This is a genomic window from Blastococcus sp. SYSU D00820, from assembly GCF_054050695.1.
The window spans coordinates 56,016-111,617 of the sequence record NZ_JBJGZW010000004.1; the positions used below are offsets into that span (position 1 = coordinate 56,016).

At 75.4% G+C, this 55,602-nt stretch carries 53 protein-coding genes and 1 pseudogene (2 of these 54 running past the window's edge); 22 read left to right on the plus strand and 32 right to left on the minus strand.

Going from position 1 to position 55,602, the window contains the following annotated elements:
• Positions 1 to 1,212: the 3' portion of a benzaldehyde dehydrogenase gene (locus ACI79R_RS07060; protein WP_456572882.1), read on the plus strand. It extends 249 nt beyond the left edge of the window; only the last 1,212 of its 1,461 coding nucleotides appear in the window; the start codon falls outside the window, past its left edge; its stop codon occupies positions 1,210 to 1,212.
• Here ACI79R_RS07060 and ACI79R_RS07065 read toward each other — a convergent pair.
• The 9 genes from ACI79R_RS07065 to ACI79R_RS07105 all read right to left on the minus strand — a co-directional run bounded on the left by ACI79R_RS07065 (position 1,200) and on the right by ACI79R_RS07105 (position 8,694).
• Positions 1,200 to 2,423: an MFS transporter gene (locus tag ACI79R_RS07065; RefSeq protein WP_456572883.1), complete on the minus strand. Its 1,224-nt coding sequence runs from the start codon at positions 2,421 to 2,423 to the stop codon at positions 1,200 to 1,202. The two genes, ACI79R_RS07060 and ACI79R_RS07065, sit on opposite strands and share 13 nt — an antisense overlap.
• 32 nt (positions 2,424 to 2,455) lie before the next feature.
• Positions 2,456 to 3,019, minus strand: coding sequence for a hypothetical protein (locus ACI79R_RS07070; RefSeq protein WP_456572884.1), 564 nt, complete (start codon positions 3,017 to 3,019; stop codon positions 2,456 to 2,458).
• Positions 3,016 to 3,858 (minus strand): 5-oxoprolinase subunit C family protein, encoded by an 843-nt coding sequence (locus ACI79R_RS07075; protein ID WP_456572885.1) that lies wholly within the window; start codon positions 3,856 to 3,858, stop codon positions 3,016 to 3,018. Before ACI79R_RS07075 ends, ACI79R_RS07070 begins: the two co-directional genes overlap by 4 nt.
• Positions 3,858 to 4,475 (minus strand): 5-oxoprolinase subunit B family protein, encoded by a 618-nt coding sequence (locus ACI79R_RS07080; RefSeq protein WP_456572886.1) that lies wholly within the window; start codon positions 4,473 to 4,475, stop codon positions 3,858 to 3,860. Before ACI79R_RS07080 ends, ACI79R_RS07075 begins: the two co-directional genes overlap by 1 nt.
• Entirely contained in the window at positions 4,475 to 5,227 is a 753-nt protein-coding gene (locus tag ACI79R_RS07085) for a LamB/YcsF family protein (RefSeq protein WP_456572887.1), read from the minus strand. The genes ACI79R_RS07080 and ACI79R_RS07085 overlap by 1 nt, the downstream gene beginning before the upstream one ends.
• Before the next feature lie 20 nt (positions 5,228 to 5,247).
• Complete coding sequence (locus tag ACI79R_RS07090; protein WP_456572888.1) at positions 5,248 to 6,504, minus strand: NRAMP family divalent metal transporter; 1,257 nt, start codon at positions 6,502 to 6,504, stop codon at positions 5,248 to 5,250.
• Positions 6,505 to 6,621: 117 nt separating this feature from the next.
• Complete coding sequence (locus tag ACI79R_RS07095; protein WP_456572889.1) at positions 6,622 to 7,197, minus strand: hypothetical protein; 576 nt, start codon at positions 7,195 to 7,197, stop codon at positions 6,622 to 6,624.
• A gap of 31 nt (positions 7,198 to 7,228) precedes the next feature.
• The gene (locus tag ACI79R_RS07100) at positions 7,229 to 7,771 is read right to left on the minus strand and encodes a dihydrofolate reductase family protein (RefSeq protein ID WP_456572890.1); all 543 of its coding nucleotides are present in this window, start codon (positions 7,769 to 7,771) and stop codon (positions 7,229 to 7,231) included.
• Entirely contained in the window at positions 7,768 to 8,694 is a 927-nt protein-coding gene (locus ACI79R_RS07105; RefSeq protein ID WP_456572891.1) for a helix-turn-helix domain-containing protein, read from the minus strand. Before ACI79R_RS07105 ends, ACI79R_RS07100 begins: the two co-directional genes overlap by 4 nt.
• Positions 8,695 to 8,825: 131 nt before the next feature.
• Between ACI79R_RS07105 and ACI79R_RS07110 the strand changes: the two genes are divergently transcribed.
• From ACI79R_RS07110 to ACI79R_RS07135, 6 genes and pseudogenes are all read left to right on the plus strand, one after another.
• On the plus strand, positions 8,826 to 10,370 hold the full coding sequence (locus tag ACI79R_RS07110; RefSeq protein ID WP_456572892.1) for a DUF222 domain-containing protein: 1,545 nt from the start codon (positions 8,826 to 8,828) through the stop codon (positions 10,368 to 10,370).
• Positions 10,371 to 10,580: 210 nt separating this feature from the next.
• Positions 10,581 to 11,351 (plus strand): putative hydro-lyase, encoded by a 771-nt coding sequence (locus ACI79R_RS07115; RefSeq protein ID WP_456572893.1) that lies wholly within the window; start codon positions 10,581 to 10,583, stop codon positions 11,349 to 11,351.
• A gap of 115 nt (positions 11,352 to 11,466) precedes the next feature.
• The gene (locus ACI79R_RS07120) at positions 11,467 to 12,555 is read left to right on the plus strand and encodes a Rieske 2Fe-2S domain-containing protein (protein WP_456572894.1); all 1,089 of its coding nucleotides are present in this window, start codon (positions 11,467 to 11,469) and stop codon (positions 12,553 to 12,555) included.
• Positions 12,552 to 12,830, plus strand: a complete 279-nt coding sequence (locus ACI79R_RS07125; RefSeq protein ID WP_456572895.1) for a hypothetical protein — start codon at positions 12,552 to 12,554, stop codon at positions 12,828 to 12,830. Before ACI79R_RS07120 ends, ACI79R_RS07125 begins: the two co-directional genes overlap by 4 nt.
• A gap of 26 nt (positions 12,831 to 12,856) precedes the next feature.
• Positions 12,857 to 13,816: pseudogene (locus ACI79R_RS07130) on the plus strand (PDR/VanB family oxidoreductase); the annotation flags it as partial.
• A 26-nt stretch (positions 13,817 to 13,842) separates the two neighbouring features.
• Positions 13,843 to 14,565 (plus strand): IclR family transcriptional regulator, encoded by a 723-nt coding sequence (locus ACI79R_RS07135; RefSeq protein ID WP_456573041.1) that lies wholly within the window; start codon positions 13,843 to 13,845, stop codon positions 14,563 to 14,565.
• 2 nt (positions 14,566 to 14,567) lie between these two features.
• Here ACI79R_RS07135 and ACI79R_RS07140 read toward each other — a convergent pair whose 3' ends face one another.
• A complete protein-coding gene (locus ACI79R_RS07140; RefSeq protein WP_456572896.1) occupies positions 14,568 to 16,046 on the minus strand; it encodes an amino acid permease in 1,479 nt (492 codons plus the stop codon).
• A gap of 167 nt (positions 16,047 to 16,213) precedes the next feature.
• Here ACI79R_RS07140 and ACI79R_RS07145 point away from each other — a divergent pair, with 167 nt between their 5' ends.
• A complete protein-coding gene (locus ACI79R_RS07145; protein ID WP_456572897.1) occupies positions 16,214 to 17,521 on the plus strand; it encodes an outer membrane protein assembly factor BamB family protein in 1,308 nt (435 codons plus the stop codon).
• A 7-nt stretch (positions 17,522 to 17,528) separates the two neighbouring features.
• Here ACI79R_RS07145 and pdxY read toward each other — a convergent pair whose 3' ends face one another.
• The 5 genes from pdxY to ACI79R_RS07170 form a co-directional block, all read right to left on the minus strand.
• Positions 17,529 to 18,380 (minus strand): pyridoxal kinase PdxY, encoded by an 852-nt coding sequence (gene pdxY, locus ACI79R_RS07150; protein WP_456572898.1) that lies wholly within the window; start codon positions 18,378 to 18,380, stop codon positions 17,529 to 17,531.
• A 156-nt stretch (positions 18,381 to 18,536) separates the two neighbouring features.
• Positions 18,537 to 19,118, minus strand: a complete 582-nt coding sequence (locus ACI79R_RS07155) for a cysteine dioxygenase (RefSeq protein ID WP_456572899.1) — start codon at positions 19,116 to 19,118, stop codon at positions 18,537 to 18,539.
• Between the two features lie 177 nt (positions 19,119 to 19,295).
• Positions 19,296 to 19,823 carry a hypothetical protein gene (locus ACI79R_RS07160; RefSeq protein ID WP_456572900.1) on the minus strand — a complete coding sequence of 176 codons (528 nt, stop codon included), beginning with the start codon at positions 19,821 to 19,823 and terminating at the stop codon, positions 19,296 to 19,298.
• A 102-nt stretch (positions 19,824 to 19,925) separates the two neighbouring features.
• Entirely contained in the window at positions 19,926 to 20,378 is a 453-nt protein-coding gene (locus tag ACI79R_RS07165; protein ID WP_456572901.1) for a DUF5313 family protein, read from the minus strand.
• Between the two features lie 82 nt (positions 20,379 to 20,460).
• Positions 20,461 to 20,952, minus strand: a complete 492-nt coding sequence (locus ACI79R_RS07170; protein ID WP_456572902.1) for a MarR family winged helix-turn-helix transcriptional regulator — start codon at positions 20,950 to 20,952, stop codon at positions 20,461 to 20,463.
• 44 nt (positions 20,953 to 20,996) lie between these two features.
• Here ACI79R_RS07170 and mftD point away from each other — a divergent pair, with 44 nt between their 5' ends.
• The 4 genes from mftD (at position 20,997) to ACI79R_RS07190 (ending at position 25,003) form a co-directional block, all read left to right on the plus strand.
• Entirely contained in the window at positions 20,997 to 22,172 is a 1,176-nt protein-coding gene (gene mftD, locus ACI79R_RS07175) for a pre-mycofactocin synthase MftD (protein ID WP_456572903.1), read from the plus strand.
• Between the two features lie 175 nt (positions 22,173 to 22,347).
• Positions 22,348 to 23,013, plus strand: a complete 666-nt coding sequence (locus ACI79R_RS07180; protein ID WP_456572904.1) for a hypothetical protein — start codon at positions 22,348 to 22,350, stop codon at positions 23,011 to 23,013.
• 38 nt (positions 23,014 to 23,051) lie between these two features.
• Entirely contained in the window at positions 23,052 to 24,203 is a 1,152-nt protein-coding gene (locus tag ACI79R_RS07185; protein ID WP_456572905.1) for a CaiB/BaiF CoA transferase family protein, read from the plus strand.
• A gap of 35 nt (positions 24,204 to 24,238) precedes the next feature.
• On the plus strand, positions 24,239 to 25,003 hold the full coding sequence (locus tag ACI79R_RS07190; RefSeq protein ID WP_456572906.1) for a crotonase/enoyl-CoA hydratase family protein: 765 nt from the start codon (positions 24,239 to 24,241) through the stop codon (positions 25,001 to 25,003).
• 43 nt (positions 25,004 to 25,046) lie between these two features.
• Here the strand turns inward: ACI79R_RS07190 and ACI79R_RS07195 are convergent, their stop codons facing one another.
• The 7 genes from ACI79R_RS07195 to boxC all read right to left on the minus strand — a co-directional run bounded on the left by ACI79R_RS07195 (position 25,047) and on the right by boxC (position 33,765).
• Positions 25,047 to 26,192, minus strand: coding sequence for a thiolase family protein (locus ACI79R_RS07195; protein WP_456572907.1), 1,146 nt, complete (start codon positions 26,190 to 26,192; stop codon positions 25,047 to 25,049).
• A gap of 70 nt (positions 26,193 to 26,262) precedes the next feature.
• Positions 26,263 to 27,171, minus strand: a complete 909-nt coding sequence (locus ACI79R_RS07200; protein WP_456572908.1) for an LLM class flavin-dependent oxidoreductase — start codon at positions 27,169 to 27,171, stop codon at positions 26,263 to 26,265.
• 46 nt (positions 27,172 to 27,217) lie between these two features.
• On the minus strand, positions 27,218 to 27,547 hold the full coding sequence (fdxA, locus tag ACI79R_RS07205; protein ID WP_456572909.1) for a ferredoxin: 330 nt from the start codon (positions 27,545 to 27,547) through the stop codon (positions 27,218 to 27,220).
• Positions 27,548 to 27,577: 30 nt separating this feature from the next.
• Entirely contained in the window at positions 27,578 to 28,660 is a 1,083-nt protein-coding gene (locus ACI79R_RS07210; RefSeq protein ID WP_456572910.1) for an NAD(P)/FAD-dependent oxidoreductase, read from the minus strand.
• Entirely contained in the window at positions 28,657 to 30,354 is a 1,698-nt protein-coding gene (locus tag ACI79R_RS07215; protein WP_456572911.1) for a benzoate-CoA ligase family protein, read from the minus strand. Before ACI79R_RS07215 ends, ACI79R_RS07210 begins: the two co-directional genes overlap by 4 nt.
• Positions 30,355 to 30,547: 193 nt before the next feature.
• On the minus strand, positions 30,548 to 32,029 hold the full coding sequence (gene boxB / locus ACI79R_RS07220; protein WP_456572912.1) for a benzoyl-CoA 2,3-epoxidase subunit BoxB: 1,482 nt from the start codon (positions 32,027 to 32,029) through the stop codon (positions 30,548 to 30,550).
• A 5-nt stretch (positions 32,030 to 32,034) separates the two neighbouring features.
• A complete protein-coding gene (gene boxC / locus ACI79R_RS07225) occupies positions 32,035 to 33,765 on the minus strand; it encodes a 2,3-epoxybenzoyl-CoA dihydrolase (RefSeq protein ID WP_456572913.1) in 1,731 nt (576 codons plus the stop codon).
• A 187-nt stretch (positions 33,766 to 33,952) separates the two neighbouring features.
• Here boxC and ACI79R_RS07230 point away from each other — a divergent pair, with 187 nt between their 5' ends.
• Positions 33,953 to 34,582 (plus strand): GNAT family N-acetyltransferase, encoded by a 630-nt coding sequence (locus ACI79R_RS07230; RefSeq protein ID WP_456572914.1) that lies wholly within the window; start codon positions 33,953 to 33,955, stop codon positions 34,580 to 34,582.
• 58 nt (positions 34,583 to 34,640) lie between these two features.
• Here ACI79R_RS07230 and ACI79R_RS07235 read toward each other — a convergent pair whose 3' ends face one another.
• Positions 34,641 to 36,101: a glutamine synthetase family protein gene (locus ACI79R_RS07235; RefSeq protein WP_456572915.1), complete on the minus strand. Its 1,461-nt coding sequence runs from the start codon at positions 36,099 to 36,101 to the stop codon at positions 34,641 to 34,643.
• Positions 36,098 to 37,525 carry a Rieske 2Fe-2S domain-containing protein gene (locus tag ACI79R_RS07240; RefSeq protein WP_456572916.1) on the minus strand — a complete coding sequence of 476 codons (1,428 nt, stop codon included), beginning with the start codon at positions 37,523 to 37,525 and terminating at the stop codon, positions 36,098 to 36,100. The genes ACI79R_RS07235 and ACI79R_RS07240 overlap by 4 nt, the downstream gene beginning before the upstream one ends.
• 75 nt (positions 37,526 to 37,600) lie before the next feature.
• On the opposite strand from ACI79R_RS07240, the gene ACI79R_RS07245 reads away from it, so the two are divergent.
• Complete coding sequence (locus ACI79R_RS07245; protein WP_456572917.1) at positions 37,601 to 38,410, plus strand: IclR family transcriptional regulator domain-containing protein; 810 nt, start codon at positions 37,601 to 37,603, stop codon at positions 38,408 to 38,410.
• Between the two features lie 9 nt (positions 38,411 to 38,419).
• Here the strand turns inward: ACI79R_RS07245 and ACI79R_RS07250 are convergent, their stop codons facing one another.
• The 5 genes from ACI79R_RS07250 to ACI79R_RS07270 all read right to left on the minus strand — a co-directional run bounded on the left by ACI79R_RS07250 (position 38,420) and on the right by ACI79R_RS07270 (position 43,233).
• The gene (locus tag ACI79R_RS07250; RefSeq protein ID WP_456572918.1) at positions 38,420 to 39,121 is read right to left on the minus strand and encodes an ABC transporter ATP-binding protein; all 702 of its coding nucleotides are present in this window, start codon (positions 39,119 to 39,121) and stop codon (positions 38,420 to 38,422) included.
• The gene (locus ACI79R_RS07255) at positions 39,122 to 39,931 is read right to left on the minus strand and encodes an ABC transporter ATP-binding protein (RefSeq protein ID WP_456572919.1); all 810 of its coding nucleotides are present in this window, start codon (positions 39,929 to 39,931) and stop codon (positions 39,122 to 39,124) included.
• Complete coding sequence (locus tag ACI79R_RS07260; protein WP_456572920.1) at positions 39,928 to 41,031, minus strand: branched-chain amino acid ABC transporter permease; 1,104 nt, start codon at positions 41,029 to 41,031, stop codon at positions 39,928 to 39,930. The genes ACI79R_RS07255 and ACI79R_RS07260 overlap by 4 nt, the downstream gene beginning before the upstream one ends.
• The gene (locus ACI79R_RS07265; RefSeq protein WP_456572921.1) at positions 41,028 to 41,915 is read right to left on the minus strand and encodes a branched-chain amino acid ABC transporter permease; all 888 of its coding nucleotides are present in this window, start codon (positions 41,913 to 41,915) and stop codon (positions 41,028 to 41,030) included. The genes ACI79R_RS07260 and ACI79R_RS07265 overlap by 4 nt, the downstream gene beginning before the upstream one ends.
• Before the next feature lie 100 nt (positions 41,916 to 42,015).
• Positions 42,016 to 43,233 (minus strand): ABC transporter substrate-binding protein, encoded by a 1,218-nt coding sequence (locus ACI79R_RS07270; protein ID WP_456572922.1) that lies wholly within the window; start codon positions 43,231 to 43,233, stop codon positions 42,016 to 42,018.
• Between the two features lie 190 nt (positions 43,234 to 43,423).
• Here ACI79R_RS07270 and ACI79R_RS07275 point away from each other — a divergent pair, with 190 nt between their 5' ends.
• Positions 43,424 to 44,269, plus strand: a complete 846-nt coding sequence (locus ACI79R_RS07275) for a PaaX family transcriptional regulator (protein ID WP_456572923.1) — start codon at positions 43,424 to 43,426, stop codon at positions 44,267 to 44,269.
• Positions 44,270 to 44,375: 106 nt separating this feature from the next.
• Here the strand turns inward: ACI79R_RS07275 and ACI79R_RS07280 are convergent, their stop codons facing one another.
• From ACI79R_RS07280 to ACI79R_RS07290, 3 genes are all read right to left on the minus strand, one after another.
• The gene (locus ACI79R_RS07280; protein WP_456572924.1) at positions 44,376 to 44,927 is read right to left on the minus strand and encodes a DUF6158 family protein; all 552 of its coding nucleotides are present in this window, start codon (positions 44,925 to 44,927) and stop codon (positions 44,376 to 44,378) included.
• A gap of 91 nt (positions 44,928 to 45,018) precedes the next feature.
• Entirely contained in the window at positions 45,019 to 45,750 is a 732-nt protein-coding gene (locus tag ACI79R_RS07285; RefSeq protein ID WP_456572925.1) for an alpha/beta fold hydrolase, read from the minus strand.
• 51 nt (positions 45,751 to 45,801) lie between these two features.
• A complete protein-coding gene (locus ACI79R_RS07290; RefSeq protein WP_456572926.1) occupies positions 45,802 to 46,605 on the minus strand; it encodes a PaaX family transcriptional regulator in 804 nt (267 codons plus the stop codon).
• Positions 46,606 to 46,712: 107 nt separating this feature from the next.
• Here ACI79R_RS07290 and ACI79R_RS07295 point away from each other — a divergent pair, with 107 nt between their 5' ends.
• The 7 genes in view from ACI79R_RS07295 to ACI79R_RS07325 are tightly spaced (at most 59 nt apart) and all read left to right on the plus strand, a layout consistent with a single transcriptional unit that may run on beyond the window.
• On the plus strand, positions 46,713 to 48,293 hold the full coding sequence (locus tag ACI79R_RS07295; RefSeq protein WP_456572927.1) for an FAD-dependent monooxygenase: 1,581 nt from the start codon (positions 46,713 to 46,715) through the stop codon (positions 48,291 to 48,293).
• The gene (locus ACI79R_RS07300; RefSeq protein ID WP_456572928.1) at positions 48,290 to 50,344 is read left to right on the plus strand and encodes an acetate--CoA ligase family protein; all 2,055 of its coding nucleotides are present in this window, start codon (positions 48,290 to 48,292) and stop codon (positions 50,342 to 50,344) included. The genes ACI79R_RS07295 and ACI79R_RS07300 overlap by 4 nt, the downstream gene beginning before the upstream one ends.
• Positions 50,344 to 52,068, plus strand: a complete 1,725-nt coding sequence (locus ACI79R_RS07305; RefSeq protein WP_456572929.1) for a (2,3-dihydroxybenzoyl)adenylate synthase — start codon at positions 50,344 to 50,346, stop codon at positions 52,066 to 52,068. The genes ACI79R_RS07300 and ACI79R_RS07305 overlap by 1 nt, the downstream gene beginning before the upstream one ends.
• On the plus strand, positions 52,065 to 53,195 hold the full coding sequence (locus ACI79R_RS07310; RefSeq protein ID WP_456572930.1) for a cupin domain-containing protein: 1,131 nt from the start codon (positions 52,065 to 52,067) through the stop codon (positions 53,193 to 53,195). Before ACI79R_RS07305 ends, ACI79R_RS07310 begins: the two co-directional genes overlap by 4 nt.
• On the plus strand, positions 53,195 to 54,022 hold the full coding sequence (locus ACI79R_RS07315) for a fumarylacetoacetate hydrolase family protein (RefSeq protein WP_456572931.1): 828 nt from the start codon (positions 53,195 to 53,197) through the stop codon (positions 54,020 to 54,022). The genes ACI79R_RS07310 and ACI79R_RS07315 overlap by 1 nt, the downstream gene beginning before the upstream one ends.
• On the plus strand, positions 54,019 to 54,699 hold the full coding sequence (locus ACI79R_RS07320; protein WP_456572932.1) for a maleylpyruvate isomerase family mycothiol-dependent enzyme: 681 nt from the start codon (positions 54,019 to 54,021) through the stop codon (positions 54,697 to 54,699). The genes ACI79R_RS07315 and ACI79R_RS07320 overlap by 4 nt, the downstream gene beginning before the upstream one ends.
• A 59-nt stretch (positions 54,700 to 54,758) precedes the next feature.
• Positions 54,759 to 55,602, plus strand: the 5' portion of a protein-coding gene (locus ACI79R_RS07325) for an amidohydrolase family protein (protein WP_456572933.1). 17 nt of this gene lie beyond the right edge of the window; the window shows 844 of its 861 coding nt (coding positions 1-844); it begins with the start codon at positions 54,759 to 54,761; its stop codon lies beyond the right edge, outside the window.

The following is a 55,602-nucleotide window of genomic DNA, read 5'->3' on the forward strand; positions in this document are numbered from 1 at the left end:
CACACCGACGAGATCAAGGGCTGGCTGGCCCGGGAGTCCGGCGCGATCCAGCCGTTCGGCGACTTCCAGGTGCACACCTCGGCCGCCGAGTGCTACGAGGCCTCCGCGCTGCCCAGCCACCCGTACGGCGAGCTGCTGCGCACCGGCACCCCGCGGCTGTCCTTCGCCCGCCGGCTGCCGGCGGGCGTGGTCGGCGTCATCGCGCCGTTCAACGTGCCGACCATCCTGGCCATCCGTGCGGTCGCCCCGGCGCTCGCGCTGGGCAACGCGGTGATCCTCAAGCCCGACCCGCGCACCGCCATCTCCGGCGGCGCGATGTTCGCCCGGGTCTTCGAGGAGGCCGGGCTGCCCGCCGGCGTGCTGCAGGTGCTGCCCGGCGGTGCCGACGTGGGCGAGGCGCTGGTGACCGCGCCCCCGGTGCGGGTCATCGCCTTCACCGGCTCCACCCGGGCCGGACGGGCGGTCGGCGCGCTGGCCGGCCAGCACCTCAAGCGGGCGCACCTGGAGCTGGGCGGCAACTCGGCGCTCATCGTGCTCCCGGACGTCGACGTGACCGCCGCGGCCAGCGTCGGCGCGTGGGGCACCTTCGCCCACCAGGGCCAGATCTGCATGGCCACCTCCCGGCACCTGGTGCACGAGTCGATCGCCGAGGAGTACACCCAGGTGCTCACCGAGAAGGTGGCCAAGCTGCCGGTCGGCGACCCGTTCCGCGAGCAGGTGGCGATGGGCCCGCTGATCGACGCCGGCCAGCGCGACCGGGTGCACGGGCTGGTCACCGCCTCGGTCGAGCGCGGCGCCACCGTCCGCACCGGCGCGGAGTTCGAGGGGCTGTTCTACCGGCCGACCGTGCTGGGCGACGTCGCCATCGACCACCCCGCCTACCAGGAGGAGATCTTCGGCCCGGTCGCCCCGGTCACCCCGTTCTCCTCCCTCGACGAGGTCGCCGAGCTGGCCGCCGGCACCGAGTACGGTCTGTCGCTGGGCATCCTGACCCGCGACGTCTACGCCGGCCTGCAGCTGGCCGAGCGGATCCCGTCGGGGCTGGTGCACATCAACGACCAGACGGTCAACGACGAGGCGGTGGCGCCCTTCGGCGGCGTCGGCGCCTCGGGCACCGGCTCCCGCCACGGCGGGCCGCAGGCCAACATCGAGGCCTTCACCGAGACCCAGTGGGTCACGCTGCGCGGGGACCTGCCGGCCTACCCCTTCTGAGGCGCGTCCTCGGTGACCAGGCGCGGTCGGGCGGCCAGCAGCCCGACCGCGACCTGGGCCAGCAGCAGCACCAGCAGCAGGACCAGCCCGGTCGCCCAGCCGCCGGTGGCCTCGTGCAGCAGACCGATGCTGAGCGGGCCACCGGCGGCCAGCAGGTAGCCGGCGCTCTGCGCCGCGGCCGACAGCCGCCCGGTCTGGGCGACGTCGCGGGTGCGCACCAGCACCAGCGTCATCGCCAGCGGGAAGCACGCCCCGGTGCCGATGCCGTAGAGCAGCGCCCACAGCACCGGTGCGGCATCCGGGGCCAGCAGCAGGCCGGCCAGCGCCACGACGGTGGGCACCGACGCGCCGACCACCCACGCGGCCTGGCTGCGGCTGCGCGCGGCCAGCGGCGGGACGACGAGCGACAGCGGCGCACCCATGGCGGCGGCCACGGCCAGCAGCCCGCCCGCCGCGACGGGGGTGACGCCCGCCTCGTCCTCGAGCACCTCGGGCAGCCAGGTGAGCATCGCGTAGAAGGCCAGTGACTGGAGCCCGAAGTAGCCGGTCACCGCCAGCGCCACCGGATCGCGGAGGATCCGCGCGCCCGGCGGGCCGGCCGGGCCGTCGCCGGCGGGCGGGCGGCGCAGCGCCAGCGGGAGCAGGGCAGCCGCGGCGGCGAGGGTGGGCACCAGCCACAGGGTCAGCCCGCGCACGGCGCCGCCGGTGGCGTCGGCCAGGGGCTGGGCCAGGCCCGCGCCGAGGCTCGCCGAGAACGCCACCGCGCCGGTGGTCACGCCGACCACCGCGGCGCTGCGGCGGCCGTACTCCGCGCGGGCCACGGCCGGGAGCAGCACGTTGGCCACGGCGATGCCGCCGGTGAGCAGCACCGTGCCGGCGAACAGCCCCGGCACCCCGGCCAGCCGCACCGCGACCCCCACGACCACGACGGCGACGCCGGCCAGCAGCGCCCGCTGCAGCCCGATGCGCGCGGCCATCACGGGCGCGAGCGGGGCCAGCAGGCCCAGGCAGACCAGTGGCAGCGAGGTCAGGACGGCGAGGGTGGTGGTCGACACCGACAGTTCCTCGCCCAGCTCGCCGAGGACGGGACCGACGCCGGCGAACGGGCCGCGCAGGCACAGCGCCACGAGGACGAGGGCGATCGCCGGGGCGAGCGCGAGCAGGCCGCGGGTGGCCCGGCGGGGCGGGGCCTCGGGATGCGGAACGGGCACGGGACCGATCCTGCTCCCGCCGGTGCCGGCCACTACCAGGCGGGGCGGCGGGAGGCCGCCCGGTCGAGCGGGACCGGACCGACGAGGGCGCCCGAGGGGTCCAGCGCCACGACCCGGGGTGGCCGGGGATCGGCCCAGACGAGGACGGCGTTGCCGTGCGGGGCGACGGGGACCAGCCGGTTCCCGGCCCGCAGGGCGGCGACCTCGCGGGCCACGCGCAGCTCCGCCCAGGAGATCCAGTTCCGCCGCCACCGGCGCAGCCCGCGGCCGGCCGTCCGTGCGGTGCCGCCGTGACCGGAGCTCGCCGCCGGGCCGGGCAGCTCCGCCACCGACGGGCGGGGGCCGGTCACCTCGTCCGCCGGGCCGCCGCCCCCGCCGCCCAGCAGGCGCCAGCCCGCCGCGGTCAGCTCCAGGGTGTGCACCTCCAGCTGCGGCACGCCGCTGACGCCCCGGCGCAGGAACATCGTCGCGGCGACGTCGTCGTCCCGGTCCACGGCCAGGGGCACCACGCGGACGCGGCGGCTCAGCCGCGCCTCGGCGGGCAGGGGCGCGCCCGCGAGCAGCGCCACGCTCGCGGCGAGGGCGTCGTAGCTCACGCCGGGGCCGCGCGGAACCGCACCGCCTGCCCGGGGCGCAGCTGCCCGCAGCGGTCGAGGTCGGCGGCGGCGACGTAGCCGATGACCGGATAGCCGCCGGTGACCGGGGCGTCGGCGAGGAACAGCACCGGGGTGCCCGACGGCGGCACCTGTAGCGCGCCGGCGACCATGCCCTCGCTGGGCAGCTCGCCCTGCCGGGTGCGCTCGAGGGGCGGCCCGGCCAGGCGCAGGCCGATCCGGTTGCTCTCCGCGGTCACCTCGTAGGGCCGCGTGGTGAGGGCGGTCCAGGCGTCGTCGCCGAACCAGTCGCGGCGCGGGCCGGGCAGCACGCGCACGGCCACCTCGCCGGCGGGCGGATCGGGCACCGGGGCGAGGTCGACGCCGGGCCACGCGCCGGCGGTCTCGCCGATCGGCAGCACGTCGCCGGCCTGCACCACCGGCGGGCCGAGGCCGGACAGCAGGTCGGTGGCTCGGGCGCCGAGCACGGGCTCGACGGCGATGCCGCCGCGTACGGCGAGGTAGGTGCGCAGGCCGGCGTCGGGGGCACCGAGCCGCACCTCGGCGCCGCGCCGCAGGATGGCGGGGGCGCCGTGCGCCGGGCTGCCGGGACACCGCGCGCCGGTGGTGACGACGGTGAGGTCGGCCTCGGCGCGGACGTGCAGCCCGCCGGCGGTCACCTCGAGGACGGCGGCACCGGGGTCGTTGCCCAGCAGCCGGTTGGCCAGCGTGGCCGCGCCGCGGTCGCAGGCGCCGGAGCGGCCGATGCCGAGGCCGGCCTGGCCGGGGCGGCCGAGGTCCTGGACGGTGGTCAGGGGCCCGGGGGCCAGCACGGTGAGCATCACGCCGTCCCGGCGTCGGTGAAGCGCACCCGGACCCCCGGGCGCAGCAGCGCGGCCGGGTCCCGGCCGAGGTCGAAGACGGCGACGTCGGTGGAGCCGAGCAGCTGCCAGCCGCCCGGGGACTCGCGCGGGTAGACGCCGGTGAACCCGCCGGCCAGGGCGACCGCGCCCGCGGGCACGTGGGTGCGCGGGGTGTCGTGCCGGGGCAGGTCCCAGCCGCCGCCGGCCGGGGTGCAGTACCCGAAGCCGGGGGAGAAGCCGCAGAAGGCGACCGTCCACTCCTCGGCGGTGTGCCGGCGGACCACCTCGGCCGGATCGGTGCGCAGGTGCCGGGCGACGGCGTCGAGGTCGTCGCCGTCGTAGCGGACCGGGATCTCCACGGTCTCGCCGCTCGTGCCCGCGCCGGGCCGGATCGGCAGCTCCCGGACGGCCGCGGCGACCGTGCCGACGTCGGTGACCGCGGGATCGACGACCAGCAGCACCGTGCGGGCGGCCGGGACGACGTCGAGCACGCCGTCCGGCGGCTGCTCGCGCAGCGTGCCGGCGAGGCCGAGGACCTGGGCCAGGTCGTCGACCTCCACGAGGAGCGCGGTGTCGCCGCAGGGCAGGAGGCGCATCAGGCGGCGAACGGGGTCAGCTCGACGCCGGCCGCGGTCAGCTCGTCGCGGACGCGCCGGGCGATGGCGACCGCGCCGGGGGTGTCGCCGTGCACGCAGATCGACCGCGGCGCGAGCGTCAGCTCCCCGCCGTCGACGTCGGTCACCGGCTCGCCGGTGGCCATGGCCAGGCAGCGCCGGGCGATCTCGTCGGGGTCGTGCAGGACGGCGCCGGGGCGCCGGCGGGAGACCAGCGTGCCCTGCGGGGTGTAGGCGCGGTCGGCGAAGGCCTCGGCGACGGTGGGCAGGCCGGCGGCCTCCGCGAGCCGCAGGAACGCCGAGCCGGGCAGGCCGAGCACCGGCAGCGTGCGGTCGTAGTCGACGACGGCCTGGACCACGGCGGCGGCCTGCTCCTCGTGCTCGACGATGGTGTTGTAGAGGGCGCCGTGCGGCTTGAGGTAGCGGACCCGGGCGCCGGCCACGCGGGCGAATGCCTCGAGCGCGCCGAGCTGGTACAGCACGTCCTGGGTGAGCGCGGCGGGTTCCACGTCGACGAACCGGCGGCCGAAGCCGGCGAGGTCGCGGTAGGCCACCTGGGCGCCGATGGCCACGCCGCGCGCGGCGGCCTGCTCGCAGACCCGGCGCAGGATCACCGGGTCACCGGCGTGGAAGCCGCAGGCGACGTTGGCGCTGGTGACGATGTCGAGCAGCGCCTCGTCGTCCCCGAGCACCCACTGGCCGAAGCCCTCGCCGAGGTCGGAGTTGAGGTCCATGGTCCCCATCCTGGCCCGCCTCAGGAGAACAGCTCGATGACCGGGCGGATGGAGGTCACCGCGAGGTAGAGGGTCAGCAGCCACGCCAGCCAGCCCACCACCAGCAGCCAGCGGGGATAGCGGTAGCCGGCCATGAGGTCGGCCCGCCGGGTGGCCACGTACAGCAGGACGCCGATGCCGACCGGCAGCAGGACGCCGTTGAAGGCGCCGGCGAAGACCAGCAGCGTGGTGGGCGCGGCGCCGGCGGTGACGAACACCAGCGTGCTGGCCGCGATGAAGGCGACGACCAGGAGCGTGCGGGTGCGGTCGCTGGTGCGGGTCCGGGACGTGATGAACGAGACCGACGTGTAGGAGGCGCCGATGACGCTGGTGATCGACGCGGCCCAGAGGATGATCCCGAAGACCCGCAGCCCGATCTCGCCGGCGGCGACGGAGAAGGCCGTGGCGGCCTGGTTCTCCTCGCCGAGGTCCGCGCCACCGGCCACGACGCCGAGGATGGCGAGGAACAGCAGCACCCGCATGATCCCGGTGACCACGATGCCGGTGACCGAGCCGCGGGTGATGTCGCGGACGTGCTCCGGGCCGGTCACCCCGGAGTCGAGCAGCCGGTGGGCGCCGGCGTAGACGATGTAGCCGCCGATCGTCCCGCCGACCAGGGTCGTGATGGCGAGGACGTCGATCTGCTCGGGCAGCACCACGTTGCGCAGCGCGGTGCCCACCGGCGGGCCGGACGTGACCGCGATGAAGGCGGTCAGCGCGATCATCAGCAGGCCGAGGACGACGACGATGCGGTCGACGGCGACGCCCGCCCGCTTGCTCAGGAAGACGCCGATCGCGATCACCGCGGACAGCGCACCGCCGATCCTGGGCTCCAGGCCCAGCAGGGCGTCGAGGCCGAGCCCGGCGCCGCTGACGTTGCCGACGTTGAAGACCAGCCCGCCGACGACGAGCAGGACGGCGAGCACCCAGCCCAGGCCGGGGAGGACCAGGTTGCCGAGCTCCTGGGCGCGCCGGCCGGTGACCCCGACGACCCGCCACACGTTCAGCTGCAGCGCGATGTCCACGAGGATCGAGACGACGATCGCGAAGGCGAACGCCGCGCCGAGCTGGACGGTGAAGGTCGTCGTCTGGGTGATGAACCCCGGCCCGATGGCCGAGGTGGCCATGAGGAACATCGCGCCGAGGATGGTCGAGCGGGTGCTCGCGGCCATCCGGCCCGGGGCGGGGGAGGCGGTGCCCGGGGGCGGCCCGGGACGGTCGGCCGGGGGGTGCGACATCGGCGCTCCTGCGGGGTGCGGACCGTGCTGTCGTGGGGCGCCCGGCGGACGTCGGCGGGGCGGGGGATGACCTGCGCCCGACGCTAGGGCCGGGCCGGGCCTGCGGCAAACGCGAGGTCAGGCCCGCCGGTTCCGCTGGGGGTCGCTCCGCCGGGGCGCCTGCCGGCCGCGCCGGCCCTCCCGTGGCTCGCTCCGCGACCGGTGCCGGCCGGCCGGACCGGCCGGCCAGGTCACCACGTGCTCGGTGCCGGGCTCCAGTGCCGCCCAGTGCTCGGTCGCCGCCCGGAGCACCTCGGCGGCGGCGTCCAGACGGCTCCGGTCGACGCCGGCGTCGGCCAGTTGCCGGGGCAGGACCTCGGCGCCCTCGGCCAGCCGGTGCACCACGTCGGCCAGCGCCTCGGCCCGCCCGATCGCGGCGGCGCGCTCCCGCTTCAGCGCGGCGGAGCGGTCGGCGGCGTGCGGGGGCCGGCGGCCGGAGACGTGCCGCATGCTGCCCCACACCACGCCGTCGGCCACGCTGCCCCAGATGCCGTCGGGGATGCCGAGCTCGGCCTCGACCAGCGCGTGCACCAGGTCGTGCGGCAGGTCCGCGCCGCCCCCGGCGCCACGCATCGCGAACACCACGCCGTCGTCCCGCTCGACGAGGGTCTCCACCGGCCGCCGGTCGGCCATCCGCCGGAACGTCAGTCGCACCCGGGCAGCATCACCGGGTGCGACCTCCCCGTCACGCCGTTTTGTCCTTCACGACGTCGTAGCGGACGCAGACGAACTCGCCGTTGACCGCCCACTCGGTGCGGGCCAGCTCGACGTGCCGGGGGAGCAGCGGCTGGCCGCGGCCGAGCGTCACCGGGGCGATGGAGACGACCACCTCGTCGAGGAGGCCGGCGTCGGCGAACTGCCCGGCGAGGTCGCCGCCACCGACGATCCAGACGTCGCGATCACCCGCGGCGGCGACCATCTCGGCGTGCACCGCGGCGACGTCGCCCTGCGCGAACCGCACGTCGGCGCCGGCCGGCGCGCTGAGGTCGCGGTGGGTGAACACCCAGGTTGGGGCGCTGTAGGGCCACTCCGGGGTGTCGTCGTGCTGCTGGACCCAGACGTAGGTGCTCGCCCCCATGACCAGCGCGCCGATGCGCTTCTCGAAGTCCTGGTAGCCCATGGCGCCGTCGGGGTCGTTCTGCCGGGTGAGCAGCCAGTCGAGGGAGTGGTCCTCGGTGGCGATGAAGCCGTCGAGGGTGGTGGCGGTGTAGTAGACGGTGCGGGTCATCGGTTCCTCCTGGTCAGCCATTCGATGGGGTCCCCGTTGTCGACGGTCAGCCCCGCGTCGCGGAGCAGGGAGCGCACCAGCAGCCGCCGGTGCGCGGAGAAGGTCAGGACGTGGGCGACGACGCTGCCCAGCACGAAGCTCTCCGGCGGCTCGCACAGGGCGTCGACCAGCCGGTCGCCCCAGGCGCCGCGGCGGGCCATGTCGCGCACGGCGGTCAGCCAGCGCGCGGCCGCCTCGTCGTGCCGGTCGAGCAGCGTCGCCGGGTCGTCTGCGCCGCGATCGGGGTGGTCACGGCCCTCGATCGAGGCCACCCACACCTCCTTGGTCCACACCAGCGCGTCGAGGACCCGCGCGATCGACTCCTCCGGCCCGTCCCACGGCAGGACGATGGCTCCGGGCAGCCGGCGCGCCCGGTAGGCCTCGTCGTCCAGCTGCTTGGCCGTCTCGATCAGGGCGCGGGTGTCCTCGACGTCGTGGTGCAGGAGCAGGGCGGTGACCTCGTCGGCGGCGCCGCGGTTCTCCTCGGCGACCCACAGCGACATGGGCGGGTGGAAGTGGATGCCGTTGGGGGAGGGCAGCCAGTGCGCGTCCCGGCCGTCGGTGGGCGCGGTCGTGCCCGGGCTGTGGCCGTACGCGCGGGCGTAGGCGCGGGCGAAGCCCTCGACGGAGTCGTAGCCGGCGCCGAAGGCGGCCTCGGTGACCGAGGTGCCGTGCCGCAGCTGCCAGGCGGCACGCTCGAGCATCACCCGGCGGCGCAGGGCGACCGGTGGCTCGCCCGCGCCGCGGGCGATCTGCCGGCTGAAGTGCCAGGGGGAGGAGTAGGCGTCGCCGGCCATGTCGGCGAGGGTGGGGTTGTCCTCGTCGAGGACGGCGTCGAGCAGCTCGCGCAGGCGGTCGCGTCCGGGAGGCGGGGCGTCGGTCACGGGATCGAGTCTGTCGGTCGGGACGACCTTCCGGCCCGACCGTTCTTGCTCACCTGTGGACGGAGACGTCCACCGGATCGGGCCTGTGGACAGGCGGTTTCCTGTCGTTCCCGTCGGGCATCATCGAACGCATGTTCGAAGGCTTCGGGGTCGGGTTGACCGTGGCGCAGGTGCTGCCTGCCGCTACGCGGCGGCCGCTGCTGGCCGGGCAGCGGCCGGCGCGGTTGTCCGACGTGCTGCCGCCGGAGACGCGTACCGATGCCGAGCTGGCCGTGGAGCTGGAGCGGGTGCAGCAGCTGCGGTCGCGGTTGGCCGGTTACGAGGTGGGGCTGGTGGCGGAACTGGCTGCCCGCCGGCCCGTCACCGACGACCCGGCCCCGAACAGCCCCGGTGCGGCGTCTCCGGGCTGGGCCGCGGATCCGCTGCCCAGTGAGGTGAGCGAGTTCTTCCTTGACGAGCTGGCGTTGGTGCTGCGCTGTCATCGGGCGACCGCGACCGGGTTGCTGGGGTTGTCGCTGGACCTGGCGCACCGGCTGACCGCCACCTGGGCTGCGCTGGCCGACGGGGAACTGGACTGGCCGCGCGCCCGGGTGATCGCCCAGGAGCTGGGTGTGGAGAAGGCCGGGCAGACCGCTCCGGATGTCGTGCGGGCGGTGGAGGCGCTGGTGCTGCCGCAGGCGATGCAGTTGTCGGTCAGCGGGGTGCGGGCGGCGGTCCAGCGCGAGCTCCAGCGGCTGGACCAGGAGGCTGCCGACCGGCGGCGGGAGCAGGCGAAGAAGCTCACGAACGTGGGTCACCGGGCTCTGGGTGACGGGATGGCGCGGCTGGAGGTCACCGGTACCGCCGAGCAGATCACCGCCATGCACGCCACCGCCGACCAGCTGGTCCGCGCCGCCAAGGCCGACGGGGACGACCGACCCATCGGCGTGCTGCGCGTGGAGGCCCTGCACGCCCTGATCACCCGGCCCTGGGACGACACCCGAGCGCCGGTCACCGCGCACATCACCGTGCTCGCCCCCCTGCCCGCACTGCAGGCCGAGGGCGGTGGCGCGGTCGGTGCGGTCGACGGCCAGCCCATCACCGCCGCCCACCTGCGCCAGGTCCTCGAGCAGCTCGACGCCCTGTGCCCCGGCGGGCTGCAGGCGCCCGAGGGCGGCAGCCTGGACATCGGCCTGGTCGACCCCGGCACCGGCGAACTGCGCGCCACCCTGACCCGCGCCGAGCTCGACCGCCTGGCCCGCCGCGGCTGCGCTCAGCATCCCGACGGTCACTGCGGCTGCCCGGTCCTGGACAGACCCGAGCCGGTCGACCGCTACCGGCCATCGATCCCCACCGACCGGTTCGTGCGCACCCGCGACCAGCACTGCCGCATGCCCGGCTGCCACCACCGGGCCGGCTGGGCCGACCTGGACCACGTCATCCCCCACGCGCACGGCGGCGCCACCGCCTGCGACAACCTCTGCTGCCTCTGCCGGCGGCACCACCGGCTCAAGACCCACGCCCGCGGCTGGCGCTTCACCATGAGCCCCGACGGAGAGCTCACCGTCACCACACCGAGCGGGGTCACCCGGGTGACCCGGCCACCCGGGCCCGACTGGTACCCCGGCCCCGCACCACCCGGCTTCCCCGGCGCTGCACCCCAGCCGATCGCCGCCGCCGAGCCACCGCCGTTCTGACCGCACCGCCGCACGGACGCCGGTGGCCCCTCCTGGGGATGGGAGGGGCCACCGGTCCCGGCCCACGGCTGCCCGGAGGTCGACATGTCCGCAAGCCGACGAATCGAGGTGTCGAGGTGTCGAGGAGGCGAGGAGGGCAGGTGTCGCCGGGTCGAGGCGGCAGTGTCGCCCAGGGCTGGCGGCAGCCGTGGCCCGGCGCGAGCATGGGGCATGCCGTCTCCCGCCGAGCACCGGCAGCAGTACCGGGCGGGCCTGGCCGTGCCCACGTCCGGAGCGGCGCCGGGCTTCACGCAGGCGAACCTGGTGGTGCTCCCGCAGGACTGGGCCTACGACATGCTCCTGTTCGCCCAGCGCAATCCGCGGCCGGTGCCCCTGCTGGAGGTCACGGACCCCGGCGCCACGGGCACGGTGCTCGCCGCGGGCGCCGACCTGCGCACGGATCTCCCGAGATACCGGGTGTGGCGGCACGGCGAGCTGGTCGACGAGCCGACCGACGTCACCGGCCTGTGGTCGGACGACCTCGTCGCCTTCCTCGTCGGCTGCAGCTTCAGCTTCGAGACCGCACTGCTCGAGGCCGGCGTCCCGGTGCGCAACATCGAGCAGGGGCGCAACGTGTCGATGTACCGCACCAGCACCGACTGCCGCCCCGCAGGCCGGCTGTCCGGTCCGCTGGTCGTGTCGATGCGGCCGGTGCCGGCCGGCCTCGTCGCCACCGCTGTCCAGGTCACCGCCCGCATGCCGCAGGTGCACGGCGCCCCGGTGCACGTCGGCGCCCCGGACGCGCTGGGCATCGCCGACCTCGGATCGCCCGACTACGGCGACCCCGTCGAGGCGGAGGAGGGGGACGTCCCCGTCTTCTGGGCCTGCGGCGTCACCCCGCAGGCGGCGCTGCTCGCGTCCCGGCCGCCGCTGGCCATCACGCACGCGCCCGGGTACATGTTCGTCACCGACGTCCCCGACGAGAGGTACAGGAACCCGTGAGGACGGCGGTCCGCGCGACATCGCCTTCCGCGTGGCGGAAGTCCGGTCGAGCGGGCCTGGTGACGGCGCTCACCCTGGTTGCACCAGCCCGCACCCCCCGAGGAGAGGCAGTCGCATGACGTCGATCGTCCGCAACCAGTGGTACGTGGCCGCCTACGGCCGCGAGATCGGCCGGGACGTCACCGGTGGCGAGCTGTTCAGCCGCACGATCTGCGGGGAGTCGATCCTCTTCTGGCGCACCGAGACCGGCCAGGTCACCGCCATGAGCGACCGCTGCGTGCACCGCCGGTTCCCGCTCAGCGAGGCCCCGAGCCACCTCAACGGCGACACCGTCGTCTGCGGCTACCACGGCTTCACCTACGGCGCCGACGGCGTCTGCGTCGCCGTCCCCGGGCAGACCCGCGTTCCGCGCACCGCCCGGCTGAAGACCTACCCCGTGGTCGAGCAGGACTCCTTCATCTGGGTCTTCATCGGCGACCCGGACAAGGCCGACACGACCCGCATCCCGCGCGCCCCCTGGCTGGACATGGAGGGCTGGACGACGGTCTCCGGCATGGAGCCGCTGGCCGCGCGGGCCAGCCTGCTGATCGACAACCTCATGGACCTCTCCCACGAGACGTACCTGCACGGCGGCTACATCGGGACGCCGGAGGTCGCCTCCACCCCGATCACCACCGAGGTCGACGAGGAGGCCGGCATCGTCTACGTCAGCCGGCACATGGCCGACGCCGAGTGCCCGCCGTTCTACTCCAAGAGCACCGGCATCCAGGGCCGGATCACCCGCTGGCAGGACATCGAGTTCACCCCGCCCTGCCTCTACAAGCTGCACAGCCGGATCGCGCCGGTCGGCGTCCTCCCGAACGACGACGGCACCGACCCCGACGCCTTCCACGTCGAGGTCGTCTACGCGATCACCCCGGAGACGGAGAACTCCACCCACGACTTCTGGGCCGTCGCCCGCGACTTCGCCCTCGACGACGAGTCGGTGTCGGCCTTCCTCGCCGAGAACAACCGGACGGTCGTCCTGCAGGACGTGAAGGCCCTCGACGTCCTCGAGCAGGTCATCGCCGGCGAGCCCGACGGGTACCAGGAGCTGTCGATCAACATCGACACCGGCGGCCTGGCCGCGCGCCGGCTGATCGCCAAGCTCGCCGCGGAGGCCGCCGGCGAGACGGCGGCGGCCCCCGCGGCCGCGACCCGGTGAGCGGCACCGTCCCGACCCTGGGCACGCTGCCCGGCGACGCCGTGCTGCGGGTCGAGTGGCTGCCCGGCTCCGACCGGCTGCGCGGCCGCTGCCACTGCGGCGCCACGGCCGAGGCGGAGGACCCGGTGGAGATGTGGGAGTGGCTGCTGGCCCACCCCGACCACCCCGCGGGTGGTCCCGGCGGCCCGCCCCCGCCCGCCGTCCTGCCGCCGCCACCTGCCCACGTCATCACCGATCCGGCCCTGGTCCGCGGGCGCACGCCCGTCCTGGTCTGAGCCGGCCCGAGGAGATCCCGTTGTCCACCACCGCTCCCGACGAGGCCGACCTGCAGCTGCGGATCGCCGCGCGCAGCACCGGCGCCGAGGGCGTCGCCGTCCTCGACCTGCGCGACCCGGACGGCGCCGAGCTGCCCGCCTGGGCCCCCGGCGCACACGTCGACCTCGTGCTCCCCGGCGGCCTGACCCGCCAGTACTCGCTGTGCGGCGACCCCGCCGACCGGTCGGTCTGGCGGATCGCGGTGCTGCGCGAGCCGGCGAGCCGCGGCGGATCGGTGCACGTGCACGAGAAGCTGCTCGAGGGCGAGACGGTGTCCGTCCGCGGTCCGCGCAACCACTTCCCGCTCGAGCCCGCCCCGCGGTACCTGTTCATCGCCGGCGGCATCGGCATCACGCCGATCCTGCCGATGCTGCGCGCGGCGGAGGCGGCCGGCGCTGAGTGGGAGCTGCACTACGGCGGGCGCAGCCGCCGCTCGATGGCCTTCCTCGAGGCGCTCGAGGACGCCACCGGCACCCGGGTGACGCTGCACCCGCAGGACGAGGTCGGCCTGATCGACCTGCCCCGCCTGCTCGGCACCCCGCGGCCGGACACCCTGGTGTACTGCTGCGGCCCCGAGCCGCTGCTGGCCGCCGTCGAGGAGCGCTGCGCCGGCTGGCCGGAGGGCGCGCTGCACGTCGAGCGGTTCAGCCCCAAGGAGGTCGGCGAGCCGGTCCGCACCGACTCCTTCGAGGTGGAGCTGGCCACCAGCGGGCTGGTGCTCACCGTGCCGCCGGGGAAGTCTGTCCTCGAGGTGGTCGAGGAGGCCGGCGTGAGCGTGCTCTCGTCGTGCCAGGAAGGGACGTGCGGCACGTGCGAGACGGCGGTGCTGGAGGGCGAGGTCGACCACCGCGACTCGCTGCTGACGCCGGCGGAGCAGGCCGCCAACGACACGATGTTCATCTGCGTGTCGCGCGCCGCGTCCCCGAGGCTGGTCCTGGAGCTCTGAGCCCCGGGAGGACGGCGGGCGGCAAGCTGCTCGCCGTCCTCGACGCCTTCACCCGCGAGCGGCCGGCGCTCACCCTGTCCGAGATCGCCCGCGCGACCGGGCTGGCGCTGTCGACGACCCACCGGCTGGTCGCCGAGCTGCGGGACTGGGGCGGCCTGGAGCGCGATCCCGACGGCCGGTTCCGCATCGGGCTGCGGCTGTGGGAGCTCGGCGCGCTCGCCCCCCGGGGGCTGGGCCTGCGGGAGGCCGCGCTGCCGTTCATGGAGGACCTCTACGAGGTCACCCACGAGAACGTGCAGCTCGCGGTCCGGGACGACACCGACGTGGTCTTCGTCGAGCGGTTCGCCGGCCGTGACGCCGTGGCCGTCTACACCCAGGTCGGTGGCCGCTTCGCGCTCGCGCCGACCGGCGTGGGCCTGGTGCTGCTCGCGTACGCCCCGCTCGACGTGCAGGAACGCGTGCTGGCCACCCCCGGCCGCCGGTACACCTCGCACACCATCACCGACCCGCGCCAGCTGCGCCGGGTGCTGGCCGAGGTGCGCCGCACCGGGGTGGCGATCAGCGACCGGCAGGTCACCGAGGACGCCGTCTCCGTCGCGGCACCGGTCATGGCGGGGGAGACGGTGGTCGCCGCGCTCTCGGTCGTCGTCCGCGGCGACGGGCCGGCCGCCGTCCGCAGCCTCACCCCGGGCGTCCGGGCCGCCGCCCGGGGGATCTCCCGCACGCTGACCCGGCCGTCCGGCGGCTGAGTTCAGTCACCCGACGCGGCCGGCACCCGCAGCCGCGAGTGCCGACGGCCGTACACGACGTAGAACAGCAGGCCCAGCGCGAGCCAGGCGAGGAACCGCAGCCAGGTCTCCAGGCTCAGGTTCAGCATGAGGTAGAGACATGCGAGGGCGGCGACGACCGGCAGCGCCGGTGACAGCGGCACCCGGAACGGGCGCGTGAGGTCCGGCCGGGTGCGCCGCAGCACGGGCACCGCCGCCGACACGAGCAGGAACGCGAACAGCGTGCCGATGCTCACCAGGTCGGCCAGCGTGCCCAGCGGGACGAACGTCGCCAGCGCCAGCACCAGGACGGCGAACAGCAGCGTGATCCGCACCGGCGTCCCGGTCCGCGGGCTGACCTGCGCGATCGCCGGCGGCAGCAGGCCGTCCCGGCCCATCGCGAAGCCGATCCGGCTGACGGTGATGAGGTCGACCAGGATCACCGACGTCAGCCCGGCGACGGCGGCCAGCGCGACCAGCGAGGAGGCCCAGCCGAGGCCGACCTGGTCGAAGGCGTCCGCGATCGGCGCCCCCTCGTCGATGTCGGCGTAGCGCACCATTCCGACCACGACGAACGAGACGCCGATGTAGAGCGCCGTCGACAGGGCGAGCGTGCCGAGCAGCCCGAGGGGCAGGTCGCGCGCCGGCCGGCGGGTCTCCTCCGACAGGTTCGCGACCGCCTCGAAGCCGGTGTAGGAGAAGAAGACGACGGCCGCGGCGGTGAGCACCCCGCCGATGCCGAAGGCGACCGGCTCGATCCCGGCGATCGCCTCGATCAGCGGCCGAGCCAGCCCGCTGGCGCCCTCGACCGGCTCGGACGCCGGCACGAACGGCGTGAGGTTCGCGCCCCGGACGAACCAGGCGCCGGCGACGATGACGAAGACGCAGACCGACACCTTGACCACCACCAGCGCCCCGGTGACCCGCGCGGACTCGCGGATGCCGAGCGCGGCGACGACGGTCAGCACGAGCACGATGAGCGCCGCGCCGACGTTGACCGTCGACTCCTCGCCGAACAGCGACGGGGGCAGGTCCAGGAGGTTGCCCACGTAGCCCGACCAGCCGCGGGCGACGACCGCGGCGCCGAGCGCGAACTCCAGGAACAGGTCCCAGCCGATGATCCAGGCCACGATCTCGCCGGCGGTGGCGTAGGCGTAGGAGTAGGCGCTGCCCGCGGTCGGCACCGAGGAGGCCAGCTCCGCGTAGCAGAGCGCAGCCAGCAAGGCGACGACGCCGGCGATGGCGAACGAGACGACGATCGCCGGCCCGGCGTTGTTCTTCGCCTGGATGCCGGTCAGCGTGAAGATGCCGGTGCCGATGACCACCCCGATGCCGAAGACCACCAGGTGCCGGGCCGACAGCCGGCGGCGCAGTCGTCGGTCGCCGCCCTCCCCGCCGTGGCCCTCGGAGTCCCCGGCCTCGTCGCGGATGGTCTCGAGGGACTTCGTCCGGAACAGGTCCACGGCGCGACGCTAGGTCCGCGCCCCGGGAAGCGCGCGCCGGAACGGACCGGTGGTCCCGGTCGTCCGGTGGTCCCTCCGCCGGGTGAGACCGGTGACGGCGGAACGGACCTGTTCCATAAGGTCGCTGTGAGTAGTTGATCGATCACAGAGTCCGACCGGAAGAGTCCATGCCGCGCACCCGCACCACCGTCGTCCCCGTCGTCCTCGGCGCCGCCCTCCTGCTGACCGCCTGCGGCGGCGGGGGGAGTGAGAGTGTCGCGGCCGCCTCGTCCGAGCGCCCGAGCCCGAGCAGCAGCAGCGCCGCGGCCACGACCGGTGCCGCGCCGGAGGTCACCGCGTGGGAGTACGACGTGGCCGTGCTGCGCGATCCGGTGGCGGTGGACACGGCGCTGCTCGTCGTGCACAGCGCCGACGGCGCCACCGCGCCCGGGGCGGACCCGGCGGTGACGGCGGTCGAGGCGACCACCGGCGAGGCGCTGTGGACCACCGAGCTGCCGGTGCCCCAGGGTGGGTCGGCTCAGCACGACAGCGACCCCGCCGCCGTGCTGGTCGGCTCCGCAGGGCGGGAGCCGGCGCTGCTGGTGCAGTACACCGTCATCGTCCCGGCCAGCGGCCTCAGCGCGGGGGGCACGACCGATCGGGTCGCCGCCCTCGCCGTCGACGACGGCGACCTGCTCTGGGAGGCCGACGCGCCCGGCAACCTGCTCCCCGCCGACGACACGCTGCTCGCCGCTGACGGCCGCTCCGAGCAGACCCGCGCGCTGTTCACCACCGGCGGCGAGGACGCGACCGTGACCGCGCTCGACGTCGCCACGGGCGCGCCGGTCTGGCAGCGGCCCGGCATCGCCGGCGTGTGGGGCGCCACGGGCGGCACGCTGGTCACCGAGGTGGTGACCGGCACGAACACCGATCTCCTCGGCCTCGACGTGCTCACCGGCGCGCAGCGCTGGCTGACCACCGCGGCCACGGTGCCCGGGATCCGGGACATGTGGGACTGGGACGCCGGCGCCGTCGGCAGCGGCCGTGTCCTCGGCGAGACCGACACCCTCGGCATCGAGGGACACCGCACCGCCGGCGTCCTGCTGGACGCGGTCACCGGTCAGACCCTCGCCGTCGTCGGCGACGAGACGTGGACGTCGACCGCGAACGCCGACGCCCACGTGATCGCGCCGGACGGCGCGACGGCATACCTGCTGTACGAAGGGGAGTTCCTGTACGGCTTGCGTGCGGGGGAGGCGGGCTGGGAGGTCGCCCTGCCGAACACGAGCTACCCCGGCCAGGCGATCCTCGACGTCACCGACGACACGGTGGTGCTGCGCTCGGCCGGCCTGGTGACGCTGGACGCCGCGACCGGCGAGCAGGTCGGGCCGGTCGCCGAGGAGGAGCCGGTCGACGAGGAGCTGTGGGGCACCGTGGCCGGCTGGGAGATCCGCCGCACCTACCCGGGGCTGACCGGCACGCTCGTCGAGGACTGAGCGGGGGCTACAGCTCCTCCACCTCGAAGGTCCGGCTCGGCGACACGAACTCCTCCTGGGCGGCGACCAGCAGCACTTCCCGCGACCCGGCGGCCTCGGTGGCGGCCAGTAGGCCGTACACCGAGGCGCTGGCGCGGGCGAGGGCCTCGGCGGCCGAGCGGGTGTCGAGCCAGGCGGCGAGGAACAGCGCGGCGATGGCGTCGCCCGCGCCGTTGACCGAGACGCCCAGCCGCGGCGTCCGCACCCGCCAGTGCCGGCCGCCCTCGGAGGCCAGCAGGTCGACCGCGTCGTCGGGGGTGTCCTCGGCGACCAGCGAGGTGGTGAGCACCACGCGCGGGCCGAGGTCCTGGACGGCGGCGACGGCGTCGGTGACCGACGTGAGCGACCCGGTCTTCGCGCCCGAGAGCAGCTCGAGCTCGAAGTGGTTGGGCGTGACGATGTCGGCGGCCGGCACCGCGACCTCGCGCATGAACTCCTCGATGCCGGGCCGGACGAAGATCCCGCGGCCGACGTCGCCGATGACCGGGTCGCAGCAGTAGACGGCGCCGGGGTTGGCCTCGCGCACGCGCCCCACCGTGCCCACGACGGCGTGCCCGATGTCGGCCGACCCCAGGTAGCCCGACAGGACGGCGTCGCAGCCGCCCAGCACGCCGCGCTCGGCGATGCCCTGCACGAGCTCCTCGATCGACTGCCCGTCGTAGACCCGGCCGCGCCACTCGCCGTAGCCGGTGTGGTTGGAGAACTGGACGGTGTGCACCGGCCACACCTCGATGCCCAGCCGCTGCAGCGGGAAGACGGCCGAGGAGTTGCCCACGTGGCCGTAGGCGACGTGCGACTGGATCGACAGGACCGCGGTCATGACGACGAGGTTCGCACACGACCTGCCGGCGGCGGCCGGGTGACCGGTGTGGTCGTCCGCGGCACCACCGCCGGCCCCGCCGCGCCGAGGATCGCGCCCGGGGACGCCGCCCCTCCGTCGAGCGGCGCCCCCGGGCGCGGGATCAGGGGAGCCGGGTCACCAGTCGACGCCGGCCCGCTCGGTGCCGGTGGGCGCGAGCACCCCGGCCGTGACGCGGTAGGTGGTCATCTCCGACAGCCGGGGCGTGTAGACGTGCACGCTGACCGCGGGCTCGGTGCCCTGGTTGGTCACCTGGTGGACGTGGTGCGGCCCGAAGTGCCGCACCCGGCCGGTGGTCAGCTCGGTGGTCACGTCGCGGACCGGCCCGCGGGAGCCCCCGACGACCCGCTCGGCCAGCGCGCCCCGGACGACGGCGAACGCGCCCGCCGAGCCGCCGTGGTCGTGCAGCGGCGTCCCCTGGGCGGGCAGCCAGGACAGCAGCCACACCTGCGCGGTGGCGAGGTCGTCGTGGAGCGAGGGATCGAGGACGGCCGCGGCGTCGGCGGCGTCGAGGAGGGCCGTCCAGCGGCTGGCCGGGCGGTACTGCACCCGCGGCAGCCAGGCGTCGGCGCGGGCGGCGAGCGCGGCGGCGAGCGCGGCCGCGCCGGTGCGCCGGTCGGTCGCGTCACCGGCGGCACGGCGGCCGTCGAGGGTGGCGGCGAGGAGGGCGGACGAGGGCAGGGCGGTGCTCAGGGTCACGGGGTCTTCCTGGGGGAGGGCGCGCGGCGCCCGAGGGGGCCGGTGCGCGGGGAGTGGGGCGGGCTCAGCGAGCCGGACAGAGCGCGCTGGCGACCCGCACGAGGTCCACGGCGGACCGGCGGCACAGCTCGAGCGCGACACCCACGCCGGCAAGGCAACGCGACACCGCAACTCCTGTCAAGTCCATCGACTTGGTAGGGATTCGTGTCGCCGCGTGCCCGGCCGGGCCGGCGGTCGGGCCGGCGGTCGGGCTCCGGCCGTGCACCAGGCCTCGGCGAGCGCGGCGACCGCGGCCGCGCCGAGCGCGTCGACCGACGTGGCCAGCCGGGCCAGGGTCACCGGTTCCGCCGTGCGCAGCAGCCGCTCCAGCCGGCCGGCGGCGCGGCGAACCCGCTCCGCACCCGGCCGGTCGTCCTCGGGGACGGCGACCACGGCGTACGGCTCGCCCACCTCGGCGCACAGTCCCGGCAGCCGGCGCAGCAGGTGCGCGCAGCCCACGGCCAGCCGCTCCCGCAGGGCGGTGGCGAGCCGGCCGTCGTCCCGGAGCCCCGCGTCGGCCCACCGCAGCAGCGTCACCACCTCGCTCCAGACGGAGTCGGAGACGACGCAGGCCACGGCCGAGCAGTGCGCCGGGCGGCGGGCCAGCACCGTCGCGTGCGCGGTCCGGGGGTCGAACAGCCAGCGGTGCGCGGTGGAGGCGTCCATGGCGGCCACGCTGCCCCCGCCGGCTGGGAGCACCCTCCCGGCCGGCTGCGGCCCCCCTGTGGTCACCGGGCCGCCGGCACCCGGCTGGAAGGGGGTGTGGGATCAGCGGCCTTGGCGCTCGCGGTACCGAGCGGCGCGGCGGGCGGCGGCGGCCCGCTTGCGCTCGGACTCCGCCTGCTGCCGCACCAGGCCGCGGCGGTCGCGGACGGCCTGCGCCGTCCCCGCGGGATAGCCGGCCTTGACCACCCGGTTCTCGGTCGCCTCGACCATGTAGGCCAGGGAGTAGAGCAGGGCCAGCGCGATCCCGCCGCCGGCGGTGGCCGCCTTCAGCCCCCATCCAGCGGGCAGCACGACCATCACGATCGCGATCGGGATGGCGATCTGCACCAGCGTGCGGGAGACGTGCCGCAGCCACCACGACCCGGTCGTGGTGTCGTACAGCACCCAGGTGCGGTGCCGCGCCGGGAGGCCGCCGCCCAGCGCGTACCAGAACCAGCGGTGCGGCGCGGGACGCAGCGGCGCCGGCTCGCTGTCGGTCGGTACCGGGGCGGTCATCCGCAACTCCTCGAGAGGCACTCCTCCTGTGTACGCCTCGTTCGTTGGCACGCCAACCGTTGGGGCACCAAGCATCGGCGTGTCACGGGGTGACGTCGACCGCACCGCGGTCCAGCGCGTCCTGCGAGGCGGCGATGACGCGCGTGAGCGCGCGGTGCAGCGTCTGCAGCTCCTCCACCGGCAGGCCCAGGTGGCCGACGATGCCGTCCGGGATCCGCTCGGCCCGCTCGCGCAGCGCGCGGCCGGCGTCGGTCAGCGCGATCGCCAGCGCCCGCTCGTCCCGCGGATCGCGATCGCGGCGCACCAGCCCGCCGGCCTCCAGCCGCTTGACCAGCGGCGACACCGTGCCGGGATCGAGCTGCAGCAGCCGGCTGAGGTCCTTGACCGCCAGCGGGCCGTGCTGCCAGAGCGCGAGCATGACCAGGTACTGCGGATGGGTCAGCCCCATGGGCTCCAGCCACGGCCGGTAGACCGCGACGACGTTGCGCGCGGCCACCGACAGCGCGAAGCAGACCTGCCGCTCCAGGGCGAGGGGGTCCTCGGTCTCCGGGATCGCGTCGTCCAGGTCGGTCACGCTCCCGACGGTACCCACGACGGGCGGCCCCTAGGGTCGGCGCCGTGGGCAGCTGGTTCGAGACCGTCGCCGAGGCGCAGCGCCGGGCCGCCCGCCGGCTGCCCCGGGCTGTGTACGCCGCGCTCGTGGCCGGCAGCGAGCGGGGGACGACGGCCGCGGACAACCTGGCCGCCTTCGCCGAGCTGGGCTTCGCCCCGCGCGCCGCCGGCCTGAGCGCCGCCCCCCGCGTCGCCACCCGGGTGCTCGGCCTCGACCTGGACCTCCCGGTGCTGATCAGTCCCGTCGGCGTCCAGGCGGTGCACCCGGAGGGGGAGCTGCCCGTCGCCCGCGCCGCCGCGGCCCGGGGCACCGCGATGGGGCTGTCCTGCTTCGCCGCCCGCCCGGTCGAGGAGGTGGTCGCTGCCAACCCGCGGACCCTGGCGCAGCTGCACTGGATCGGCACCCGGGACGACGTCGCGGCGTTCGTCGACCGCGCCCGCCGCGCCGGCGCCGCCGGGCTGGTGGTCACGCTCGACTGGTCGTTCGCCTCCGGGCGGGACTCCGGCAGCCCGTGGATCCCCGAGCGGATCGACCGCGAGGCCGTGCGGCGCTACGCCCCGCAGGTGCTGGCCCGGCCGCGGTACCTCGCCGGCTGGCTGCGCGCCGGCCGGCTGCCCGACCTCGCCGTGCCCAACCTGGCCCGGCCGGGCGAGCCGGCGCCCACCTTCTTCGAGGCCTACCGCCGCTGGCAGGCCTCCACCCCGCCCGGCTGGGCCGACCTCGCATGGCTGCGCGAGCAGTGGGCGGGCCCGCTGCTGCTCAAGGGCGTCCTCCGGGTCGACGACGCCCGGCGCGCCGTGGACGCCGGCGTCGACGCGCTGTCGGTGTCCAACCACGGCGGCAACAACCTCGACGGGTCGCCGGCATCGATCCGGGCCCTGCCGGCGGTGGCCGAGGCGGTCGGCGACCGCGTCGAGGTACTCCTGGACGGCGGGGTGCGCCGGGGCGGCGACGTGGCCAAGGCCCTCGCGCTCGGGGCCCGCGCCGTGCTCGTCGGCCGGGCGCCGCTGTGGGGTCTGGCCGCCGCCGGCCAGGCGGGCGTGGAGAACGTGCTGGACCTCCTGCGCGACGGGCTCCGCTCGGCGCTGACCGGTCTGGGCCACGACGCGCCGGGGGAGCTGACCCGCGACGACCTGGTGGTGCCCGCGGGGTTCGAGCGGCGCATGGGAACCGGTGTTTGACGCGCCGCACCCCGCTGACCTGCGGAGACGCCCGTAGCCCATCGGCGGACCCGATGCCATGGGCAACTGGTCACCGCATCCTGGCCGCGGCCTGTCAGGTCTCGGGCTGGAGGGCGGTCCCGGCGGTGCCGAAACCCGAACCGACAGGGTGCAGCGACGGCGGGAGGAGGGGCACGTGAACGGGCCGGGACCGGCACAGGACTGCGGTGCGGTCGACCTCGCGTCGACGCGGCCGCTGTGGTGGCTCGTGGACGACGCCGACCGCGTCGTCGGCGGGCCCTTCGACAGCCGGGCCGAGGCGGCCTTCGCCGTCCCGGTCGGCGTCCTCGCGCTCGACCCCGGGGACGGCGTCGCCCACCCCGTGCCGGCGTTCGGCGTGCGGCGGGACAGCGGCAGCCTGGCCCGCCGGCCCTCGCCCGAGGACCGCGCCTGGCTGGCCGACCTCTCCGACCAGCTGGAGCGGGTCGGCGAGGAGTGGGACCCGCTGGTCGACGACGGCTCGCCCCTGGTCGGCCTGCTGTGCGAGGTCGCCGCGGCGCTGGTCGAGGTCGGCCTGCCCCTGCACGACTGCACCGGGCGAACCCCGGCCCGCTCCCGCGGCGGCGTCTGCCTGACCCCGGGGACCACCGCCGACGGCGCGGACGGCGTCATCGTCGCGTGGACGCCGCACGAGCGGGCCGGCTCGGAGGTGGTGCGCGGCGGCGACCTCGAGCGCTGGCTGCTGGCGACCCTCAACCGGACCCTGGCCGACCTCCTCGCGGGGCTGGGCTTCGCCGTCGTCCCGTTCGGCGCGGCGAGCGCGCACCTGGTCACCGCCGGCCGCGCCGCCACCCAGGACTGATCTCCGGGCGGCTCCGGCGCCGCCGATACGGTGGCCGCGTGGAACCCCCCGCAGGGCCGCTGGCCGGTGTCCGCGTCGTCGAGCTGGCCGGGATCGGCCCGGCGCCCTACGCGTGCATGCTGCTGGCCGAGCTCGGCGCCGACGTGCTGCGGGTGGACCGCCCGCGGGGCGGCGGCCTGGTCGTGCCGCCGCGCTGGGAGCTGCTGCACCGCAGCCGGCCGTGCGCCGCCGTCGACCTCAAGACCGAGGCCGGCCGGGACGTCGTCCTGCGGCTGGCCGACCGGGCCGACGTGCTCGTCGAGGGCCTGCGCCCCGGCGTGACCGAGCGGCTGGGCCTGGGCCCCGACGTCGTCCTCGGGCGCAATCCGCGGCTGGTCTACGCCCGGATGACCGGATGGGGGCAGAGCGGGCCGCGCGCCGCGGAGGTCGGCCACGACATCAACTACCTCGGCCTCACCGGGGCGCTGCACGCCATCGGCCCGGCCGAGAAGCCGGTGCCGCCGCTCAACATCGGTGCCGACTTCGGCGGCGGGTCGCTGTTCCTCGTCGTCGGCGTGCTGGCCGCGCTGCTGGAGCGGGCGACCAGCGGTCGCGGCCAGGTGGTCGACGCGGCGATGGTCGACGGCGCCAGCTCCCTGGTCACGATGGTGCACGGCATGCTCGCCGGCGGGCTGTGGCGCGACCAGCGGGGAAGCAACCTGCTCGACGGCGGCGCGCCGTTCTACGACACCTACGCCTGCGCCGACGGCCGGCACGTGGCCGTCGGCTGCATCGAGCCGCAGTTCTACGCGGCGTTCCTCGATGGGCTGGGCCTCACCGGGCAGCTGACCGGCGGCCAGCACGACGCCGCGCACTGGGCGGAGCACCGCGCGCGGTTCGCCGCCGTGCTCGCCACGCGCACGCGGGACGAGTGGGCCGCGCACTTCGCCGGGTCCGATGCCTGCGTCACGCCGGTGCTCGGCCTCACCGAGGCACCGGCCGATCCGCACCTGGCCGCCCGCGGCACGTTCGTCGAGCGCGACGGGGTGCCGCAGCCGGCCCCGGCGCCGCGGCTGTCGCGGACGCCCGGAGCGGTGCGCAGCGGGCCGCGGATCTCCGGGCAGGACACCACCGAGGCGCTGCGGGCCTGGGGGCTCCCGGCCGGCGAGGTGCAGCGGTTGCTGGACGCCGGCGCGGTGGTCCAGGGCTGATCGAGGACGCGGCCGCGGCCGCGGGGAGGAGCACAGTGGCCGACGAGGTGCTGGTCGAGCGGCGGGGTGCCGTGCAGGTGATCACGATCAACCGGCCGCAGGCGCGCAACGCGCTCGACCGCGCGGTCGCCGAGGGGGTCGCCGCCGCGGTCGACGAGCTGGACGCCAGCGACGAGCTGCGGGTGGGCGTGCTCACCGGCGCCGGGGGCACGTTCTCCTCGGGGATGGACCTCAAGGCCTTCCTGCGCGGGGAGGCTCCCGGGATCGGGGACCGGGGGCTGTGCGGCATCACCCGGACACCGCCGCGCAAGCCCCTGATCGCGGCGGTCGAGGGCTGGGCGCTGGCCGGCGGCTTCGAGGTCATGCTGGCCTGCGACCTGGTCGTGGCCGGCGCGACGGCGCGCTTCGGCGTCCCGGAGGTGCAGCGGGCGCTGGTCGCCGCCGGCGGCGGTGCCCTGGCGCTGGCCGAGCGGGTGCCCTACGCGGTGGCGATGGAGATGGTGCTCACCGGCGATCCGATCGACGCCGCGCGGGCCGCGGAGATCGGCCTGGTCAACCGGGTCGTGCCGGAGGGGACGGCGCTGGCGGCCGCGGTGGAGCTGGGCGAGCGGATCGCGCGCAACGGCCCGCTGGCGGTCGCCGTCTCCAAGCAGGTCCTGCGCGGCGCGCGGGACTGGAGCCGCGACGAGGGCTGGGACCGGCAGGCCGAGCTGATCGGGCCGGTGTTCACCAGCGACGACGCCCGCGAGGGCGCCACCGCCTTCGCGGAGAAGCGCCCGCCGGTCTGGCGCGGCCGCTGAGCCGCCGCGGGGGCCGGTCGCGCACCGGCCCCCGCGAAGATGCTCAGAGCAGCTCGAGGATCGTGGCGTTGGCCTGGCCGCCGCCCTCGCACATGGTCTGCAGGCCGTAGCGGATGCCGTTGTCGCGCATGTGGTGCACCAGCGTGGTCATCAGCCGCGCGCCCGAGCCGCCCAGCGGGTGACCCAGGGCGATCGCCCCGCCGTTGGGGTTGAGCGCCTTGGCGTCGGCGCCGAGGTCGGCCAGCCAGGCCAGCGGCACCGGCGCGAAGGCCTCGTTGACCTCGAAGGCACCGATCTCGTCCAGCGACAGCCCCGAGCGGCGCAGGACCTTCTCCGTCGCCGGGATCGGCGCGGTGAGCATCATGACCGGGTCGGCGCCGGCCAGCACCGCGGTGTGCACGCGGGCGATCGGCCGCAGGCCGAGCTCGGCGGCCTTCTCGCTGGTGGTCATCAGCAGCGCGGCGGAGCCGTCGGAGATCTGGCTGGCGTTGCCCGCGGTGACCACGCCGCCCTCGGGCTTGAACACCGTCTTGAGCCCGGCGAGGGTGTCCACGGTGGTGCCGCGGCGGATGCCCTCGTCCCGGCTGACGACCGTCCCGTCGGGGGTGGTCACCGGGGCGATCTGGGCGTCGAACCGGCCCTCGTCCTGGGCGGCGGCGGCCTTCTCGTGCGAGGCGACGGCGAACTCGTCGCACTGGGCGCGGGAGAAGCCCCACTTCTCGGCGATCATCTCCGCGCCGACGCCCTGGTTGGGCCGCACGCCGTACCGCTCCATGAACGCCGGGCCGAACGGGTCGCCGCCGGCGCTGGCCGAGCCCATGGGCACCCGGGACATCGACTCCACGCCGCCGGCGACGACGACGTCGTACTGCCCGGCGACCAGGCCGGCCGCGGCGAAGTGCACCGACTGCTGGCTGGAGCCGCACTGCCGGTCGACGGTCACGCCGGTCACCGACTCCGGCCAGCCCGCGGCCAGCACCGCCGTGCGCGCGATGTCGAAGGTCTGCTCGTTGACCTGGCTGACGCAGCCCCAGACGACGTCGTCGACCAGCGCCGGGTCCAGGCCCGCCCGCTGCACCAGGCTGGTCAGCACGTGCGCCGAGAGGTCGACCGGGTGGACGCCCGACAGCCCTCCGTTGCGCTTGCCGACCGGCGTGCGCACGGCCTCCACGATCACTGCGTCGCGCATGTCCGCTCTCCTGCTTCCGTCGTCCGTGGGGTCTGCCTGCACCATACGGCCGGCGGGCCTCGCCGCCCGGTCAGCGCAGGCGGGGAAGCACCGCGGCGGTGAACAGGTCGACGATCTCCGTCCGGCGGTCCCCGGCGCCGACGGGGGAGAAGACCAGCGTCTCGGCGCCGGCGTCGGCGTACTCGCGCGCCCGGGCGGCCACCCGGTCGGGCTCGCCGTGCAGGAGGTAACGGTCGGCCAGCCGGTCGAAGTCCTGCTGGTAGACGGCGCTCACGCCCGCGACGACCTCGGCCCGGGAGCGGGCAGGGTCCTCGTCGACCCCGCCCCAGCAGAACACCGCGCCGCGCACCGATGCCGGGTCGCGGCCGGCCGCCTCGGCGGCCTGCCGGACCTCGGCCAGGCTCGAGGCCAGCTGCTCGGGCGTGTACATGTAGGGCATCCAGACGTCGCCGTGCCGGCCCGCGCGGCGGATGGCGGCCGGCTTGCGCCCGCCCAGCCAGATCGGCGGCCCGCCCGGCTGCACCGGGCCGGGCTCCAGCGCCAGGCCCGGCACGCGGGTGAACCGGCCGGTGAAGTCGACCGGGCCGCCGGCCCACAGCGCCCGCAGCAGGTCCAGCGCCTCGTCGGTCCGCGCGCCCCGCTCGGTGACCTCGCTGCCGGCGGCGACGAATTCCGGCGGGTGCTCCCCGCCGACGCCGACGCCCATGTCGAACCGACCGTTCGACACCTGGTCCAGCGTGGTGGCCAGCTTCGCCGCCAGCGCCGCGGGGTACAGCGGCAGCACGGTCAGCGAGCTGAGCAGCCGGATCCGGCTCGTGGCGCCGGCCGCGGCGGCGAGGGTGATGAAGCCGTTGGCGACCGCCCCGTGGAAGAACAGGTGCTCGCCGGTGGCGACGCCGTCGTAGCCGGCGTCCTCGGCGGCCCGGGCCTCGGCGGCGGCCAGCCGCTGGTCGCCGCCGAGGCTCAGCACGACCTGCATCAGGCGTGCTCCTCCGCCCGGGGCTGCCGGTCGAGAGCCGGGCGGATCATGCGTCGGCGACCAGCTCGGTGTCGATGCCGATCTTGCCGACCTTGGAGGCGCCGCCCGGGCTGCCCAGCGGGGCGTCGCGGCCGGGCAGCACCTCGACGAAGAACCGGCGGTTGTCGGCGATGTGCGGCTCGTTCTCCTCGGACACCCGGCGGTCCTGCGCGATCGCCTCGACCGGGCACACCGGCTCGCAGGCGCCGCAGTCGATGCACTCCTTGGGGTTGATGTAGAGCTTGCGGTCGCCCTCGTAGATGCAGTCGACCGGGCACTCCTCGACGCAGGACATGTCGGTGGTGTCGATGCACTCGGCGCCGATGACGTAGGGCACGGGACGTCTCCTCGGATGCGGGTGGGGGGCTCAGCTCGCGGCGGCCGCGCCGATGCCGGCGGGGTCGTCGCTGCTGTGCCCGGGGAAGAGCGGCTGGTCGGGGTCCAGGTAGGTGGCGGCGTTGTTCACGGCCGTCGCGGCCTCCCCGAAACCGACGGCGATCAAACGGACCTTGCCCGGGTACTCGGTGATGTCGCCGGCGGAGTAGACGCCGGGCACGTTGGTGCGCATCGCGGTGTCGACCAGGATCTTGCGGTCGACGATCTCGATGCCCCAGGTCTCCAGCGGGCCGATGTCGGCGGTGAAGCCGAGCGCGGCGATGACCGCCTGGGCCTTGTACGGGGTGACGGTGCCGTCCTTGGCCTTGACGTGCACGGTGTGCAGCCGCTCGTCGCCCTCCAGGTGGCTGACCTGGGCGTCGGTGACGATCGTCGTCGGCCCGGCCTCCATGTCGGCGACGCTGGCGGCGTGCGCGCGGAAGGCCTTGCGCCGGTGCACGAGGGTGACCGAGGAGGCGATGTCGGACAGCGCCAGCGCCCAGTCGACCGCGGAGTCGCCGCCGCCGACGATGACGACGTCCTGGTCGGCGTGCGCGGCCAGCTCCTTGACCACGTAGGTCAGGCCGCGGCCCTCCCACTCCGCACCGCCGGGCAGCGGCCGCGGCGTGAAGGTGCCGATGCCGCCGGTGATGACGACGGCGCCGCAGTGGATGCGGGTGCCCTTGTCGGTGGTGACCACGAGCCGCTCACCGGCCCGAGGAGTGCCGCCGGCCTCGTTGGTGAGGGTCTCGGCGCGCTCGCCCAGCACGTAGGCCGGGTCGAACCGGGCGGCCTGCTCGACGAGGTTGGCCACCAGGTCGCGGCCCTTGATGCCGGGGAAGCCGGCGATGTCGTAGATCGCCTTCTCCGGGTACAGCGCCATGACCTGGCCACCGGGCTCGGTCAGGCTGTCCACGATCGCCGTCCTCAGGCCGCGGAAGCCGGCGTAGTAGGCGGCGTACAGCCCGGCCGGGCCGGCCCCGACGACCAGCAGGTCGACCGAGACCTCGCGGCCGGCGCCGCTCCCCTCGGCGGGGACGTCGGTCGCGGGCGAGACGGTGTCGGTCGCGGTCATGCGGAGCTCCCGGGAGTCGTGGGCGTGAGGTCGGGACGGGCCGCGCCGAGGCGCTCGAGGGCCAGCTCGCGGACGCGGAAGCGCTGCAGCTTGCCGGTCGCGGTCTGCGGCAGCTCGTCGAAGACCAGGATGTTGCGCGGGCGCTTGAAGGCGGCCAGGCCCTCGCGGCAGAAGGTGACGAGGTCGTCGGGGGTGGTGGTCGCGCCGGGCGTGAGCACCACGCAGGCCACCGGCTTGTCCAGGCCCGTCTCGTCGGGCACGGAGACGACGACGACCTGGCTGACCTCCGGATGGGCGCGCAGCCGCTCCTCCACCTCGGTGGGGGAGACCCAGATGCCGCCGGCCTTGATGATGTCGTCGGTGCGGCCCAGCGAGGAGAAGTACCCGTCGGTGCCGCGGACGTAGGTGTCGCCGGTGCGCACCCACTCGCCCTGGAACACCCGGCGGGTGACGTCCATCCGTGACCAGTAGCCGGTCGCGGCGGAGCTGCCCTTGACCCAGAGGTTGCCGGGGGTGCCGTCGGGCACCGGTGCGCCGTCGTCGTCGAGGATCTTGGCCTCGTACCCGGCGACGACCTCGCCGGTGGAGCCGGCCCGGGTGCGGCCGGGGCGGCCGCTGATGAAGATGTGCAGCATCTCGGTGCTGCCGATGCCGTCGAGCATCTCCACGCCGAAGGTCGAGGTGAACCGCTCGAACAGGGGCGCGGGGAACGCCTCGCCGGCCGAGACGCAGGCCCGCACGGAGGCGAAGGCGTCGGCCGGCAGCCCGGCGTTGAGCAGCGCCGCGTAGTACGTGGGCCCGGCGAAGAACAGCGTCGGGCGCAGCTCCTGCAGCACCCGCAGGGTGCCGGCGGGGGAGGGCCGCGAGCGGTCCAGCACGACCGAGGCCCCGACGGAGAACGGGAAGGTCAGCGTGTTGCCCAGGCCGTAGGCGAAGAAGAACTTGGCCACGGAGAAGGTGACGTCGTCCGGGCCGATGGCCAGCACGTCCTGGGCGTAGGTCTCGGCGGTGTCGCGCAGCGAGCCGTGCCGGTGCATCGCGCCCTTGGGCGTGCCGGTGGTGCCGGAGGTGTAGAGCCAGAAGGCCGGCGAGTCGGCGATCGTCGGATACGGCTCGCGGGCCTGCTCGAGGAGGTCCGCGCCGTCGGCGACGAAGTCGTCCCAGGTGCGCACGCGGGTGCCGGCCACCTCGGGGAGGGCGCCGTCGGTGAGGACGACGACGTCGGCCAGCCCGCGGGTGCCGCCGACGGCCGAGCCCAGCTCGGCGAACTCGGAGGACAGCGCCACCAGCCGGGCGCGGCTGTCGCGGGCCAGGCCGGCGATGTCCTTGGGCTTGAGCATGGTGCTGACCGGCACGGGCACCGCGCCGATCCTGAGCCCGGCCAGGAAGGCGGTGAGCAGCTCGGGGGAGTCGCCCATGCAGAGCAGCAGGCGCTCCTCGGGGCGGACGCCGGAGGCGATCAGCGCCGCGGCGAACCGGGTGACGGCCTCGTCGAGCTCGCCGTAGGTGAGCGTGCGGATGCTGCCGTCGAGGTCGACGGCGGTGATCGCGCGCCGGTCGGGCGTGGCGCGGGCGTGCCGGGTGACCAGCCACTCGGCGGCGTTGAACAGCTCGGGGCCGGGCGCGGCGCCGGCGGCCGGAGCCGTGGGGGCGGCCGCCGGAGGTGTCGCGGGAGCGGTGTCGAGGGTGGCCACGGTGCTCGTCCCTTCTCGGATCCGACGTCGTCGTCGAGCGGCCGTCCCGGCGCGGCCGGGGCGGGAGGTGAGGGGGGAGTGCGGTCGCGGCTGCGGCCGGACCCCCGGCGAGGGGAGTCCGGCCGCGGCCGGGTGGCCCTCCTGCAGGGCCCGCCGCGAGCCTTACCAGCGGTGGGGGCAGGAGGGTCCGTCGTCAGAAGCGGACGTAGTCGTACTCGACCGGCAGGGAGTTGATGCCGACCGACGGCGGGGCGATCCAGCCGGCGAACTCACCGGGCTCGTAGTGCGGCACCATCAGCGCCGCGACCCGCTCGCGGTCCTCCGGGGTGGGCAGCCAGTCGCCGACCGACTTCTCCCACGTGGCGGCGTCGATGATCTCGCCGGTGGGGGAGACGTGGTGCCCGGCGAAGGCGCCGACCTTGCGGTTGAAGCCCTGGTGGGGCAGGAACAGCCGCTGCTCGAGGCCGGCCTCCTCCAGCTCCTGGTTCCAGCGCTTCACGCCGTTCTCGCAGTCGGCGGCGTACTCGTTGCGCAGGTCGAGGTTGAGCGCGGTGAGCATCGGCACCGTGCGGGTGGCCATCCGCCCGTCCTCGATGACCGGCACGTCCATGGTGAGGTCGTGCAGCAGGTGGTCGTCCTTGCGGCGGGTCTCCATCCAGCGGCCCTTGAGCCCGGCGGTGTAGTAGGCCGCCACGTTGGAGGAGGTCTCGGAGCCGAAGAGGTCCATCGAGACGGAGAACTGGAAGTTCAGGTACTTCTGGATGACCGACAGCGGGATGCCGCCGTACTCCCAGATGTCGTCGGTGCCGTGCTCCTTCATGAGCTGGGCGGTCCGCTGCACCGTCCGCTGCACGCCGGTCGTGCCGACGAACATGTGGTGCGCCTCTTCCTTGAGCATGAACTCGCAGGTGCGCGCCAGCGGGTCGAAGCCGCTCTCCTTCAGCGTGCCGAGCTGGTACTTGCCGTCCCGGTCGGTGAAGTAGGTGAACATGAAGAACTGCAGCCAGTCGGTGGTGTCCTCGTTGAAGGCACCGAGGATGCGCGGGGAGTCGTAGTCACCGGAGTTGCGCTTGAGCAGCTCCTCGGCCTCCTCGCGGCCGTCCTTCCCGAAGTAGGCGTGCAGCAGGTAGACCATCGCCCAGAGGTGACGGCCCTCCTCCACGTTGACCTGGAAGAGGTTGCGCATGTCGTACAGCGACGGTGCGGTCATGCCGAGGTGGCGCTGCTGCTCGACCGAGGCGGGCTCGGTGTCGCCCTGGATGACGATCAGCCGGCGCAGGTCCGAGCGGTACTCACCCGGAACCTCCTGCCAGGCCGGCTCGCCCTTGTGCTGGCCGAAATTGACCTTGCGGTCGGGGTCGCGCTCGGCGAGGAAGATGCCCCAGCGGTACTGCTCCATGGGCACCCGGTCGAAGTGCGCCCAGCCGTCGCGGCCGACGGCGACCGCGGTGCGCAGGTAGACGTCCTGGGTCGGGATGGAGGGGCCCAGGTTCTGCCACCAGTCGAGGAACTTCGGCTGCCAGCCCTCCAGCGCCCGCTGGAGCTTGCGGTCGCCGGCCAGGTTGACGTTGTTCGGGATGCGCTCGCTGTAGTCGATCTTCGACAGCGGCCCGGTGGGGGTGGGGGCGTCGCCGGTGACCGTGCCGGTCTGCGGCGTGCTCTCGGTGCTCGTCATCTCGGTCAGACCCGCTTCCTGTCGTAGTCGGCCCGCTTGCCGGTGCCGTACCGGCGCAGCGCTCCTTCCGGACCAGCGGCGTTGGGCCGCTGGAAGATCCAGTTCTGCCAGGCCGTCAGCCGGCCGAAGACCTTGGTCTCCGGGGTCTCCCGGCCGGCGAACCGGAGGTTGGCCTCCATGCCGGTGAGGGCGTCGGGGGAGAAGCTCGCGCGCTCCTCGATGGCCAGCCGGATCTCGTCCTCCCAGTCGATGTCGTCCGGGGTGGCGGTGACCAGGCCGAGCTCGGCGGCGTCGGCGGCCAGCAGGTCGCGGCCGGTCGCGGCCTCGGCGGCGGCCAGCTCCTCGGCCGAGCCGAGGAAGCGCACCTGCAGCCGGGTGAGGTCGTTGCCCATCGGCAGCAGCCCGGTGTTGAACTCGTCGAGCCGGATCACCGCCGGGGGCTTCGGGTCCTCGTCGTCCTCGAACTGGCCCTCGAGCATGTACTGCCGGTCGGCCGACAGCGCGATCTCGGCCAGGGCCCCGACGAAGCAGCTGCCGGGCTCGATCAGCGCGAACAGGCTGCGCGAGGTGGTGTCCAGTCGCTTGACCGTGCGCTTGTAGAAGTTGATCGTCTCGCGCACCAGCCAGTGCCCGCGGTTGGCCAGCAGGAACTCGTCGTAGGCGGTCGCGGTGGCCACGTCGCCCTCGGTGCGCAGCAGCCAGGTGCCGATGGCCAGCTCGTTGGTGCGCAGCCGCAGGATGACGTCGTCCAGCTGGCGGGTCATGGCCAGGAACCAGGCGGAGTCGCCCTGCTCCTGCAGCTCCTCGACCGAGGCGGGGACGGCGGTCGGGCCGAGGACGGTGATCGTCGCGGTGCCCGAGTCGCGGTCCAGCACCACCCGCACGTGCTCGTAGGTGGTGGTGTCGCCGTCGACCTGGCGGGTCAGCGGGGTCAGGGCCACGCCCTGCGCGCCGGCACCGGGACGGTCGGAGCGCGCGGCCAGCTCGGCGGCGCGGCGGGCGACCTCGTCGGAGAAGTCGCGGGCCTTGGCCACGGCGTCGACCAGGCGCCACTGGACGGCGCGCTCGCCGCGGATGCCCTCGGCGGTGGTGGAGAAGATGTCGGCCAGGTCGCGGCGGACGCCGCGCTTGTCGACCACGCGGGTCAGCCCGCCGGTGCCGGGCAGCACGCCCAGCAGGGGCACCTCGGGCAGCGACACCGCGGAGGAGTTGTCGTCGACGAGCAGGATCTGCTCGCAGGCCAGCGCCAGCTCGTAGCCGCCGCCGGCGGCGGTGCCGTTGACCGCGGCGAGGAAGGGCAGCCCGGAGTGGTCCGTGGCGTCCTCGATGCCGTTGCGGGTCTCGTTGGTGAACTTGCAGAAGTTCACCTTCCAGCTGTGCGGCGAGGCGGCCAGCATGCGGATGTTCGCGCCCGCGCAGAACATGCGCTCCTTGCCGCTGGTCACCACGACGGCCTTGACCTCGGGGTGCTCGAAGCGCAGCCGCTGGACCGCGTCGTGCAGCTCGATGTCGACGCCGAGGTCGTAGCTGTTCATCTTCAGCTCGTAGCCGGGGACGATGCCGCCGTCCTCGGCGACGTCGAGGGTGAGCGTGGCGATCTCGCCGTCGACGGAGAGCTTCCAGTGCTTGTACTGCTCGGGGCTGGTGTCGAAGGAGACCTCGACGGTCGCAGCGGGCTCGGCGACCGGAGCCGGGCCCTCCGCCGCAGTGCCCTGGCGGTCTTCGAGGGTGGTCACGCTGCCTCCAAGGGGAACGGATCTGGCGCAGGGGAACCCCGCGGGCCGCCTCCATCCTGACGTGCTACAGGAAAGAGTGCAAGCGGAGCGTCTCGTGTAGAGATGTGCAACAGGTCACTATCGTAGGCCGCAATGCACCGGCCCCGCAGGAGGCGGACCGGGCGGCCGGCGGAGGGGGCGTGCCGAGATGTCCACGGACACCGCGCTGACCTGGGAGAAGGACCCCGACCCGCGCTGGGACGAGGATCGGGAACGGATCTTCGCCAGCGTTCCCGAGGCCGTCTTCCCGACCCTCCGGCGGGTGCCGGGAGAGCCGCTGACGAGCGACTGGTGGCGGGTCCGGCGGTCCGGCCGGGTGATCGGCTACGGCTGGCTGGACGACGTCTGGGGCGACGCGGAGATCCTGCTGGCGGTCGAGGAGGCCGCCCGCGGCACCGGCGCCGGGGAGTTCGCGCTGGCCCACCTCGAGCGCGAGGCCGCCGCCCGGGGGGTGAACTACGTGCTCAACGTGGTGCGTGCCGACCATCCGCGACGCGACGAGGTCACCGCCTGGTTCCTCGCCCACGGCTTCACCGGTGCCGAGGACGGCCGGCTGCGCAAGTTCGTCGCCGACCGCCCGGAGGCGCCCGGCCGGGACGCCCGCCGCACCGGGGCCCCGGAGGACGACGCCCGGCACGCCCGCTTCCTCGCCGAGCGCGAGCGCGCCCGGTCGGCCCGGGCCGGCCGGGCCGGGGCGGCCGAACCGGTGGGCGTGCCGCTGGGGCCGGGCGAGGAGGAGAGCGGCGGCTACGTCGACCAGGAGCGGCACCGCTACTGAGCCGTCCGGCTCGCCCGGGACGCGGGTGGAGCGGGACCGGGGCCACGCGGGCGCCTGCTCAGAACAGGTGCAGGTACTCCCGCTGCTCCCAGTCGGTCACCGTGACCTCGAACCGGGCCACCTCGGCGCGCTTGACGCCGGCGTAGTGGTCGACCAGCGCGGGGCCGAGCAGGGTGCGCAGCCCGTCGGCGTCCTCGTCCAGCGCCCGGACCGCCTCGCCCAGGCTGGTCGGCAGCCGCACCGCCTCGGTGGCGTAGGGCTCGTCGGCCGACGGCCCGGGATCCAGGCCGCGGGCGACGCCGTCCAGGCCGGCGGCCAGCTGCGCGGCCATCGCGAGGTACGGGTTCGCGGCCGGCTCGCCGACGCGGTTCTCCACGTGCAGGTCGCCGCGGGCGGCCGAGCCGACCACCCGCAGCATCGCGGCGCGGTTGTCGTGGGCCCACAGCACGCGGTCGGGCGCCATGGAGGCGGGCTGGAACCGCTTGTAGCCGTTCACCGTCGGGACGGCGAACACGCAGCCGGCGCGGGCGTGCCGCAGCAGCCCGCCGAGGTAGCCGCGGCCCGCCGCCGACAGGCCGTCGCCCTCCCCGAACAGGCTCACCAGGTCGCCGGCCCCGTGGCGCACCAGTGACTGGTGCAGGTGCCAGCCGCTGGAGCAGGCCTCGGGAGCCTGGGGCCGGCACATGAAGGTGGCCAGCAGCCCGGCCCGGCGGGCCAGCTGCCGCACGGCGCCGCGCATCAGCACCATGGTGTCGGCGGAGGCCAGCCCGCGCTGCGGCCCGGTGGTCAGCTCCACCTGGCTCGGCCCGAACTCGACCTCGGTGGTGCGCAGCGGCACGCCCAGCGCGCGCAGCGTGCGGCCGACCGAGGCCAGGAACGGCTCGAGCGCGTCGGCGCGGTCCTCGCTGAGCAGCTGGTAGCCGCGGTCGAGCGGCACGAGCTCGTCGGCGCGGCCCGGCGCACCCGGCCGGCCCACCTGGTCGGCGGCCAGCGGGGTGCCCGGGGTGCCGAACAGGTGGAACTCCAGCTCCAGGCCGGTGACCAGGTCGAAGCCGGCGTCCGCGGCCCGTGCGAGCACGTCGCGCAGCGCCCCGCGGGCGTCGAAGGGCACGCGGCCGCCGTCCTTGAGCCGCAGGTCGCACAGCAGCCAGCCGGTGCGCTCGGCCCACGGCAGCACCCGGAAGGTGGCGGGGTCGGGGACCATGACGACGTCGCCGGCGCCGCCCAGGCCCGGCACGCCGACCCCGCCGTCGGGCCGGAACGCCGGGTAGACCGTGCGCCCCGAGGTGTCCTTGGACAGCAGCGTGCCCACGATCGGCAGGCCGTCGGTGAACGCGCCGGCCAGCTGGTCGGCGGCGACGGCCTTGGTGCGCACCACGCCGTGCAGGTCGACGAAGCCGATCCGCACCGTCTCCAGGCCACCGGTGGCCACCCGCTCGAGCACGTCGGCGGCGGCCGCGCGCTGCCCGTCGTCCCAGTCGCCGTGCCGGGCCACGAACCCGGGGCGGGCGGTGGTCACGGGGCGGGGGTGGCGCCGGTGCGGGGCGCGAACACGGTGGGGTCCTCCGGCTCGACGTCCTCCGCCCGGACGCCCGCCGGGCCCGTCGCCAGCGCCGCCGTCCAGTCCGCCGCCCACGGGCTGGCCGCCCGCAGCTGCGCGACGGCGGTGGCCCAGAAGGACTCCCACTCGCCCGTGGGGCCGATGCCGTCCAGGGGGATGGGCCCGCGGCTCTCGACCTCGGCGGTGTCCTCCAGCAAGGTGGCCGGGTTGCGCCCCTCGGCGACGGCGTCGATGGCGTCCAGCAGCATCCGCCGGTAGGTGATGATCGCCTTGTCCGAGCGGCTGAGCTTCTCGCGGGTGCGGTCGTGGATCAGCCCCTGGCCCTCGACGGCCATCTGGTCGTGCACGTTGATGTCCGGGCCCAGCCCCGTGTACGTGGTCGTCCGCTGTTCCTCGGGGTCGAACTGGTAGTTGTTGGCCCGGTTCCGTACCGGCCGGTAGTCCGGGAGCGTGATGCCCTCCAGGCGCTGGGCCCGCATCGTGGCCTTGTCGACCGGCTCGTCGAGGCTGGTGAACATCGCGTACCAGTAGCAGGAGACGTCGTCGACGGGCACGTGCCACTGGGTGATGGACATCGTCGACGACAGCGGGATGGTGATCCCGTGCGGGAACACCTGGTGGGTGATGCGCACGTGCGTGGTGCTGCCGTCCAGGCCGTCCTGGTCCAGCCGCCGCAGCGCCACGATCCGCTGGCCGTAGTCGGTGCGGGCGTTGAGGATCTCCGGGCGCCCGTACTCGCGGAGGATCTTGGTCATCGGGAGATCCGTGCCGAGGGACGCGCCGCGGAACTGCTTGCCGTAGCTGTCGGCCGGGTCCTCGTCCTCCTCGAACCGGTGCAGGTAGGAGGCGTGCGCCGGGTCGATGCCGACCTCGAGCGCCTGGAGCCAGTTGCAGTCGAGGTAGCCCTTGAAGGCGAAGGTGTAGGCGTCGGGGGCGGCGAAGCAGTCCAGCGCCGGGAACTCCGGGGGCTCGCCGGGGCCGAGGTAGCCCCAGACCACGCCGTTGCACTCGCGCACCGGGTAGGCCGTGACCCGGACCTTCGCCGGCAGCGTGCTGTCGACGGGCTCGGCCGGCGTCTCCAGGCAGCGGCCGGCGCCGGAGAGCAGCCAGCCGTGGAAGTAGCAGCGCAGCCCGCCGTCCTCCAGCCGGCCCAGGGCCAGGTCGGCGCCGCGGTGCGGGCACCGGCGGTGGATCAGCCCGAGCTCGCCGGAGTCGTCGCGGAACAGGACGAGGTCCTCGCCCAGGAGGCGGACCGGGACCACCGGCCGGGGCGAGTCCAGCTCCTCGGTCAGCGCCACCGGCTGCCAGTGCCGGCGCATCCAGTCGCCGCCGGGGGTGCCCGGGCCGGTCCGTGTCATCCGGATGTTGTCCTCGGCGCGCACGACCCCTCCTTGTGTTCGACTACCGAACGGTGGTTCGCTGTTGACCCATACTGGTCGCCGAGCGAGGAGAGCGCAATGCCCCGTCTGACCCCTCCGGCCGCCGCGTCGCGGGCGGCCCGTCAGCTGGACGGCGCGGCCGCCCCCGCCGACTTCTCCGAGGCCCTGGCGCGGGGGCTCGCCGTCCTCCAGGCCTTCGGGGACGAGCCCCCCGGCGACGCCGCGCAGCTGTCGCTGGCCGATCTGGCCCGGCGCCTGGACCTGCCCCGCGCCACGGTCCGGCGCGCCGTGCTCACGCTGCAGCACCTGGGGTTCCTGACGGCGCACGGGCGCACGTACGCCCTCACCCCGGAGGTCCTGCGCCTGGCCAGCGCGTACCTGGGCAGCAACCTGCTCAGCCGCGTGGTGCAGCCGGCCTGCGACGAGGTCGCGGACCGGCTCGGAGCGCCCTGCGCGGTGGCCGTGCTCGACGGGGCCGACGCGGTCATGGTGGCCCGGGCGCTGCCGCGCCAGCTGATGCCCGTCGGCGCGGGCATCGGCTACCGGGTGCCGGCCGCCTGGTCCGCGCTCGGGCGCGTGCTGCTCGCGGCCCGGCCGGTCGAGGAGGTCGACGCCGTCCTCTCCGCCGGTGGGGCGGACGCGGCGACCCGGCGGGTGCTGGCCGACCGGCTCGCCGAGGTCCGGGACCGCGGCTGGGCGCACGTGGTCGACGAGGCCGAGCCCGGCCATCAGTCCGTCGCGGTCGCGCTGCGCCGCTGGGACGGCGAGGTGGTGGCCGCCATGAACGTCGGGAGCAGCACGCAGGCGCGGACGGCGGCGTGGATGACCGGCGAGGCGCTGGACTGCCTCACCGAGCGCGCCGCCGCCCTCCGCGCCCTGCTGGTCTGACCGTCGGCGTCAGGCGACGCCGAGCAGGGCGTGCGCCACCGAGGAGTCCTTGCGGAACTCCATCGTGGGGGAGCGGTGCACGACGCGGCCCTTGTCCATGACGGCGATCTCGTCGGCCACCGCGAAGGCCAGGTGCAGGTCCTGCTCGACCACGAGCAGGGTCACCCCCTCGGACTTCATGCCGCCGATGGCCTCGCCGATCAGGTCGACCACGGCCGGCGCCAGCCCGTCGGACGGCTCGTCCATGAGCACCAGGCGCGGGTTGGTCAGCAGCGCGCGGGCGATGGCGAGCATCTGCTGCTCGCCCCCGGAGAGCTGGGCGGCCTCGTGCTTGCGGCGCTCGCCCAGGCGGGGGAGCAGCTCGAGGACGCGGGCGATGTCCCACGGACCCTTGCCCCGGCCCCGGCGGGCGGCCAGGTCGAGGTGCTCGGTCACCGTGAGCGGCGCCCAGGTGCGCCGGCCCTGCGGCACCAGGGCCACGCCCGCCCGTGCGATCACGTCGGGCCGCCGGCCGGTCAGGTCGGTGCCCTCGACGGACACCCGTCCGGCCGACGGGGTCACCAGCCCCATGAGGGTGTTGATCAGCGTGCTCTTGCCGACGCCGTTGCGGCCGAGCAGGCCGAGCACCCGGCCGGCCTCGAGGTCGAGGTCGACCCCCTGCAGGACCGTGCTGCGCTTGTAGCCGGACTCCAGTCCGCGGACCTCGAGCACTCAGCTCACCTCCATCTCGGGGCGGGCGACGCCGCCGGTGGCCGGGCCGTCGAGGAACAGCGACTCCCGGCCGCTGCCCAGGTAGGCCTCCTGCACCGCGGAGCTGGCCCGCACCTCGTCGGGGGAGCCGGTGAGCAGGAGCTTGCCCAGGTGCAGCACGGTGACCGAGGTGGCCAGGGCGAAGACGACGTCCAGGTCGTGCTCGACGATCACCAGCGTCACCGACTCGGGCAGCGCCTTGAGCAGCCCGACCAGACGGGCGCTCTCCGCCGGGGACATGCCGGCGGCCGGCTCGTCCAGCAGCAGCAGCCGGGGCTCGCAGGCCAGCGCGACGGCCACCTCGACCTGCCGGCGCTCGCCGTGGGACAGCGCGGACACCAGGGAGTCCGCGCGCTGCGCCAGGCCGACGTCGGACAGCAGCTGGCGGGCCCGGTCGCGAGCCGCCTTCTGCCGGCGCGGCACCAGCGAGTGGCGGGCGCCGCCCGCCTGGCGCTGCGCCGCCATGAGCACGTTGCGCTCGACGGTCTGGCTGAGGAACAGGCTGGAGTGCTGCAGGGTCTGGCTGATCCCGCGGCGGGCCCGCTGCGCCTCGGAGAGCCGGGTGATGTCCTTGCCGTCCAGCGAGACGGTGCCGCTGCTGACCGGCATCGCGCCGGTGACCAGCTTGAACAGGGTGCTCTTGCCGGCGCCGTTCGGGCCGATGAGCGCGTGCCGCGCGCCGGCGGGCACCTGCAGGTCCACGCCGTCGACGGCCTTGAGGGCGCCGAACTGCCGGGTGACGCCGTCGAGCTCGAGCAGGGGGGTGGTCATACCGGTCGCTCCTCGTTGCTGCTGCCGGGGATGGCGCCCTCCTGGGGAGCGCCGCCCTCCGGACTCCGCCGTCGCCGCAGGCCGGTGAGGCCGGCCAGCCCCGCGAAGCCGCGGGGGAGGACGTAGACGGCGATCACGAACACGATGCCGAGCACCAGGGGGCCGTGGCCGCCGAGGTCGGGGCCGTAGTAGTCGCGGACGATCACGACCACGGCCATGCCGATGACCGGCCCCCACAGCGAGCCGGCGCCACCGAGGACCAGGGCCAGCAGCGTGATCGCGCTGAGGGCGAACCCGGCGTCGCTCGGGTTGACGATCCGGTTGAGCTGGGCGAACAGCCCACCGGCCACACCGGCGAAGGCGCCGGCGAGCACGTAGGCGACGTACTTGTAGCGGAACGGCGAGTAGCCCAGGGAGCGCATGCGCGCCTCGTTGTCCCGGATGCCGCGCAGCGCCAGGCCGAACGGCGAGCGGGAGATGAGCCAGACCGCGGCGTAGGCGATGAGGAAGACCGCCAGGATGTACCAGTAGCGGTACCCCTCCAGGCGCAGCGGCTCCCCGGCGATGCGGAAGGTCGGGATCCCGAAGAAGCCGTCCGAGCCGCCGGTGACGTCGTCCCACTGCAGCGCCAGCTGCGAGGTGATCTCGCCGATGGCCAGGGTGAGCATGAGGAAGAAGACGCCGTCGCTGCGGACGACGAGCCAGCCGGTGAGGACGGCGGCCACGCCGCCGGCGACGGCCGCCGCCAGGACGGGCACCGGCGCGTTCGGCGTCCAGTGCTCGGCCACCAGGCCGGCGGTGTAGGCGCCCACGCCGAAGTAGGCCGCGTGACCGAGCGACGGCAGCCCGGTGATGCCGACGAGCAGGTCGAGGCTGACGGCGAAGAGGCCGAAGATCAGGACCCGGCTGAGGATGGTCGTCTCGTCGGGGCCCACGAAGAACGGGACCAGCGCCAGGACGACGATCACGGCGAGCGCGATGACCGCCCGCAGCGGCGCCCGGCCGCCCGGGCGGCCCGCAGCGGCCGCCGAGGCGCTGCTGCCACCGGACCCGGACGGGGAGCCGGCCTTCGTCGTGGAGGGGCGGGCGGGGGCGGTCATGAGGCCACCTTCCTCGGGCCGAAGAGTCCGCGCGGACGGACGATGAGCACCACGGCCAGGGCTCCGAACAGGATGAACGAGGCGAGCTCGGGCAGCAGGGCCCGCCCGAGCGAGTCGACCTGGCCGATGATCAGCGCGCCGATCAGCGCGCCCTTGACCGAGCCCAGGCCGCCGATCACGACGACGATGAGCGCCAGCAGCAGGACCGAGTCGTCCAGCCCGGGGTCCACGCCGTACACGGGGCTGCCGAGCACGCCGGCGACCATCGCCAGCGCCGAGCCGATGCCGAGGACGGCGATCTTGACCTTGCGGTTGTCGATGCCCATCGCCGAGACCATCTCGCGGTCGGCGACGCTGGCGCGGACCAGCGCGCCCACCGACGTCTTCTCCACGACCAGGTAGACGATCAGCGCGAGGACCAGGCCGACGCCGATGAGCGCCAGCCGGTACACCGGCAGGGTGCCGGCGCCGACGGCGACGCGGTCGTCGAGGCCCGGCGGCGGGGCGAGGCTGTAGACGTCGTTGCCGTAGATGATCGACAGCACCTCGGCGACGACCAGCGAGACGCCGAGGGTGAGCAGGGCCTGGTCGAGGATCGGCCGCTTGGCCAGGGGCTCGGTCATCGCCGACAGGACGCCGCCGGCCAGCAGCCCGAAGACCGCGGCCAGGCCGAGCGCGCCGAGGAAGCCGCCCCAGGTCACCCCGTCGTCGAGCAGGGTGTAGGCGAGGTAGGTGCCGACCAGGTAGAAGGCGCCGTGGGCCAGGTTGAGCACGCCCATCATCCCGAAGACGATGGAGAGCCCGACGGCCAGGATGAACAGCAGCGACCCGATGGCGAAGCCGTTGAGGATGCTGACCAGGTTCTCGGAGAACCAGTCGGCCATGGAGGGGACCTTTCCCGTTACGGCCGTCCGGGGCCGGGTGGGGACCCGGCCCCGGACGGGTGCCTGCGCGGGGCGGTGCCCCGCCCGGTCGGTGTGGGCGTCAGACGGTGCCGTACTGGCCGAGGTCCTCGACGACGGTGTTGATCAGCGTGCCGCCCTCGTCGACGACCTCGCGGAGGTAGATCGTCTGCTTGGGGTTCTGGTCCTCGAAGCTCCACGGCCCGCGGGGGCTGTCGTCGATCTCCCCGAGGCCGCCGAGGGCCTCGGCCAGCGCCGTGCCGGAGGTGTCGCCGGCCTCGGCGAGAGCCTTGCTGAGCACGTTGGCCGCGTCGTAGGTGCTCATGGCGAACACCGTGGGCAGCGTGTCGTAGGCGTCCTGGTAGGCCTGCACGAAGGCCTGGTTGGCCTCGTTGTCGATCTCCGTGGAGTACTGCAGCGTGGTGCGGACGCCGACGGCGTTCTGCCCCTGCCCCTCCAGGACGCTGCCCTCGGTGAGGAAGCCCGAGCCGTACAGCGGGATGGTGTCCTTCAGGCCGAAGTCCGCGTACTGGTTGACGAAGCTGACCGCCTCGCCGCCGGAGTAGAAGCAGAACACCGCCGCCGCGCCGGAGGACTGCGCGCGCTGCAGGAACGGCTGGAAGTCCTGCGTCGTGCCGAACGGGGTCAGCGCGGAGCCGGCGACCGTGCCGCCGGCGCCCTCGAAGGCCTCGGTGAAGGCGGTGACGTTCTCCTGACCGGCCGCGTAGTCCGGCGCCATGATGAAGACCGAGCCGACGTTCTGCGCGGCCAGGTACTCGCCCATGGCGAAGGAGTTCTGCGCGTTGGTGAACGACACGCGCCAGACGAAGTCCGACCGGGCGTCGCCGGTGATGGCCACCGCGCCGGCGTTGCTGATCAGGAGGAGCTTCTCCTCCTCGGTGAACTGCTCGGCCACGCCGAGGGCGGTGGCGGAGTTGACGATGCCGACGACCACGTCGACGTCGCCCAGCAGGCCCTGGATCGCCGGGACGCCGGTGTCGGGACCCTCGCCCTCGTCGGCGGTGGAGGTCTCGACGGTCCAGTCGCCCATCTTGTTGTCGTTCTGCTGGAGCCAGAGGTTCCAGCCGTTCTGCATGTCGACGCCGAGCGGCGTGTAGACGCCGGCCTGGGGGATGACCAGCCCGACGCGGATGGTGCCGCCGCCACCGCCGCCGCCACCACCGGAGCCGCCGTCGTCACCACCCAGGCTGCCGCCGCCGCAGGCGGCGAGGGCCATGCCGCCGACCCCCACCCCCATGGCTCCGAGCAGTTGACGACGGGACAGATCAGGCAGGGCCATGGAGGTCTCCGCGAGGTCGGGACGTGCTACAGCTGCACGCCTGTCGGCCATGAATGCTGTAGAGCACAGCACACTGTGTCAAGCGCCACAGGGAAGTGGCCGACACCGTTACCGAGTCGTTGCCGCGCCCCGTCCGGGCCTGTCGTGCCCGCGCGGGAGCGTGGGCGGGGAGGATGCCACGATGGTCGACGTGGAGCCAGCCGACCGGCCGTTCGTCACGCGCCGGCAGGAGCTCGGTGCGGCGAGTGCGCGCAGTCTGCTGCTCACCGTGCTGGGCGAGTTCGTGCTGCCCGGCGACCGGCCGGTGTGGACGGCGTCGCTGATCGAGCTGCTCGGCGACCTCGACGTCGCCGAGAAGGCCGCCCGGCAGGCGATCATGCGCACCGCCGACTCCGGCTGGATCGCGGCGAGCCGGATCGGCCGGGAGACCCGCTGGTCGCTCACGCCGGCCGGCACCCGGCTGCTGCGGGAGGGCACTCAGCGGATCTACGGCTTCGCCGCCGACCAGGCGCCGTGGGACGGCCGGTGGCTGGTGATGCTGGTCGGCGTCCCGGAGAACAACCGCGCGCTGCGCCAGCGGCTGCGCACGCAGCTGGGCTGGGCCGGGCTCGGCTCGCCGGCGGCCGGCACCTGGGTGACCCCCCGGGTGGACCGCGAGCCCGAGGCCTGCCGGGTGGTGGCCGACCTGGGCCTCACGGCCGGCAGCTGGTCGTTCGTGGCCCAGGCCGGCCGGCTGGGCGACGAGCGGTCGCTGGCCCGCACCGCCTGGGACCTCGACGAGATCGAGGGCCGCTACGAGGACTTCCTGGAGCTGGTCGGCCGGCGCCGGCCGCGCTCGGACCGGCAGGCGCTGGTGGCGCAGGTCCGGCTCGTGCAGGAGTGGCGCCGCTTCCCGCTGCTGGACCCGGCGCTGCCGCGCGAGCTGCTGCCGCCGCGGTGGAGCGGCAACCGGGCGGCCGAGGTGTTCCGCGAGCGGCACGCCGCCTGGGCGCCGAGGGCCCAGGCGGCGTGGGCGGAGCTCACCCGGGAGGACTGAGCGGCGTGGGCGGAGCTCACCCGGGAGGACTGAGCGGCGGAGGCGGAGCTCACCCGGGAGGACTGAGCGGCGGAGGCGGAGCTCACCCGGGAGGACTGAGCGCAGCTCAGGCCGGGACCGGGTGCTTCGCCAGCCAGGCACGTCCGGCCTCGGTGATGACGCGGCTGTCCTTCTCCGCCTGGAGCAGCGGCGGGTCCTGCCGGTAGAGCCGGGCGACCAGCTGGTTGTCCGGGGCGAGCTGGCGGGCGAGCTGGTGGGCCTCCAGCTTGTGCATCCGCCCGCCGGGGGCCTCGGCGAACCGCTGCAGCAGCGCCGCCTGGGCCTCCACCGGATCGCGCCGGGGCGCCGCCGGCGCGGCCGCGCCGGGGTCCTCGTCGAGCAGCGCGGTGATGGCCCGGGAGAAGGTCTGGACGAGGTCGCGGATGCGGTCGTCGCGGGACGGCGTCCCGGCCTCGCCGCCGGAGCCCTGCCAGGTGCGCTGGGGGTGCCGGCGCAGGTACTCCTGCTCCAGCTCGAGCATCCGCTCGGTGTGCGTGCGGAACTGGTCGGCGGTGCCGTGCAGGAAGACCCAGTGCCGCATGGCGTGCGCGTGCACGCCCTGGCGCTCGAGTTCCTCGTCGGACAGCTCGCGGGCCGGGACGCCCGGTCGCTCGGTCATGGCCGCTCCCTCGGTTCGGTCGGGTCGGACGTGATCGGGGTCTCATCGTGCGGGGGAGGACCCCCGGCTGTCACCTCGGGGCCCGGGGAGCTCATGCGCCGGTGGCCAGTCGCAGCAGGCCGTCGGCGAGCTCGGCGGGGCGGGTGAACATCGACTCGTGGCTGCCCGGCACGGGGGTCACGGTCGCGCCGAGGCGGTCGGGGAAGCGCGGGGTCCAGGCGTAGTCGCCGGGCGGCAGGGCGACGTCGTCGGTGGAGTACAGGTAGTCCAGCGGGATGCCGAGCTCGCGGTAGGCGTTGCCGCCCACCGGCTCGTCGGTGAACGTGCGGTAGGGCTGCGGCCGCAGCACCGAGTGGACGACGGCCGCGGTCTCCGGTGCGGCGTCGTTCATGAACCCGTTCTGGAAGACCTCCAGCGGCATGGTCACCGTGTCGTCGTCGGAGGCGCCGGCCAGCGAGGCGAACAGCTCCCGGTAGGGCGGGGGCACCTCGTCGACCAGCGACCGGCCGGCCTCGGGGACGAACGCCGACCAGAACACGATCCGCTCCAGGCGGCCGGCCAGCCGCGGCGCGGCGCCGGCGACCACGTAGCCGCCCCAGCTGTGGCCGACGAGGGTCACCCCGCGCCGGTCGCCGGCCTCGACGTGCGCCACCAGCGCGTCCACGCAGTCGGCGAGGGTGACCCCGCGCGGGTCGTCGTCCACGCCCAGCCCGGGGCTGGTCACGGTGCTCACCCGGTGCCCGGCCGCGCGCAGCCGCGCCGCCACGGGCTGCCACGCCCACCCGCCGTGCCACGCGCCGTGCTGCAGGACGAAGTCCGCCATCGGTCCGTTCCTCTCCGTCGAGGTCGACCGCGCCCGGGCCGGGCGCGGGGGTCAGGTGTGCCGCTCCACCACCGCGCGGACGTGCGCCTCGGCCGGGGCGGCCAGGGCGTCGTGCGCGGCGACGAACAGCTGGTGCGCGCGCCGGCCGGGCCAGCCCTCGGGCAGGAGCCGGGCGGGCAGGTCGGGGTCGCGGAAGGGGAAGTGCCGGTAGGTCGAGACCAGCTCGGTCCGCCGGCGCAGGGCCTCGGGCCCCGGCAGGGCGGCCAGCTCGTCGGCGGGGGGCAGCTGCTCGAGCTCGGCGACCAGCTCGGCGTAGTCGCGGCCGAGCCCCGCGAGGTCCCAGCAGCGGGCGGCCATCCGGCGGTCGGCGTCGAGGCCGGCGCTGCGGGAGGTGAGCAGCTCCAGCTGGGTGGCCGAGGTGCCGGCGAGGGTCGTGGTGACGTCGTCCAGGCGGGGGTGGGGGCTGATCCACACCGAGGGCGCCAGCGGGCCGAAGCCCAGCCAGGCCAGGGTCCGGCGCAGCCGCTCGCGCTCGGCCCGCTCGGCCTCGGGAACGGCGTAGAGCACCATGCGCCACTCGCCGTCCCAGTCGTCGGCGCCGCGGTCGAAGATGCGGGTGCGGCCCTCGTCGAGCAGCCGCCAGCTGCGCTCGGTGAGCGCGTAGACGGTCTGCCGGCCCTCGCGGGTGGTGGTGAACCAGCCCTCCCGGCGCATCCGGGACAGGACCACGCGCGCGGTGCTCTCGCCGACGCCGAACACGCCGAGCAGCTCCGCGAGCGCCTGCATCCGCACCGCGCCGCCGTGGTACCGGAGCACGTCGCCGAACAGGTCGAACACGATGGCGCGGGGACGCACGGCGGCCTCCTCCCGGGACGGGGCTGTTGCGCGGGGACCAATGTGTGCCACGCTTGAGCCGTCCGTCAAGCAGTTGACACATGTCAGTGCCCGGAGGGGGTCGATCGATGCGGATCGCGGTGCTCGGCGGCGGTCCCGGGGGACTGTTCGCCGCCGCTCTGGCCCGGACGACCGACCCCACCCGCGAGGTGACGGTCCTCGAGCGCAACCGCGCCGAGGACACGTTCGGCTTCGGCGTCGTCTTCTCCGACGCGACGCTGGCCGAGATCCACGCCGCCGATCCGGTGCTGCGCACCGCCCTGACCGAGCACGGCGTGCACTGGGACCCCATCGAGGTGCGCCTGCACGGCGAGCGGTGGTCCTGCGGCGGCAACGGGATGGCCGCCGTCGAGCGGCGGACGCTGCTGCGGCTGCTGCAGGAGCGGGCGATCGGCGCCGGGGTCGACGTCCGGTTCTCCACCGAGGCCGATCCCGACGCGCTGCTGGCCGCCGGCTACGACCTCGTGATCGCCGCGGACGGCGCCAACTCCCGGCTGCGCGAGCGCCTGGCCCCCGCCTTCGACTCCACGGTGGAGACGGCGACGGCGAAGTTCATCTGGCTCGGCACCACGCACCCCTTCGACGGGCTGACCTTCCTGCACGAGCGCGGCCCGCACGGCGTCTTCGCGGTGCACGGCTATCCGATCGGCAACGGCGTCTCCACCTTCATCGTCGAGACCGACGAGGCCTCCTGGCGGGCCGCGGGGCTCGACGCGTTCGACGTCACCCAGCCGCCCGGCCCCAGCGACGAGCGCAGCCGGGCCTACCTCGAGGAGCTGTTCGCCGGGCACCTGGGCGGGGCGCCGCTGCTGGTGAACAACTCCCGCTGGGGCAACTTCCGCACCCGCCGCACCCGCCGCTGGACCACCCGCGAGGGCGGTACCGCCGTTGCGCTGCTCGGCGACGCCGCGCACACCGCCCACTTCTCGGTCGGGTCGGGCACCAAGATGGCCATGGAGGACGCGATCGCCCTGGTGGCCGCCCTCGACGCGCACGGGGACGACGTCGACGCGGCGCTGGCCACCTACGAGGCGGTGCGCAGGCCCGCGGTGGCCCGGATCCAGGACTCGGCACGGCCCAGCCTGTCCTGGTGGGAGCACTTCGGCCGCTCCCACGACGCGCTGCCGCCGTGGCAGTTCGCCTACCACTTCTTCACCCGCAGCCTGACCGACACCAAGCTGCGCCGCCGCGACGCCGGCTTCGTCGACGAGGTGCACCGCCGCTGGGCCACCGACCACGGGGGCGAGCCGCTGGCCAGCCCGCTGGAGGTGGCCGGTTCGGTGCTGCCCGGCCGGGTCGCCGAGCTGGCGCCGGGGGCGGTGCTGCTCCCGGACGGGCGGCTGCCGCTGCTGGCCGGCCCGCCGCGGGCGGGCGGGGCGTGGGGCCTCACGGTGACCGCGCCCGACGAGGAGGCCGGGCTCGGGCCGGTGCTGCAGCAGGTCGCGGGGGCCGCCGCGGCCGGCGCGGCGCTGGTCGCCGCCGAGGGCGGCACCCCGCTGACCCGCCGGCTGGTGTGCGAGGCCGCGCGGCTGGAGCACGGCACGGTCGGCCTGCTGGTCGAGGACGCCCCGGAGGACGTCTGGCTCACCGCCGTCCTCTCCGGGCGCACCGACCTGGTGGCCGCGCCGCTGGTGGAGGGCGACGAGTGACCGACCGCCTCGCGCCGCTGTTCCGCCCCCGTGGCATCGCCGTCGTCGGCGCCTCCCGCGACCCCGCCAAGCTCGGCGCGGTGATGGCGCGCTCGCTGGCCGGCTTCCCCGGCACGGTGGCCGGCGTCAACGCCCGCGACGTCGACCCCGCGGCCGGCCGGTACGCCTCGGTCGCCGAGGCCGCGGCCGCCGCGGGCGACCCGATCGACCTCGCCGTCCTCTGCGTGCCGGCGGCGGTGTCGGCGCAGGCGCTCGCCGACGCCGCGGCCGGCGGGGTGCGCGCCGCGCTGGTCTGCTCCGGCGGCTACGCCGAGGCCGGCGGTCCGGGCGTGGGCTTCCAGGCCGACCTGGTCGCCGCGGCCGCCGACGCCGGCGTGGCGCTGCTGGGCCCCAACACCTCCGGCTTCCTCGCGCCCGGCCGCGGGCTGACCGCCACCTTCGTGCCCGGCGCCGCCGCGGTGCCGGCCGGACCGGTCGCGGTGGTCGCCGCCAGCGGCGGGGTCAACCACGCGCTGGCCTTCCTGCTCGCCGAGGCCGGGGTCGGCGTCTCGCTGGCCGTCGGGCTCGGCAACGCCGTCGACGTCACCGCCGCCGACGTCCTCACCTCGCTGGCCGCCGACGAGGCGACCCGCGCGGTCGCGCTGCACGTGGAGTCCGTCGGCGACGGCCCGGCGCTGGTCGCCGCCGTGCGTGCCCTGACCGCCCGGGTGCCGGTGGTCGTGCTGGTGGTCGGCCGCAACGACGTCGCCGAGTTCGCCCGCAGCCATACCGGCGCGCTGGCCACCTCGTGGCGCACCACCCGGGCCGCCCTCCGCGCCGCCGGTGCCGTGCTGGTGGACGACGAGCGGCAGCTGGTCGACGCGGTCACCGCGCTGTCCGCGCTGCGCCTGCCGGCGGCCGCCGAGCCCGGCGTCGGCGTGGTCACCGCCCAGGCCGGGCCGGGACTGCTGCACGTCGACGGGCTGCGCGGCCGCGGCGTGGCCGTGCCGCCGCTGGCCGCCGGCACCCGGGAGCGGCTGGGGGAGCTGCTGCCGCCGCTGACCTACCAGGCCAACCCGGTGGACACCGGCCGGCCGGGCCCCGACTTCGCCGACGTGCTCGCCGCGGTCGCCGCCGACCCCGCCGTCGACCTGGTCAGCGCCTACGCCCTCGCCGAGCCCGACGCCCTCGACCTGCCCGCCGCGGTGCGCGCCGCCGGCGCCGGCGCGCTGGTGGTCGGCCTCGGCGGCCCGCCCGAGCAGGTGCAGCCGCAGCGGGCGGCGCTGCGCGAGCTCGGCGTGCCGTCGGTGACCAGCCCCGCCGCGCTCACCGCGGCGGTGGGCGCCCTCGTCGACGACGCCCGCGCGCAGGCGCGCGCCGGCCGGCCGCGGCCGGCCGCGCCCGCACCCGGTGCGCGGATCGGTGCCGACCTCGACGAGGACGAGGCCAAGACCCTGCTGGCCGGCCTCGGCGTGCCCACCCCGCCGCGACGTGCCTGCGCCGACCGGGCCGCCGCGCAAGCCGCGCTGGCCGAGCTGCCCGGCCCGGTCGCGGTCAAGCTGCTCGACGCCGCGGTGACCCACAAGTCCGACGTCGGTGGCGTGCACCTCGGCGTGCGCGACGCCGCCGGCCTCGACGCCGCCCTCGACGCGCTGGAGGCCGCCGGCGCCCGCCGGTTCCTCGTCGAGTCGATGGCGCCGCCCGGGGTCGACCTCATCGCCGGGGCCTCCCGCGACCCGGTGTTCGGGCCCACCGTGCTGGTCGGGCTCGGGGGCGTGGTGGCCGAGGCGCTGGCCGACGTCGCCGTCGCCCCGGCCCCCATCGGGCCGGCCGAGGCCGGTGAGCTGGCCGACGCGCTCGCCGGGCGGGCACTGCTCGACGGCTTCCGCGGCGGACCGGTGGCCGACCGCGCGGCGCTCGGCCAGGTGCTGGCCGCGCTCGGCGACCTGCTCGCCGCCCATCCCGAGATCGAGGCGGTCGAGGTCAACCCGCTGCGGGTCACCGCCGGCGGGCTGCTCGCCCTCGACGCCGTCCTCACCCTGTCGGCCCCGTCGCGCGAGGAGGCGCTCTGATGGCCGTCCCCACCCCGACCCCGATCGCCGAGGGCGTCGTCCCGTGGCCCGAGGAGCTGGCCCGCGAGTACACCGAGCGGGGCTGGTGGCGCGGCCGGGCGCTGGGCGCCGAGCTGCTCGCCGTCGCCGACGCGCAGCCCGACGACGTCGCGCTGGTCGACGGCGACGTGCGGCTCACCTACCGCGAGCTGACCGCGCGCGCCGACGCGCTGGCCTCCCGGCTGGTCGACGACCTCGGGCTGCGCCGCGAGGACCGGATCGTGGTCCAGCTGCCCAACACCTGGGAGTTCGTCGTCCTCACCCTGGCCTGCCTGCGGGCCGGGATCGTGCCGGTCATGGCGCTGCCGGCGCACCGGGCGGCCGAGCTCGCCTACCTCGCCGAGCACAGCGAGGCCGCCGCCCTGGCGGTGCCCACGACGCTGCGCGGCTTCGACCACCAGGCGATGGCCGCGCAGCTGGTGGCCGGCTCGGCGACGCTGCGGCACGTGCTCGTGGTGGGGGAGGGGCCGGCCGGGGGCAGCGTCGACCTGAGCGCGCTGGCCGCCCCGCCCGCGGACCCGGCGGCCGACCGCGCCCGGTGGGACGCCGACCAGCCCGCCAGCCGGAGCGTGGCGGTGTTCCTGCTCTCCGGCGGCACGACCGGGCTGCCCAAGCTGATCGCCCGCACCCACGACGACTACGCGTACAACGCGCGGCAGAGCGGGGCGGTCTGCGGCTTCGGCCGCGACACCGTCTACCTGGTCAGCCTGCCGGCGTCGCACAACTTCCCGCTCGCCTGCCCGGGCATCCTCGGCACGCTGCTGGCCGGCGGCCGGGTGGTGATGCTGGCCTCGCCGGAGCCGCAGCGGGCCTTCGCCACCATCGCCGCCGAGGGGGTCACCGTCACCGCGGCGGTGCCCGCGGTCGCCCAGCGCTGGCTGGCCCACGCCGCCGAGGCCGGGGCGGAGCAGGTGGCGAGCCTGCGGGTGCTGCAGGTCGGCGGCGCGCGGCTGGCCGACGAGGTGGCCCGCACGGTGCGCCCGGTGCTCGGCGCCACCCTGCAGCAGGTGTTCGGCATGGCCGAGGGGCTGCTCAACTACACCCGCCTCGACGACCCCGACGACGTCGTCTGCGCCACCCAGGGCCGGCCGATGAGCCCCGGCGACGAGGTGCGCATCGTCGACGAGGACGACCGCGACCTGCCCGACGGCGTGCCCGGCGCGCTGCTCACCCGCGGGCCCTACACGCCGCGCGGCTACTACCGGGCGCCCGAGCAGAACGCCCGCGCGTTCACCGCCGACGGCTGGTACCGCAGCGGGGACGTCGTGCGCCGGCGGCCCGACGGCAACCTCGTCGTCGAGGGCCGGGACAAGGACATGATCAACCGCGGCGGCGAGAAGATCAGCGCCGAGGAGGTCGAGAACGTCCTCTACACGCTGCCCGCCGTCGCCCAGGCCGCCGCGGTCGCGATGCCCGACCCCGACCTCGGTGAACGCATCTGCGTCTACGTCGTGCCCCGTCCCGGGGAGACCATGGACCTGGAGCAGGTCCGCGCGGCGTTCGCCGCCGCCGACCTGGCCCGCTACAAGTGGCCCGAACGGCTGGAACTGGTGGACGAGCTGGCCACCACCAAGGTCGGGAAGATCGACAAGAAGGCACTGCGCGAGGACGTCGCGACCCGCCTGGCCGCCGGCGCCCGACCGGACCCGCACCACCCCACCGCCCCCGGAGGGAGCACCCCGTGACCGCCATCGAGAACCGGACCGGCACCGGAGCCGCCGACAGCATGGAGGCCCGGGCCGTCGACTTCGACAGCCCCGAGCACCAGGCGCGGCTGGCCGAGCTCTACCGCGACTTCGACGCGGTGGGCATGACGCCGCTGTGGACGACGCGCGAGGGCCTCATGCCCGCCGTCCCCTCGCCGCGGGCGGTGCCGCACCTGTGGCGCTGGGCGCAGCTGTACCCGCTGGCCGCCCGCAGCGCCGAGCTGGTGCCGGTCGGCCGCGGCGGCGAGCGCCGGGCGATCAGCCTGGGCAACCCCGGCCTGCCGGGCGATCCGTACACCACCCCGACGCTGTGGGCGGCCATCCAGTACCTCGCCCCGCGCGAGGACGCCCCGGAGCACCGGCACTCCCAGTCGGCGTTCCGGTTCGTGCTCGAGGGCGAGGGGGTGTGGACCGTCGTCGACGGCGACCCGGTCGCCATGCGCCGGGGCGACCTGCTGCTCACCCCGGGCTGGCGCTTCCACGGCCACCAGAACGTCTCCGACACCCCGATGGCGTGGCTCGACGGGCTCGACATCCCGCTGGTCGCCCAGACCGACCAGGGCTTCTTCGAGTTCGGCCCGGACGAGGTGCGCGACAAGCGGACGCCGGAGCTGTCCTACAACGAGCGGCTGTGGGGCCACCCCGGCCTGACCCCGCTCGCCGCGGCCGGCCCGCAGCCCTCCTCGCCGCTGATGGCCTACCGCTGGGTGCACACCGACGCCGCGCTGACCGCGCAGCTGGAGCTGGCCGCCGAGGGCGTGCCCGGCACGCTCGTCGAGCCCGGCCACGCCGCCGTCCGGTTCACCAACCCGACGACCGGCGGCGACGCGCTGACCACCATGCGCACCGAGATGCACCGGCTCGCCGACGGCACCACCACCCGGCGCACCCGCACGTCGGCGTCCTCGGTGTGGCAGGTGTTCTCCGGCGGCGGCACCGTCACCCTCGACGGCCGCACCGAGATCCTCGAGCACGGGGACGTCGTCGCCGTGCCGGCCTGGACGGAGTTCTCGCTGACCGCCGAGGGTCAGCTGGACCTGTTCACCTTCTCCGACGCCCCCGTCTTCGAGAAGCTGTCCCTCCTGCGAACCGAGGTGAGCGCCTGATGCGCCTGGCCACCATCCGCACCGACCGCGGCACCCGCGCCGTCCGCGTCGACGGCGACCGCGCGGTCGAGACCGGGCACGCCGACGTCGGCGAGCTGCTCGCCCGGCCCGGCTGGCGGGCGGCCGCCGAGGCCGCCGACGGCCCGGTGCACGACCGCGCGGGCGTGGACCTCGCGCCGGTCGTGCCGCGGCCGGGGAAGATCATCTGCGTCGGGGTCAACTACGGCGCGCACATCGCCGAGATGGGCCGGGAGACCCCCGCCTACCCGACGCTGTTCGCCAAGTACGCCGAGGCGCTGATCGGGGCCCACGACGACGTCACCCTGCCCGCCGCCTCGCAGGCGGTGGACTGGGAGGCCGAGCTCGCGCTGGTGGTCGGATCGACCGTCCGGCACGCCGACGAGGCGGCCGCGGCCGCGGCGATCGCCGGCTACTCGGTGCTCAACGACGTCACCGCCCGCGACTGGCAGAACCGCACCCTCCAGTGGCTGCAGGGCAAGACCTTCGAGGGGACGACGCCCTTCGGCCCCGAGCTGGTCACCCCCGACGAGGCCGGCGAGGGGCTGGACCTCACCTGCGCGGTCGACGGCGAGGTCGTGCAGTCGGCCAACACCGCCGACCTCGTGTTCGGCGCGGTCGCCACGGTCGCCTACGTCTCGACGATCCTCACGCTGCGCCCCGGCGACGTGATCGCGCTCGGCACCCCCGGCGGCGTGGGCCACGCCCGCAAGCCGCCGCGCTACCTGGCGCCCGGACAGGTGCTCACCACCGCGATCAGCGGGCTCGGCGAGTGCCGCAACCGCTGCGTGGCCGAGGCGGCCGGGTGAGCACCCGCGACTGGTGGACCGGCGGCGAGCGGGCCGCCGGCACCGCGCTGGGCCGGCTGGTCGACGAGGAGTTCGCCGCGCCGTCGCTGCTGCCCGGCTGGAGCCGGGCCCAGCTGCTGGCGCACCTGGCCGGCAACGCCGACGCCCTGGTCAACCTGCTCACCTGGGCCCGCACCGGCGTCGAGACGCCGATGTACGCCTCGCCGGAGGCGCGGGACGCCGAGATCGCCCGCCGGGCCGCGCTGCCTCCCGCCGCGCTGCGCGGGGAGGTGCTCGGCGCGACGTCCGCGCTCGCCGACGCCGTCGGTGCCATGCCGGAGGAGGCCTGGGCGGCGCGGGTGCGCACCGCCCAGGGCCGCGACGTGCCGGCGGAGGAGGTGCTCTGGATCAGGGCCCGCGAGGTGTGGGTGCACGCGGTCGACCTCGACGCCGGGGTGGGCTTCGCCGACGTGCCGGACGACGTGCTGGCCGCGCTGGTCGACGAGGTGTTCGCGACCTGGGCGCGCCGGTCGGAGACCCCGGAGCTGACCGTGTTCGGCGGGGACCGGGAGTGGGGGAGCGGCGGGCTCGCCGTGGCCGGACCGCTGCCGGCGGTCACCGCCTGGCTCACCGGCCGCTCCGGCGGCGAGGGGCTCTCCGCCGACGGCGCGCTGCCGGCGCTGCCCCGGTGGCTGTGACGCGCGGGCGGTCCGCGGTGCCGGGATGCGGTCCCGGGCCGGCCCGGTAGCGTCCGGTCGTGCTCGACGGTCACGTCCTGGTGGACGCCCACGTCCACGTCCCCCACCTCGCCAGCCTCGCCCCCGCCTGGGTCGACTGGGCCCGGCAGTTCGGCCGGCCCGGCGTCCTCGAGGAGATCTGGGGCGCCGACGGCACCCCCGACCCGGCCGCGCTGGACCGGCTGTTCGCCGAGGAGGGGGTCGACGTCGCGCTGCTGTTCTGCGAGTACAGCCCCAAGGCGACCGGCTACCAGCTGTTCGACGACCTGCTGCCGCTGGTCGAGGCCAACGCGCGGCGGTTCCGGCCGGTGGCCAACGTCAACCCGCACCTGCACCACCCGATCGCCCGGGAGCTGACCCGCCAGCTCGACCTGGGCGCGGCGGCGCTGAAGATCCACCCGGTGCACGGCGGCTTCCGCCCCGACGACGCGATGATGTACCCGGCCTACGCGGTGCTGGTCGAGCGCGGCGTCCCGCTGGTGGTGCACTGCGGCACCAGCACCTTCCCGGGCTCGACCAACCAGTACGCCGACCCGGTGCTGCTGGACCCGGTGCTGCGCGACTTCCCCGACCTGCAGGTGGTGCTCGCCCACGGCGGGCGCGGCTGGTGGTACGACGCGGCGGCCTTCCTCGCCGTCTCCCGGCCCAACGTGTGGATCGAGCTGTCCGGCCTGCCGCCCAAGCGGCTGCCGGAGTACTACGCGAAGTTCGACCTCGCGCGGCTGTCGCGGAAGTGGATCTACGGCACCGACTGGCCGGGGGTGCCGGGGCAGGCGGCCAACGCCCGCGCGGTGGCCTCCCTGGGCATCCCCGAGGACGTCGTCCCGCTGGTGCTGGGCGGCAACGCGCTCCGGGTCTACACCG

Excerpts from the sequence above, each read along its gene's own strand:
- ACI79R_RS07075 (WP_456572885.1), bottom strand. The coding sequence starts at position 3,858 with ATGCTCACCGTGCTGGCCCCCGGGCCCCTGACCACCGTCCAGGACCTC.
- ACI79R_RS07080 (WP_456572886.1), bottom strand. The coding sequence starts at position 4,475 with ATGCGCCTCCTGCCCTGCGGCGACACCGCGCTCCTCGTGGAGGTCGAC.
- ACI79R_RS07085 (WP_456572887.1), bottom strand. The coding sequence starts at position 5,227 with ATGGACCTCAACTCCGACCTCGGCGAGGGCTTCGGCCAGTGGGTGCTC.
- ACI79R_RS07090 (WP_456572888.1), bottom strand. The coding sequence starts at position 6,504 with ATGTCGCACCCCCCGGCCGACCGTCCCGGGCCGCCCCCGGGCACCGCC.
- ACI79R_RS07100 (WP_456572890.1), bottom strand. The coding sequence starts at position 7,771 with ATGACCCGCACCGTCTACTACACCGCCACCACCCTCGACGGCTTCATC.
- ACI79R_RS07110 (WP_456572892.1), top strand. The coding sequence starts at position 8,826 with ATGTTCGAAGGCTTCGGGGTCGGGTTGACCGTGGCGCAGGTGCTGCCT.
- ACI79R_RS07115 (WP_456572893.1), top strand. The coding sequence starts at position 10,581 with ATGCCGTCTCCCGCCGAGCACCGGCAGCAGTACCGGGCGGGCCTGGCC.
- ACI79R_RS07120 (WP_456572894.1), top strand. The coding sequence starts at position 11,467 with ATGACGTCGATCGTCCGCAACCAGTGGTACGTGGCCGCCTACGGCCGC.
- ACI79R_RS07145 (WP_456572897.1), top strand. The coding sequence starts at position 16,214 with ATGCCGCGCACCCGCACCACCGTCGTCCCCGTCGTCCTCGGCGCCGCC.
- pdxY (WP_456572898.1), bottom strand. The coding sequence starts at position 18,380 with ATGACCGCGGTCCTGTCGATCCAGTCGCACGTCGCCTACGGCCACGTG.
- ACI79R_RS07160 (WP_456572900.1), bottom strand. The coding sequence starts at position 19,823 with ATGGACGCCTCCACCGCGCACCGCTGGCTGTTCGACCCCCGGACCGCG.
- ACI79R_RS07165 (WP_456572901.1), bottom strand. The coding sequence starts at position 20,378 with ATGACCGCCCCGGTACCGACCGACAGCGAGCCGGCGCCGCTGCGTCCC.
- ACI79R_RS07195 (WP_456572907.1), bottom strand. The coding sequence starts at position 26,192 with ATGCGCGACGCAGTGATCGTGGAGGCCGTGCGCACGCCGGTCGGCAAG.
- ACI79R_RS07200 (WP_456572908.1), bottom strand. The coding sequence starts at position 27,171 with ATGCAGGTCGTGCTGAGCCTCGGCGGCGACCAGCGGCTGGCCGCCGCC.
- ACI79R_RS07210 (WP_456572910.1), bottom strand. The coding sequence starts at position 28,660 with ATGACCGCGACCGACACCGTCTCGCCCGCGACCGACGTCCCCGCCGAG.
- boxB (WP_456572912.1), bottom strand. The coding sequence starts at position 32,029 with ATGACGAGCACCGAGAGCACGCCGCAGACCGGCACGGTCACCGGCGAC.
- ACI79R_RS07230 (WP_456572914.1), top strand. The coding sequence starts at position 33,953 with ATGTCCACGGACACCGCGCTGACCTGGGAGAAGGACCCCGACCCGCGC.
- ACI79R_RS07245 (WP_456572917.1), top strand. The coding sequence starts at position 37,601 with ATGCCCCGTCTGACCCCTCCGGCCGCCGCGTCGCGGGCGGCCCGTCAG.
- ACI79R_RS07255 (WP_456572919.1), bottom strand. The coding sequence starts at position 39,931 with ATGACCACCCCCCTGCTCGAGCTCGACGGCGTCACCCGGCAGTTCGGC.
- ACI79R_RS07260 (WP_456572920.1), bottom strand. The coding sequence starts at position 41,031 with ATGACCGCCCCCGCCCGCCCCTCCACGACGAAGGCCGGCTCCCCGTCC.
- ACI79R_RS07265 (WP_456572921.1), bottom strand. The coding sequence starts at position 41,915 with ATGGCCGACTGGTTCTCCGAGAACCTGGTCAGCATCCTCAACGGCTTC.
- ACI79R_RS07270 (WP_456572922.1), bottom strand. The coding sequence starts at position 43,233 with ATGGCCCTGCCTGATCTGTCCCGTCGTCAACTGCTCGGAGCCATGGGG.
- ACI79R_RS07280 (WP_456572924.1), bottom strand. The coding sequence starts at position 44,927 with ATGACCGAGCGACCGGGCGTCCCGGCCCGCGAGCTGTCCGACGAGGAA.
- ACI79R_RS07285 (WP_456572925.1), bottom strand. The coding sequence starts at position 45,750 with ATGGCGGACTTCGTCCTGCAGCACGGCGCGTGGCACGGCGGGTGGGCG.
- ACI79R_RS07295 (WP_456572927.1), top strand. The coding sequence starts at position 46,713 with ATGCGGATCGCGGTGCTCGGCGGCGGTCCCGGGGGACTGTTCGCCGCC.
- ACI79R_RS07305 (WP_456572929.1), top strand. The coding sequence starts at position 50,344 with ATGGCCGTCCCCACCCCGACCCCGATCGCCGAGGGCGTCGTCCCGTGG.
- ACI79R_RS07315 (WP_456572931.1), top strand. The coding sequence starts at position 53,195 with ATGCGCCTGGCCACCATCCGCACCGACCGCGGCACCCGCGCCGTCCGC.